Genomic DNA, 54858 nt, shown 5'->3' on the forward strand with positions numbered 1-54858 from the left:
CGGTGCCGGTATTGGCGCGAATGAGAGCGATATCGGTATCGATATCGCGGCCGAGCACCCGGCCCTCGGTGACGAAGCCATCGGGCGTGGTGATGCGAACGGCCTTGGCGTCGTCGACGACATGGCTGTTGGTGATGATCAGACCGTCAGGGGAAATGGCGAAGCCCGACCCGTGCCCCTGCCGGCCACCCACCCTCTCGATGCGGCTGACCGCCGGCCCGACGATGTCGACTGCTGCTGCGATCGATTGCGAATAGGCATCGATCAGCGCCCCCTCATTTTGAGGCACTATCTCCTTGTCCATATAACCCATGATCTGGTCCTCAGGCGGCAAACGGCCGTCCCGCCGCCGGCGAAGCGGCCGCGGTTGCGACAGTTCGCCATGGTGATGATGTGTAGTGGGTTAGATGGTTGGGCGATGAACCGCGTTCAAGGGCGCGCCGGCGGCGCCGTCTGCCGCGGCGTCCTGTAACGCATCGACCAGCAATGTCCGGCTGTGGTCTGGCCTCATTATAAAATTCTGTTATGTGAATTGAATATAAAGATTAGCTTGATGACGACATCCGCATATTCCAACCTAGCCGCGCGCAGCGGTGCCTATCGCCTTGCCGATTTTGCCGGCAACGGCACAAACTTCTGACCGCTTTAGCCCAACCCAACCCCATCGAGGAGCCCAGAGATGAGCACAGTCACCACCAAGGACGGCGTCGAGATCTTCTACAAGGATTGGGGGCCGAAGACCGCCCAGCCGATCATGTTCCATCACGGCTGGCCGCTATGCTCCGATGACTGGGACGCCCAGATGCTGTTCTTTCTCGCGAAGGGCTACCGGGTCGTCGCCCATGACCGGCGCGGCCATGGGCGCTCCACCCAGGTCGGCGACGGTCACGATATGGATCATTACGCCGCCGATGCCGCAGCCGTCGTCGAGCATCTCGATCTCAGGAACACAGTCCATATCGGCCACTCCACCGGCGGCGGCGAAGCGACCCACTATGTCGCCCGCCATGGCCAGCCGCAGGGCCGAGTCGCCAAGCTCGTCATCATCGGCGCCGTGCCGCCTATCATGGTGAAAACGGCTGCCAATCCCGGCGGCCTGCCGATCGAGGTCTTCGACGACCTGCGCCGGCAGCTCGCCGCCAATCGCGCGCAATTCTATCGCGACCTGCCGGCCGGCCCGTTCTACAGCTTCAACCGGCCGGGTGCGAAGGTGTCGGAGCCGATCGTCAACAATTGGTGGCGCCAGGGCATGATCGGCGGCGCCAAGGCGCATTACGACGGCATCAAGGCCTTTTCTGAAACCGATTTCACCGAAGACCTGAAAATCATTACCGTGCCGACCTTCGTCATGCATGGCGACGACGACCAGATCGTGCCGATCGCCGACTCTGCCCTGCTCTCGTCCAAGCTGCTGCAGAACGCGACGCTGAAGGTCTACGAGAAATTTCCGCACGGCATGTGCACCACCCATGCCGACATCATCAATCCCGACATCCTCGCCTTCATCAAGGGCTGATCCGCCAGGCCGCCGGGCGCTATGGCGCCCGGCGGCCGGCACGACCTGCCCGACACGGCAAGATCTCGTCAGCCGCGGGTTGCAGCAAACGGGCTGCGCCCTGCCCGCCTCGGCCGTTGATGGTCGGTTGCACGTTTTCCGATGAAACCGTTTTCGCCGCTTTGCGTTTAGCGGCCATGACCAGAGAACGTGAACCCTCATCAAAGGCTTACCGGCAGGATCGTTTCGAAAACACCGAGCGAGCCGCCAAGGAAACCATCGAGGCGGAGCAGCGCGCTCGCCGGGAGAAGACCAAGCGGCTGAAGGAACTGCGCCTGTCGCAGCAAAGCGGCAAGGACCCCGCCACCGAATAGGTCCCCACGCGCGCGCCGCCTGTCGGGCCGATGCGCCCGCCTGTCTCATCCCGAGCCGCGCAAGCCCTTGTCCGCATTTCCACGTCACGAATTGTTTTGTATTTCGGACCTTCGCCCATCTTGTAGAGCCAGGATCGTGAAATTATCTTTTTCACAATAGCGATTCACGGCATCGAAAAAGGGCAGATTGCGATGTCAGACAAGCTGGTCAACACGCGTGATGAACCGCTCGCATCCGAAGACCTTGATGTGTGCAGGCGCGTCCACGAAGCCCTCTGCAACGGGCTCGATATCGACAGATCGGGCGCAGAAGCCAACCGCCTTGGCGCTCTGATCATCGAGCTTTACCGGCAAGGCGTGCATGACGAGAGCCAGCTTCGCTTGCTGGCTGGCGGCAAATAAGGGCGACAGCGCGCCATCCGCATAGGCTCGAATTCAGCATTTGCTTCGGTCTCCAGCAGGCACGCGCCGCTGCGGGCGGCCGAGTTTCGTCTTGCCCTTTACGTTAGTCGAGACGCACATACATCAACCCCTCCCATCCCGGAATGAAACTTAATCCCTTCCGCTGCGTTACGCCTTCGATACATCCGTTTACCCAAGGTGAGTGAAATGAACAGAATCGCCATCATTGCCCTGTCTATAGCGACGGCCTTCTCCGGAATGCCGGCCTCGGCAGGTCCGGCCTTCGTGCCGAGCCCGATGCAGGCAGCGGCGCAACCGGCGCCCGGAAATCCCGACATAACGACCGTTGGCTGCAACAACTTCACCAATTGCCCGGGTCAGTTCGGCAGGAATGATGACGACTGGTATCGCAAACGCCATCATTATCGTGATCGCAACTACTACGGGGACCGCGACTACCGCCGAAACGATCGTTATGGCTGGGATCGCCGCTACGACCGCCGGTATCACCACCACGACAATACCGGCGCCATCATTGGCGGCCTGGCCGCCGGCGCCCTCCTCGGCGGCATCATCGCCTCGCAGCCGCGAGCCTATCGTTCGACCGGCTACAGCTCGCACGAAGATTATTGCTACAGCCGCTACCGGTCCTACCGCGCCTACGACAACACCTACCAGCCGAGCTACGGCCCGCGCCGCCAGTGCCGTTGAACCCGTTCGTCTGCCGGCACAAGCCTCGCATCAAGATCGTGCGGGGCTTTTTTTATGCCGCGGGGACAACGCAAAGAAAGAAGGCCTCGACCGGCTCGTCATCCTCTGCAACGAGGACAATCACGCCTCGCGGCGGGTGATCGAGCGCAATGGCGGCGAATTGAGAGCGGCCGTCTGATACCGTTGCGATGACTGACGCTTCAGGCGGTTTCGTTGCTTGCCGCGCAATAGACCGAGAAGGCCTGAAGATAGGCCTGCACCCTGGAACGGTTCCCTGCCGTCTCGACGGCCTGAAACACCTCGGCCGGCTCCAGTTTCATCAGCGGAAGTCGGAGGAAGATATGATCCGCGAACCGGTCGGTGATGGTTGCAAGCACGATGCGAAGACCGGCCAGCATGTCGTCGCCCCGATGGGATGCGTGCAGCAGAGCGATCGGCTTGTGGACGATCTCATCTCCCGATACGAGCCAGTCGATCGCATTCTTGAGACCGCCGGGGATGGATCGCACATATTCCGGACTGGCAATGATCACCCCGTCGCTCTGAGCGATCAGAGCGACGAAATCCCGCACCGCCGCCGGCAGAGATTCCCCCTCGAGATCCGGCGAGAACACCGGCAAACCTCCCACGCCATCGAAGATCGTAATCTCGATCTCACATGGCGCGACGGCGCTGACAGCCCGCAGCATTGATGTATTGGTGGAATTGCGCCGAGCGCTGCCGGATATTGCGAGAATCTTCATGGCCCTAACAGCGATCGATTGATCGTGGCTGTCAACGCAAAAGGCTGCGGCGCCGCGCGTCTATTCATTCAGATAGAAAAGGATGCTGCAAGGCTTTGAATTGCGCGATTGAGTGATGATCAAAAGCGACTTTTGCTTGCACCGGCCGAGCCCGGCGTTAGCCTGCTTTCCAATCCTCACAACTGCCGAATCGGCGGGAATACATATGACGGCTTTGATCGAGGCACGGGGCGTCAGCAAACGCTTCCGGCAGCACAAGAGATTTCCGGGTTTTCTGGGCGCCCTGAAGACGCTGGTGACGAGCGAATATACGGAAGTTCAGGCGGTTTCCGACATCGATTTCGACGTCGCGGCCGGCGAAGCCGTCGGTTATCTCGGCCCCAATGGCGCCGGCAAATCCACCATGATCAAGATGATGACCGGCATCCTGGTGCCGAGCGCCGGCGCGCTGACGGTGCTCGGCCGGACGCCGCATCTTAAGCGGATGGACAACGCGCGCGAGATCGGCGTTGTGTTCGGCCAGCGCAGCCAGCTCTGGTGGGACCTGCCGCTGGTCGACAGTTTCACCTTGCACCAGCGCATCTATGACATTCCCATTGCCCGCTATGCGGACAATCTCCGGCGCTTCAGCGAGCTGCTCGATCTCAGCCCGTTTCTCGACCGCGCTGTGCGCCAGCTCAGCCTCGGCCAGCGCATGCGCGCCGAGATCGTCATGTCGCTGTTGCACGACCCGAAGATCCTGTTTCTCGACGAACCCACGATCGGGCTCGACGTGGTCGCCAAGGATGCCGTGCGGCGCTTTCTTGCCGAAATCAACCGCGAACGCGGCGTCACCATCATCCTCACCACCCATGACCTGCAGGACATCGAGACCATCTGTCCCCGCCTGATCATGGTCGATCACTCGAGGCTGATCTTCGACGGCGAATTGAGGAGCCTGCGGGCGGCATTGGGCTCGGCCCGGCGGCTGACGCTGGAATTTGCCAGCGACCCCGGGCCTTTGCCGCTGAGCACGGCCTCGCTCGTCAGCGACGAGGGGTTGCGCAAGAACTATCTGATCGAGCGCGAGGACGTATCGCTGGTCAAAGTCCTGTCGGAAGTCGGCAGCGGGCGCGATCTCAAGGACGTGGCACTGCACGAGCCCGACATCGAAGAAGTCATCCGCAACTTCTACCAGCGTCGCAGTGCCGATCAGCGCCGCAACGCCGAGGCCCGAGCCTCATGAGCGCCTACTTCGCCTTTGCGCGCAGCTCCTTCCATTCGCAGCTCGCCTACCGCAACGAAGTCTGGGCCAACATCTTCGGCAAGCTCGTGCAGGTCTTTGCGCGTGTCGCCATCTGGCAGGCGGCCTATGCCGGTGTCGGCGCGATGGTGGTCGATGGGGTCTCGCTGCAGCAGATGGTGACCTATGCCCTGCTGGGCGGCGCGGTCATGGGGGCGACCCGCCCTGAAAGGATCATCGGCGAGATCGGCCGGTCGCTGAAATCAGGCGATGTCGCGATCTGGCTGCTCAAGCCCTTGTCCTATCCGCTCTATCTCTTTGCCAACGAATGCGGCAGCTTTTTCTATCGCCTGGCAAGCCAGGTCATTCCGACCGTCGCCTTCACCGCCTTGTTTTACGGCATGCTGCCGCCGGCGAGCCCGTTTCATGGCCTCATGTTCATCGCCTTCTGGGCGCTGTCCTTCACGCTGCTGTTCCTGATGTCGGCGCTCCTCGGCCTGGTGGCTTTCTGGCTGATGACCAGCTTCTCGCTGGACTGGATCCTCGGCGCCCTGCTGCAATTGTTCTCCGGCCTTTTGGTGCCCTTCTGGTTCTTCCCCGAACCTCTGGCGACGATTGCCCGCCATCTGCCCTTTGCCTGGGTGGTCTATTATCCCAATGCCGTCTATCTCGGCAGGCTTTCTGCCACCGATGTCTGGCTTCATCTCGGCCTCGGCCTCGGCTGGGCCGCCCTGTTCCTGGCCGGCGTCCTTTTTCTGTGGCGCGCAGCTTCCGGCCGCATCACCGTGCAGGGAGGTTGATCGTGCTCATTCATCATCTGCGGGTCCTGCCGCTGCTGGTGCGGATGCATGTCCGCTCGCAGATGGAATATCGCGGCGCTTTCTGGCTCGATCGTTTTGCGCAGATCCTCTCCTATGGCAGCGTCTTCGCCACCATCGGCATCCTGCTTGCCCGCTTCGACACGCTCGGCGGCTGGACCTGGCCGGAGCTCGCGCTGTTGTTCAGCTTTCAACTGCTGGCCTATTCGCTCGGCGCGGCGATGAGCTTCGTGCAACTGCGCGATCTGGAAGAACTGGTGCGGCTCGGCACCTTCGATACGCTGCTGGTCAAACCGTTCAGCCCCTGGGCCTATCTGATCTTTTCCGGCCTCAATATCGGCTATACCGGCCACGTCATCCTGGCCGTGGCGCTGATGGGCTGGGCCGTCCTGTCCGTGGATTTCGCCTGGTCGGTCTGGTCCGTGTCGTTCTTCTTGGCCGCGCTCATCAGCGCGACGCTGGTGACGGGGGCGCTGATCACCATGATCGGCGCCACGGCGTTGATCTGGGTGCGTTCCAACCACTTGTTCTCGATCTTCTTCGGCTGTTGGGAATTGAACCGCTATCCCCTCAACATCTTCCCCGGCGGCATTCAGATCACCCTCATCACCGCGGTTCCGCTGGCGCTGACCAGTTCGGTCCCGGTCGGCGCCCTGCTCGGCAAAACCATCCCGATCCTCGGGGATTGGGCCGGGCCCGTGGCTCTTGCCGCCGGCCCGATCTGGGTGTTGATCGCCATGGCTTATTGGCGATACGCCACCGGCAAATATCAGGGCGCCGGCGGCTGATCGGGCAAGCGTGCGTCAGGATACCTGCGACAACGATCTGGCACGGACTTCGAGGAACGCCGCCGTCAGCTTCGCGAGCACCGCCGATGTGCACGTCCCGTTGGCTCCGCCGATCGGATCGACGATATGGATCTGCCGAAGATCCTCCATGAATTCGTCCCAGAGCGGCGGCCCGCCCTCTTCGAGAAGTTCGGCGCGGATGCTGAGATCCTCGCTGACAGGCAGATGGCGCCGGCCCCAGGCGCCGATCATGGCGAAGACGGGAACGAGCTGGATCGCCGGCTCCGTCAGGCTGTAGATGGCTTTCTGGCTGTGGCTCGGATCATCGCGTTTACTGATGAACCCGAGCGAGAGCAGTCGCTTCAACCTGGCTGCCAGAATATTGGAGGCGATCCCCTCCTGCGAATGGGTCAGAAGCTCGCGGAAATGCCGGCGGTTGCCAAACATGATGTCCCGGATGATGATGAGGCTCCACCTGTCGCCCAGCACCTCCATCGTCAGGTTGATCGGGCAGCCCGACCGCAGTTCGATATCCACGAAACATCTCCTTCTAGAGCAATTCCAGGAAAAGTGCGAAGCGGTTTTCCGTCCGGAATTGCGTAAAAAAAAGTTAGAGCGGTTCAGCGCTTTCATAAAAACCTGAACCGCTCTAAAACTGGTTGCAATATAGGATCACATATGCGACAAAGCAACTAGTTTTAAAACGCAATCAGATGGAGGAAAGCATGTCCAAGGTGCGTGTTGCAGCGTTTTCCCTTTCCGTGGACGGCTTCGGGGCCGGGCCGGAGCAGAGCTTGAACGATCCGCTCGGAAAGCGGGGGCCGGAAATGTTCCAATGGTTCTTCCACACCCGCACTTTCCGGGCGATGCAGGGAAAGGACGACGGTTCGTCGGGGGTCGACGAGGATTATGCGGCCCGCGGCATGGCCAATTTCGGCGCCTTCATCCTCGGACGGAACATGTTCGGTCCCATCCGCGGCAACTGGCCCGACGAGGCCTGGAAGGGCTGGTGGGGGCCGAACCCGCCCTACCACGCACCGACTTTCATCCTCACGCACTACCCGCGCGAGCCGATCGTCATGGAGGGCGGCACGACCTTCCACTTCGTCACCGGCGGCATTCATGAGGCACTCGAAAAGGCGAAAGCGGCCGCAGGCGACAAAGACGTGAAGATCGGCGGCGGCGTCAGCACCGTCCGCCAATATCTGCAGGCCGGCCTGATCGACGAATTGCATTTCGCCATCTCGCCCGTCGTACTCGGCAAGGGCGAAGCGATGTTTGCAGGCATCGATTTGCCCGCCCTCGGCTTCCGCGTCGTAGAACATGTCGCCACCGAACACGCCACGCATATCGTCCTGGCGAAATAACCAGCCGCAGTCGAATGCCATCTGATGGTCGGCGACTGCGATTTCACCCTCCGGGTCGTGCCCCCCGATCTGGACGGCTACAGGCGTTTCCAGATGGAACATCTCGGCCGCATCGAAAACGTGCGCAACATCAGAACGAAAATCCCGATGCAGAAGATCAAGCAGTCATGGCAGGTGGCGGTCTGACAATCTCAGGAAAAGAACGGGGCGCCGGCATTCTTCAATTCGCACGCATTTCCATCGGGATCGACGAACGCTCCGATGACGCCCCAGCTGAAGTGCCTGATATCGACGGCGACGCCCCGGGACTGGAGTTCTGCCGCCGCAGCCCCGACATCCATGACGTTGAGCCGCAGGATGGTCGGATTCTCGTGGCCCGGCTTTCGGCTGTCCCGCGCCATTCCTCCGGTTTCGATCATGAGATAGCCGTCGCCGAACCGCAGGCATGTGAGGTCGTCCTGTTCGAACCAGACGGGCAGTTCCAGAATGTCGCGGTAGAAGCGGACGCATTCCTCGAAACGTTCTGTTTTGAGTATGATGCCATGGGCTGTCACCTGAAGCGCCCCATTTCTGCCGGCGTCATCGCTCATCCGTTGCTCCTCCCGTCCGGATAGCCTTGACATTATGTTGGCTCGGGGCCGATCGGCAAGCGCGGACCGCCAAGGACATGGCGCCTGAAGGCCGGCCATCCCCGGACATCGGGCTGCGCCGAACCGTGCCAAAATAGCTGTGGCGCTGATGGGGAATGAGCGTAGAGTGAACCCATCGGCCCATCTGTATCGGCACGACCGCTTGAGAGATCATAGGTGCTCTTGCCGCTTCACGGGGGACGCCATGCTCTTATCGCTCATCTCACTCAACGATGATGAAATAGCAATCGTCACCAATGCCGTTCGGCAATGGTGCTGCGAGAAGAAGCTCGACATAGATAGTCTCGAAGGGCGCCGCGCCATCACCGTTGCCGTCGATCTCATCCAGATGAACACGGACCACGACAAGCTTTTTGCCGAGCTATCGAAGCAGTTGAACCACCAGTAGACTGCCGCCCGCGACCTGTTTCCCTCTGAACGACGGGCGCCGGCACCATAAGAATCCGGCGCGGCGCGTCGGCGCCGTGAACGGCTCGGGCCAAGCCAAGGAAATCGCCCCGCTCAAGACGATAGACACTCACCCAATCGACATCGACTGCGCAAAACCGCCTGCCCCGTTTAAAGGCGCTTTTCGAAGAAGGTGTCCGGATACGGATCGTCGTTGAACCGCTCGATCTCGTTCCAGCCGGTTGCGCGATAGAGCTTCTGTGCCTCGGCCAGCGCGCTATTCGTATCCAGGCGCAGGAGCTTGACGGATAGTTCACGGGCGATGTCTTCGGCGGCCGTCATCAGGCGTTTGGCGAGCCCGAGGCCGCGCGCGGATGGAGCCACCCACAGCCTTTTGATCTCCGCAACCTCGCCGCCATCGCCCTTCAACCCGACACAGCCGATCGGCAGGTCATCCGACATGGCGACCAGGAACGCCCCGCGCGGACGAACCATATCCCAAGCGTCGGGATCGCGCGAAAGCGACACATCGAAACCTTTCTCGAAGCGGCGGGCAAGTTCGCCGTAATATTCGCTCAGGCAATAGCGGGCATTCCGGTGCCGGGGATCTTCCTCCTCGAGCACGATCCGGTCGCGTCGCAGCGATGAAGCAACGATATCCATGGCGCGCAGCAGTTCTTCCGGGTGGCGATGCCGTGCCAGAAATGATGTCGCCTGCGCATTGGAAAGCGCTTCATAGGCCTGAAATTCGGACCGGCCGGTTTCGGTCAATCTGGCGATGCGGCGACGCGCGTCCTCAGGGTTCGGCACCGTCTCGACGAGACCCTCTTCTTCCAGGCTGCGCAGCAGACGGCTCATCAAGCCGGAATCGAGGCCCAGATGGTCGCGGATCACGGCAACATCGGATTGCCCGCGGCCGATCGAATTGAGCACGCGGGCTGCCCCCAGCGGACGTCCGCGTCCGAGGAAAGACGTATCGAGAGCGCCGACCTCAGAGGTGACGGCACGGTTGAAGCGACGCACACGAGCGACGGGATCGTAGATCATATTATCTGACTTAGGTCAGATAAATCCCACTGTCAAATCCGGGCAAAAGCGGACTTGCGACGAAATGCAAGGCGCGCGCCGACCACCTTGCGCATCCCCGCTCCCTCACCTATGGCAATGCAACTTCCCCACGCAAGGCTGCCCCGTGCTCCGCTTTATCCTCCACGCCCTGATCGTCATCACCCTGACGCTGCTCACCCAGATAGGCGGCCTCGCCTATCTCGTCGCGCTGGCCGCGTCGCGCGCCTGGGGGATCCGGCGCTTTCTGGCGAAGCTCGCGATCTTCCTGCTTTGTTATGTCAGCGCGTCGTTCGCAGCAGGCCTCGCCGCTCCGGCGTTCGGACGGGTTCCCCTCTCCTGCATGTCAAACGCCACAGACAGGCTCGTGGTCCGCTCCCCGATCTATTGCCTGTTGAACCGCAATTACGTTAGGCCCGAGGTGCGCGACCTGGCAAAGGCGCTTGCCGCCCACATGGACGAGGAATTTCCCGGAACCGTCACCACCGCGCTGGATGCGAATTTCCCCTTCGTAAACGGTTTTCCACTGCTGCCGCATCTGTCGCATGCCGATGGCAAGAAGCTCGACTTCGCCTATTATTACAAGGATGCGGACGGCGCCTTCCTGAACGGCGTCACCCGCTCCCCGATCGGCTATTTCGCCTTCGAAGAGCCAGCGCCCGGCGATGAATTGCCATGCGAAGGGCGCAACGACTGGCTCACCACCCGCTGGGATTTCGACGCGCTACAGCCCTTGTTCCCCGCCTATCGGATCGAAGAGCAGCGGACGTCGGAAGCGGTTCGCTGGCTGACCAGCGAAGGCGTCGCGCGCTTCCGCCTGGAGAAGATCTTCATCGAACCGCATCTGAAGAATGCGCTTGGCATCACCGACAGTCATGTCCGCTTCCAAGGCTGCCGCGCCGCCCGCCACGACGACCATCTTCATATCCAGGTCGAGTAACCCGGTCCGTCAGAATGTACGCGCCGGTCGAGTGCCCCCTCCGGCTAGCTCGGCAACCGACCTCAGACCGAATGCGCCTCATCATAGGCGCGCTGCGCCGTAAAAATCGCATCCATATTCTTCTCCGCCCAGTGGGCAAGGGCCGAAACTGTATCCGTCAGGGTGCGGCCCAGCGGCAGCAGTGCATATTCAACGGTCACCGGCACGGTCGGGAAAATCGTGCGCGAGATCAACCCGTCGCGCTCCAGCTTCCGCAGCGTCTGAGCAAGAACTTTCTGCGATATGCCCTTGATATCCCGACGGATGTGATTGAAACGCACCGGCCCGCCTTCCAGCCGGTCGAGAATGAGCAGCGCCCATTTATCTGCCAGTCGATCCAGCACCAGGCGTGTTGGGCAGCGGTCCTCGTAGACGTTGTACGCCTGTTGCATCACGGTCACCTGTTTCCCTCGCCGGTTTCCTTGACGAAACCATGTTACGAAAAAGTGCTCTCTTTTCTAATCCTGATTTGCCTGTATCTATCTTGCCGCTAGATAGTTTCCAATAGATACCAAGGAGAGCGATATGAGCAACAAGATTCTGGTTATCGGCGCGACCGGCACAGTCGGCAAGCATGTGGTGGACGGGCTCCTGGCCAAGGGCGAAGCCGTCAAGGCTGCTTCGCGCTCGGGCAAGCCGGTGGCGGGCGCCGAAGGCGTCGCCTTCGACTATGCAAAGCCGGAAACCTTCGGCCCGGCCTTTGAAGGCGTCGACCGCGCCTATGTGCTGCTCGCCTCCGGCCATGTCGATGCCAAGGGCCTGCTGCTGCCGGTCATCGAAGCCGCTGCCGCCCGCAAGGTGAAGGTGGTTTTCCAGAGCGTCCTCGGCGTCGACGCCGACGACTCCATTCCTTATCGCCAGGTCGAGATCGCCCTGGAAAAATCAGGCACACCTTACGTCATCCTGCGCCCGAACTGGTTTTCCGATAACTTCCACACGTTCTGGAAGCCCGGCATCGACCACGGCCAGATCGCCCTGCCCGCCGCAGACGGCAAATCGAGCTTCGTCGACGCCCGCGATATCGCGGCCAGCGCCGTGGCAGCCCTCACTTCCTCGGCGTTCGACGGCAAGGCCTTCAACCTGACCGGCCCGGAAGCCCTCTCCTACACGCAAGCCGCCGCCATCCTGTCACAGGCGATCGGCAAGCCGGTCGCCTACAACGCCATCACCGACGAAGCCTTCATCGGCATCCTGACCGGCGCCGGCGTGCCTGCCGATTATGCGAGCTTCCTCGCCTCGATCTTCTATCCCGTTCGCCAAGGTTGGACCGCTGTCGTCACCGGCGACGTCGAGACGCTGACCGGCAAGACGCCGCGCTCGCTGAAGACCTACGCGGCAGATTATGCCGCGGCGCTGAAGGCGTAATCGCGAAAACAAACCGCTGACGGCGGACATCCGCCGTCTGTTCTACTCTTTCCCAGCCCGTCCCGAGGCGCCCCTGAGGGGTGTCGAAGGACGGGGCTGGCCACACCATCGGTACGCTGTATGGCCGGGAAAGCCGATACAAAAGCGACGCCTATCGCAACGGCAGTTCATAACTCCGCTTCAGCGTTTCCATCGGCACGTCGGTCTTGACGCTGAGGACACTCGGAATGCGCGTCAGGTGGTCGGCCTGAAAACGCCAGTAGCTGTGCAGATCGGCGGTGACGATACGAAGCACGGCGTCGCATTCCCCCGTCGTCAGGTAACATTCCATCACCTCGGGAAACCGCCTGACGGCTTCAGCGAACCGCAACGTGACCTCGGCGTCCTGGGTCTTGAACCAAACGCGGGCGAAAACCGTCAACCCCGCGCCGACCTTTGCCGGATCCAGCACAGCGACGTAGCGATCGATGATCCCGGCCTCTTCCAGGAGGCGCACGCGGCGCAGGCAGGGCGAAGGCGACAGCCCCACCTCTTTTGCCAACTCGACATTCGAAATACGCCCGTCACGCTGAAGCACCCGCAGAATATGCCGATCGATCGGGTCCAAAGTGGTTGGCATTTCATAGCTCCATTTTATTTGGAAGCGGCATAATATGCCAAATATTCGCAATTCTGAGGAAGCTTCGCAAGCTCATTGCGTATGAGCTGGCCTATTATTCCCAAGTCAAATCGGAGACGGACTGGTGGCGAAAAAGATAGAGAAAATTGTCCTCGCCTATTCAGGCGGACTGGATACCTCGATCATCCTCAAATGGCTGCAGGAGACTTACGGATGCGAGGTCGTGACCTTCACCGCCGATCTCGGCCAGGGTGAGGAGCTCGAGCCGGCGCGGGCGAAGGCGACAATATCAGGGGTCAAGGACATCCGCATCGTCGACCTGCGGGAGGAATTCGTCCGCGACTTCGTCTTTCCGATGCTGCGGGCCAACACGATTTATGAGGGGCAGTATCTCCTCGGCAGTTCGATTGCCCGGCCGCTGATTGCCAAACATCTTGTCGCCATAGCCCGGCAGGTCGGCGCGGATGCCGTTGCCCATGGCGCGACAGGCAAGGGCAACGACCAGGTCCGCTTCGAGCTGGCCGTCAATGCGCTCGATCCGTCGATCGAGGTCATTGCCCCCTGGCGCCAATGGAACATCCGCTCCCGCACCCAGCTTCTGGAATATGCCGAAAAGCATCGGATCCCGGTGCCGAGCGACAAGCGCGGCGAGGCGCCGTTCTCGACCGACGCAAACCTGCTGCACACCTCGACCGAAGGCAAGATTCTCGAAGATCCGGCGGCGATCGCCCCCGCTTATGTCTACCAGCGCACGATCGATCCCCTCGACGCCCCTGAAACCCCTGAGACCATCACCATCGGTTTCGAAAGCGGCGACCCGGTTTCCCTGAACGGCCAGGCGATGACGCCGGCAACACTGCTCACCGAACTCAATGGCCTCGGCGGCCGGCATGGCGTCGGCCGGCTCGATCTGGTCGAAAACCGCTTCATCGGCATGAAGTCGAGGGGCGTATACGAGACGCCGGGAGGAACGATCCTGCTTACGGCGCATCGCGGGATTGAATCGATCACGCTCGATCGTGCTGCCGCACATCTGAAGGATGAGATCATGCCGCGCTACGCCGAGCTGATCTATAACGGCTTCTGGTTCGCGCCCGAGCGGGATATGCTGCAGGCGCTGATCGACCGAAGCCAGGCCTTCGTCAGCGGCGAAGTCACGGTCAGGCTCTACAAGGGCAGCGCATCGGTCATTTCCCGCACCTCGCCCTGCTCACTCTATTGCGCCGACCTCGTCACCTTCGAGGAAAGTTCCATCGCCTATGATCATCATGATGCCGAAGGCTTCATCAGGCTCAATGGACTGCGGCTCCGGAATTGGGCGGCCCGCAACGGGGATGAGCCTCTGCCGCCAGCGCCAGCTTGATGCTCACAACCCGCCAATCGCTTCCCCGGCACAATGCCATGTCCAGCGCTGCGGCTCCGCTTCCGGCGGAGCCGCACCCTGGATTTTCCTTCACGCCCAAAACAGCCAAGCTTCCATGGAAATGGCAAAGCAAATTTCAAACGATTTTAAAAACAGCATCTCAAGAACTAATCGATTTTAATTTTATTATTAAAATTTTCTTGTTGCGGCGCAAAAGAATTTAAACATTACTTCTACAGATGCTCGGTCTGTTCGTTGGAGGAACTCGCATGACGATGACATTTCCGCTCACCGAAAAGCGCGACGCCGAGGCGTTGCTGAAGCACTTGACGCTGTACAAACTGAGCTGTCCTGGAAACTGCGTCGTGTCGCTCAAGGAGTACGTCGCCCACGTCTCATCCTCTCACACGACGGCACTCGGCACGGCCCGTACCGCCTGGTAGGGATTTGTCCCTGCAACTGAGGTCTCACGACGGGCGAGACATGGCCTCGGCGGCATACGAAAAATCATCGAATACCAGTTACGGCAGACGGTCGTTGCCGTGCCTGCAAAAATTCCTATTCTGGGACGCCGCCGGCGGCGATGAAAAGCTGAGGCGTCCCAGCTATTGCGATAGGAATTACAGGCTACATCATGACGACTCTAAGCCGCCCTGATCTCAGCGACATCCACCATGGTGACTGGGTGGATCGCCGGTTGCCGGCCGCATGGCGGCCATACACGCGGCTGGCGCGGCTGGATCGCCCTGTGGGGATATGGCTGACGCTTTTCCCATGCTGGGCCGCCCTCGTCCAGGCATCGCACGGCCTGCCGGACCTTAGTCAACTGGCGATCTTCTCTCTCGGCGCCCTGCTGATGAGAAGCGCCGGCTCCACGGTCAACGACATGGCGGATCGGAAGTTTGACGGTCACGTGGAGCGGACTCGTTTCCGGCCGCTGGCAAGCGGACAGCTCGGCACGCTGCACGCCTTTGTCTTTCTGGCCGTGGAACTCATGGCTGCCGCCTCGCTTCTGCTCTTCCTGACACCCTACACACGTTTGATCGCGATATCGGTTCTGCCGCTCGTCTTCCTCTATCCTTTCTGCAAGCGCTTCACCCACTGGCCCCAGGCCGTGCTGGGAGCGGCGTTTAATTGGGGGATGCTGATGGCATGGGCCGAGGTTGGAGGTCATATTCCTACCGGTGCCGTGCTGATGTGGGCCGGGGCCATCGCCTGGCAGATCGGCTATGATACGGTCTACGCCTATGTCGACGTCAGGGACGACACCCGCCTCGGCTTGAAATCCACGGCGATCCTGTTCGGCCGGCGCGGCAAGATGTGGATCGGCTTGTTCTATGCCCTGGCCGTCGGGGCGTGGTCGCTCGGGGGCTGGCTGCTGGAGATGTCGCCGCCTTATGCGATCGGCATGCTGGTGATCGCAGCCCACCTTGCCTGGCAGATCCGGCGGATCGACCTCGCCCGCCCCGACCTGAATTATCGCCTGTTCCTCGCCAATATCCTGACGGGCGTGCTGCTGGCCGGCACGGCTTTGTCAGGCACATGGTGAGCAATTTGAGGTGGGATCAATGACCTATCTGAAACAAGGCGTGCTCGCCGCCGCCATGATGCTGGCGGCAACGATGACATCCCTGCATCAAGCCGATGCCGGGCAATGCGAACCGCAGAGTTTCGAAGAGACGAAATATGTCGTCTGCACGCTGGAATCGGGAAAATCCGGCCTTCGCCTGTTCTGGAAGGGCGCCGATGGCGAGCCGTACCGGGCTTTTTCAAACCTTGCCGAATCCGTTCGCGCCGAGGGAAAGACGCTGGTGCTGGCCGTCAACGCCGGCATGTACCGGGCCGATTTTTCGCCGATGGGACTGTATGTCGAGAACGCCAGGGAACTGAAACCCGCCAATACCGCAAAGGCCGAAAGCTCCGCCGGCCAGGTGCCGAATTTCTACAAGAAACCGAACGGCGTGTTCTTTCTGGGTGAAACCGGCGCCGGCATCCTTCCCACAGATGAATTTCTGCAGCGTGCGCCCAAAGTGCGGTTCGCCACACAGTCCGGCCCGATGCTCGTCATCGCCGGCAAGCTGAACCCGATCTTCATCCCCGGTTCCACCGATCGAACCCGCCGAAGCGGTGTCGGCGCCTGCGGAGCCGGCACGGTTCGCTTGGCGATCAGCGAAGACGGGGTGAATTTCCACGATTTCGCGCGGCTCTTCCGCGACAATCTGAAATGCCCCGACGCCTTGTTTCTCGATGGCGGAAACGGTGTCGGGCTTTATTACCCGGAAATGGGCCGTAACGACCGTTCCTGGCACGGCGGCTACGGCCCGATCCTCGGCGTGGTCGAGTAGCGGAGGAAATCGGCCTTCATCGAGGCGGGCGTTGGTGCGTTGTCGCCAGACACAATGTCCCGACAACACGATGCCCATCGACATCAAAGCTTACCGTTTCCTCTGCCGCCATCGCTTCCTCTGAACCTCCCCATCAAAGCCTATCCCTTCCCCGCACGCACCATTTCGGCGCGCATCCAACTCGAGTCGCCCCAGGTGGAGAGCCAGATCATCAGGTCGGTCAGGGCGGCGATGACGGGCAGGAGCAAGGCGTGACTCAGGCCCCGTGTCTTCTGACTGTCTTCGGCCTTCCTAAGATGCGCAAGCTCCTGTTCCTGTATCGATGCGATCAGGGTATGAAGCTCGGGATCGCGTTTGGCGAGGAAAGCCAGTTGGTCTTCGAGATGGCGATGAACCGTGCTTTCCACGGCCTCCGTGCAGATCCAGATCAAGTTGCGCCCGCCAAGCGCCGTCAGCAAGCCGAGCACGAAACCGCCGAGACTCCAGAAGGCCATGACGCGGCAGGGCCTGGCGCTCCTTGCAGGCATTGCCCCGCGAAACAGCCGGCAATGGTCGATCTCGTCCTCACGCATCTCTTCAAGCGTCGAAACGATGTCGGGAAACAGCCGCCGGGCCATCAGGATCTGGGCGCCATAGATCCTGATAGCGCCGAACTCGCCCGCGTGGTTGACCTTGAGAATGCGACGGATGGTGACATCGGCGTCGCGCATTCCCGAGTTGCTCGACGGATTGATCATAACCATCCTGCCCCGGTTCCCTTGCGGTCAATAGGCAGGATCGCCGCCGTCATCGTCAAGGGGTGCCGGCATGCGCCTTCGCGAGACATGGCCGGCAAATTGTCTCTCCACCGCCGGTCAATCATGCCCTTGAGCGAGGCGCCTTTCAAAAACCACCGGCCTCGCATAGGCTCCCGGCCCAGCAAAACAGGAAAGCCGGATGGACTATATCAACTCACTCGCATTGCTCGTCAGCGTCTATATCGCCTCCCTCGTCAGCCCGGGACCGAATTTCATCATCGTCACCAACACAAGCATGACGGTGTCCCGCGCCGCCGGGCTCTTTGCAGGTCTCGGACTTGCGATCGCATCCCTGACCTGGGCCATCATGGCGATGGCGGGGCTCGGTTTTCTGCTGAGCCATTTCGAATGGCTGCATATGTTGTTGCAGGTGGCCGGCGCGCTGTATCTGATCTGGCTGGGCCTGAAGATGATCCGCAACGCGTCCAAGCCCTTGAAGCCGACGGGACCGAGCGAAGTGACATGGCGCTCCGCCATGCGCCGGGCCTACATCGTCAGCATGACCAATCCGAAATCGGTGGCTTTCTTCGGCAGCATCTTTGCCCTCGTCATCCCGGCGCATGCGCCCGTCTGGCTCTATTGCGTCATCGCCCTGACCTGCTTCCTTCTTTCGGCACTCTGGTATTGCGGCCTGGCCTTTTTCTTTTCGAACCCGCGCGTTTCCGCCGGTTTCCTGCGCTTCAAGGCCGGCATCGAGCGCGTGATGGGCGCCGCGCTGATCCTGATCGGCGGCCGTCTGCTGTTGGTCCGCTGACGTCAACTGCGCATGCCCGTCTCCAATGGACAGGACCGCATCCCCGCCCTTCCCTCACCTGTGCTCGTCACAGGATCCAGTGCGCCCAAGTCCTTGGCGCGAGAGGCTCTCTTCAGAGTCATTCACCGCGCAGACGCGCGCTGCTGGATTCTTGTGACAAGCACACGAGGAGGAGGCCCTCGCATTGCCGTCATCGGCCATTCGGTCAAGGCGCTGGCGAGCCTGGCAAGAGGTCGTCGATGTCCTCGGGAATGAAGCCGCCGGTCTGGCGTTTCCACAGGCGGGCAAACAGGCCGTCCTGTTCCAGCAGTTCGTCCGGCCTGCCCTCCTCCGCGATCCGCCCGCGATCGAGCACGATGATCCGGTCCATTCTGGCAATGGTCGAGAGGCGGTGCGCAATGGCGATCACCGTTTTTCCCGCCATGACGAGGTTCAGCCTTTCCTGGATGGCGGCTTCGGATTCGCTGTCGAGAGCCGAAGTCGCCTCGTCGAGCACCAGGATCGGCGCGTCCTTCAGGAGAACGCGGGCGATGGCGACACGCTGCCGCTGGCCGCCGGAAAGTTTGATGCCGCGATCGCCGACGAAGGCATCATAGCCCGTGCGGCCCTCGCTATCTGAAAGATCGGCAATGAAGGCATCCGCACTTGCCATTTTCGCCACGTCTTCGATTTCGCGCGGCGTCGCCTCCGGCCGGCCGTAGCGGATATTGTCGCCGACCGAGCGGTGCAGCAGCGCGACGTCCTGGGCGATGACCCCGATCGCGCGGCGAAGGCTTGACTGCGTGACCGCGCGGATATCCTGCCCGTCGATCAGGATCGCGCCTTCGCCGATATCGTAGAAGCGCAAGAGCAGATTTGCGAGCGTGGTCTTGCCGGCTCCGGAAAGACCGACCAGGCCCACCTTCTCACCCGGCCGGACCGTCAAGGACAGTTCGTCGATGACAGGCTTGCCAGATTTATAGGCGAAACGGACGTTCTCGAAACGGATTTCACCACGCTCGACCACGAGGTCCTTCGCATTCGTCTGGTCGGTGATGGTGGGTGGTGTCGTCATGACAGGCATGGCATCCTTGATCGTGCCGATCGCCTGGAAGACCTGTTGGCCCATCTGCAGGAAGACGAAGATCTGCGACGACAGCCGGTTGAGAATGTAGACAGCGCCGACGAATTCGCCGACCGTCAGAAAGCCTTTGACGAGGCCGGAAAATCCGATCGCCAGCATGGTCAGCCACAGTAGCGTATTGAAAACCACGACCGTCAATTCCGACGAACGATAAATGCGCTGTTCGCTGTGCTGCGTCTGCACGGCCTTTCCTATGATGCGGCGGATCGCGCCTGCCTCGCTGTCCTCCGCCGCAAACTGCTTGATCATCTGCATGTTGGTATAGAGATCGGTGATGGCGCCGGCGACCAGGCTGCGTTGCTTTGCAGTGCGGCGCGAGCGCTCGACGAAAACAGGCACGATCCTGGCGGTGAAGACGACATTGAGCACGATCCAGATGACGACCGGCAGGGCAAGCTGCCACGCGAGCGCACCCAGCAGGATCACGGAGCCCACAAGTTGCATCAGGAAGCGTGGGATGGTCTGGAAGCCGGCGAGGATCTGCTGCTGGACGGCGGACGAAACCTGCTGCAGCCGTGAGGAAACCTGGCCTGCATACAGATCATGGAAGAAGGCAAGGTCCTGCCGCTCGACAGCCTTATGGCCCTGCCATTGAATGGCGGCCGGCATGCCGATGCCGAGCGTGTGCGAGTTCAGCGTATTGAGCATGAAGGACACGATCGGCATGACCGGAAAGATCAGGAAACCGAGAATGGTCAGCAGCAGCCATTCGCCGCGCAAGAAGGCGGAAGCGCCCTGTTGCGTCACGCCATCGACGATGACCGAAAGTCCCCAGACGATCGTCAGGTTGATCACCTCGAACACCATGGAACAAAGTGCCAGCGCGATCAGCACCCCCGAAACATCGCGATGAAATGGAGGAGCACTGTGACAGGCCCCTTCGACGGCAGCGGCCGGTAAGGAATCTCGAGCGGCCGGATCAAGGTTTCGAAGGGACGATAGATCGCATCGGAAATCGACATGGGCCACTCGGATCAAAATCGGGAGGAGGCGTGGACTCGGGCTGCGCAGGGTCGCATGGGATCATCTTCCAGCTACAATCTCAACTAGAGATTTCAAAAAATCGACCAGATGGAGTGATCACCAAAGCCAGGCGCCAGAAGGCGCCGATTGCTGTCGTGGCGCGATTGGGGCAGGATGCAACTCTTCAACAGGGAGCAGGATTGAACGGCGCTCATGCTGACGGGCTCATGTCATTGCGGCAAGGCGAACTGGACGCTTGAAGGCGACCCCGGCTCGATCACCGCGTGCAACTGCACGCTCTGCCGGCGCTACGGCACGCTATGGGCCTATGATTACGAAGGAGAGCGGATCGCGCTCACCGGCGAGACCGCCTCCTACACCCGCTCCGGCCGGGAAACCTCATCCCTCGAAATATTGTTCTGCCCATCCTGCGCCTGCGTCTTGAGCTGGCGCGGGCTGAGACTTCAAAAGGATGGCCGCCGGCGCATGGCGGTCAACATGCGGCTTGCGCCGCCCGAACTCGTCGCCGATCTGCCCATCGACCATTTCGACGGCCTTGATACGTTCGAAGACCTTCCCTCCAAAGGGCGCTGCGTGCGCGATCTCTGGTTCTGACGCCTCTCTGCTTCAACAGGCGACGGCCCCTCAGCCGCGCCGAGCCGCCTCGATCGCCGCGACATCGATCTTGCTCATGGTCATCATCGCATCGAACGCACGCTTTGCCTGACCGCCACCCGCCGAAAGCGCTTCGGAGAGCACGCGCGGCGTAATCTGCCACGACACCCCCCACTTGTCCTTGCACCAGCCGCACTCGCTTTCCTGGCCGCCATTACCGACGATGGCGTTCCAATAACGGTCGGTTTCCTCCTGTGTGTCGGTTGCGATCTGAAACGAGAAGGCTTCGCTGTGTTTGAACGCGGGACCGCCGTTCAGGCCGATGCAGGCAACACCCGCAACGGTAAATTCGACAACGAGCACGTCTCCCTGCTTGCCATCGGGATAATCTCCCGGTGCACGAATGACGGCGCCTACGGCGCTGTCGGGAAAGGTCGCGGCATAGAACCGGGCAGCAGCCTCGGCGTCCTTGTCGTACCATACGCAGATCGTGTTCTTTGCCATTGCGCGTTCCTTTCGCTCCTTGTTTCGCATTCCCGCTCTGAAACTAAGAGGCAAATCGTCTTTCTCCAGCCCATGGAAGCAATTTCACGGTGGCGATTGCCGAGCGCCGCCAAGTGGTCGCAACGATCGGCCTCGCGAGGATCGCGCCGATTGCGATTATCATCGATCTGTAGCATGCCTGGGCTAAACCGCCCCCTTCGGTTCAGTAGACCCTCCCATTGTTGAATTGGCTTGGAACAACGCTGATGATTTACCTGCTTCGCCATGGCGAGACCGTTTGGAACAGCTTGGGCCGCTTCCAAGGCCAGAAAGATTCATCGCTGACGAAGCGCGGTATCGAACAGGCCGACCAGGCCGCGAAGCTTCTGAAAAAGGAAATCGCAGGCGGCGAGCAATCTTTCCAACTCTACGTCAGCCCGCTCGGCCGAACTCAGGAGACTGCGGCCAGGGTGAAACGGATATTGCCACTGGCAACCCAGCTGGAGCCGCGGCTGATGGAGGTGACCACCGGCTCTTGGGACGGCATGACGAAGTTTGAGATCGACAACGAGTTTCCAGGAATGCTGGATGGGTCCGACGCTTTCGATTGGTATTTCAAATCTCCCGACGGGGAAAGCTTTGATGCTGCCTGTGTCCGGGCGAAGGACTGGATCTCAGGAATATCCGGGCCGACCGTTGCGATCTCTCATGGACTGTTTGGCAGATTGGTACGCGGTGTCTACTCCGGCCTCTCAAAACGGGAAATGTTGGAACTGCCCGTTCCCCAAGACGGATTCTATCGGCTCTGCTATCGTGAATTCCGTCTGGTAAGCGCTTCGTCCGACATGATATCCAGCCTGAGCGCATGGTAAGGGGTTCACCTGCGCTGACCAGCCGGATCGCAACCGTCGCATGAATCAAGTTCTCAGCAAACGCGCTTTTTGTGTCCTCGACACAAAACTCGTGTCAGACTGTATGTGCTGCGCATATGCCTGCGCGCCGATCGAGAGGCCGAAGCCATGCACAAGTTCACCGTCACCATCACCCGGGAAATCGAGGCCGACACCGCCGAGGAGGCCGCCCTGCTCCTGTATCAGGAACTTTCCAGGGGACCGGTCCCCGACCGCTACTCTGTTACCGACGAGACGAGCGTAAACACCGAGGTGAAGCTGGATCGGGAAAAGGCGGATGAATTCGCCAGCATCGATCATACCGCCGACCCCGGCAATTGGTAATGTCGGTCAGCCTCCGAACTGTCCGACATCCGCTCGATAGCAACCGCTGAGCCGCCTGATGGATTACGATCCGCATTACCCGACAATCCTGCCCGAATTCCTTGCGCTTTCGCTGGTCTTTATTTTGAACATCCTAATCCCCGTGTCGGCGATCTTCATCGCGCGCATGGTCACGCGACGTCGTTGGCTGCCACACATAACCGCATTTTTATGGGTGTTTTTCTCGCCAGTGGCGCTTGTCATATTGGCAACACCGGCGATGGCGCCGGGAGAGGAAGCCGGCCCTGGCGACGGGTTCATCGCGCTTCCCATTTTCGCGGAAATACCGGTCGTACTTGTTGTTTACGCCGTCGCTCTGCTTTATTTCCGCCTAACGCGACAAATCTCCCCCGCTTCGCACTCGCCCTCGTGAGTTAGGAAAAGCCGTGCCCTTACCAATCAAAATAGCCGTCGCCGGCGCCAACGGCCGCATGGGCCGTACCATCGTGCCGCTGCTGGCCGCCGATCCGGCTTTTGTCTTCTTCGGCGGCATCGGCCGTGAGGGCTCCGCAGGCGCCGGGCTGATTGACCGATCGGCTGCGATCGCCGAGGCCGATGTGATCCTGGATTTCACGACGGGACATGCCGCCGCCGAACTTGCCGGCTTGTGCGCCTCGGCCGGCGGACCGGCCATGGTGATCGGGGCGACGGGTTTTGAGCCGGATGAACTGGAACGGATATCAGAGGCCGCCCGGACGATTCCGATCCTGCGCTCCGGCAATTTCTCCATCGGCCTCAATATGCTGCTCGGCCTCGTTGCCCAGGCCGCCCGCGCCCTTCCTGCGCAGGGCTGGGATATCGAAATCCTCGAAGCCCACCACAACAGGAAGATCGACGCACCGTCCGGCACGGCGCTGATGCTCGGTGAAGCCGCCGCCGAAGGCCGCGGCGTTTCTCTCGCCTCCGTCGAGAGGCGCGGACGCGACGGCATCACCGGTGAGCGGCCGCCCGGCGAAATCGGCTTCGCCGTCCTGCGCGCCGGCGGGCTCGTCGGAGAACACAGCGTACTGTTTGCCGCCGCCGAGGAAGTGGTAACGCTTTCGCATTCGGCTCTCGATCGCGGCATGTTTGCCCGCGGCGCCCTTGCCGCCGCCCGCTGGATTGCAGGACGCGCACCTGGCGAATACGGCATGCGGGATGTCCTGGGTCTGGGATGACGAGGGGTGAACGGACAGTGTGAACAGAGGCTTGAAGCGCGTTCTTGAATCAGATTCCGAAGCGCCCGTACGGGCATCCAAGGACGAGGAGAGTGATCCAACGTGGGATGATGCAAGAAGCAGCGCTGCGGCGGCCTCGAAGGACAAGGCGGGTGCGCCAACGTGAGATGATGCAAGCAGCAGCGTTGCGGCGTGTCCTTCGAGGCTTCGCCCTATGGGCTACACGCCTCAGGATGAGGGACGTTGGAGGATGCCGCGCCCCAATAACAGGCGGCGGAATACCGCGGTTTTGCTCGCATCTGCTGTTACGCTACCGCTCGCGCAGCGCCCCAGAGAGCCTCATCCTGAGGTGCCCCGCAGGGGCCTCGAAGGACGAGGCGGGTGCTCCGGCGGCTGATGGGTCTCGGCGATAACCCGCATCAAAACAAAAGCTTAAATCCCGCCCTTGAATCAAATCCTACGCCGACACCCCCACCCTATCGAGGATTGCCGAAGCGACGACCACTTCGGTTCCGGCGAGGCCGACCGAGCAAAACAGCGTCGTGTCCCCAGGTGATCCTCGCCCGGCCGCTTTCCCGACAATGATGTCGGCAAGGTCGGCCATGCGATCTTCGTTGCCGGAGCCGGCGAGGAAAAAGGGCGACGCGTAGGCGCGGGTCTGCTCGGGAGAATCCGTCGCGAGCACCGCCGCGGCATCGGCGATATCCAGGCCGATTTCGTATCCCTGAAGCGTTTTCGGCCCGACGGTGTTGATATGCACGCCGGGCTTCAAATCCCGCGCATGGATAATCGGCGTTTGGCTCGTCGTCGCTGAGATGACGATGTCGGCCTCGGCAACGGCTTCCCGAGCGCTGTCGGCAGGCTCGATATCAAGCCCCAAGGCGTTCTGCATCTCGCTTGCGAAGGCGGCACGATTTTTCGCGTCGCGGCTGTAGACGCGGACGCGATCCAGTTTTCGAACGGCGGCGGCCGCAGCAAGCTGAGTTCGCGCTTGCGCTCCGCTGCCGAGGATTCCGATGGTCCTGGCGTTGGGCGCGCTGAGGTGCCGGATGGCGAGACCCCCAATCGCACCGGTTCTGAGGTTGCCGAGGCACGCTCCAAGAACGATTCCCTTCAACCTGGCGTCGTCGGCCGACCACACCGCGACGATCTGCGAATGCTCCGCCCCATCGAATGTCTCATAAACCCGGAAGCCCGCGAGCGGCTTCTCGCCAAGACTGCCGCCGACGGTGAAGACGAGATCGCCGAGATCGGGAAACGAGACATGATGCCGGGGCGGAGAGATGAGCCGTTTGCCGGCTCTCGCTCGAAAAGCCGTTTCGAGCGCATCGATCGCGGCCGCCATCAAATGGCTGCCGACAAGATCCTCGTCTTTCAGGATTTTCGTCACAAACAAACCTCCAGCCTATTCCGGCATGCTGCAACCCCAACCCCGCTTGAGGTCAAGAGGTCTGGAAACCGATACGCTGAAATGCCCGCGCAGGAAATTAGCCGACCAGACGCCGTGCCATCATGACGTCATCGATCTCCCTGCCCTCCTCCAGAACGCCGCCCGGGATGCGGCCGATCTCGGCAAAACCCTGCCGCTGATAGAACCGTATCGCCGCCGGGTTCTCCGCACTGACGAAGAGTTCCAACTGCCGGATGCCGATATCGCGCGCGTGATCGGAAACCGCCTCCAACAGCTTCCCGGCAAGACCCGATCCACGCAGGTGGACGCTGACATAGACCATGACGATCGTGGCGCGATGGGTCATTTTGCTCGGCCGCTGCCGAAACAGTCCCATGATGCCGACCGGGACTCCGTCCTGGAAGGCAATGAAAACCGGCTCGTTCAGACGATTGACCCACTCCTCGTCCGGCAAAACCTCCCAATCTTCATAGCGGCTCGCAAAAGAGGATGGCTCGGCGCGCAGCGCTTCCAGACGGATCTGCCGGAAAGCCTCCACCTGGTCCGCCCGGATAAGCCTGATCGTCACGCCGCCTGCATCCATCGGACACCTCCCAGGATATCTCAGGATTTGTCATGACAGCAGGGTCCTGCCAATGCAATCGGAGACGATGACGTCGACAGCACTTCTACTGCGCCGCGCCACGCAAGTGCCCACATCCTTGAGGCGCCCCGCAGGGGCTGCGACGGACGAGGCGGGGAGCCCCGCTTGCAACTATTGTGCCGGGGTCCCGACCCGGCCACCCTTCCGGACGCCCGATTGATCTGGCGGCTGGGCCGCCGGTTGGTTTGTTGGCCGGAGGTTCCATTGATCGGGCGGCTGGACACCCGGTTGCTTGCTCGCCGGTTCGCGCGTCGACCGCACGACCAGATTATCCGGCTGATCGGTTGACCCGGTCGCGGTTTGGTCGGCTGATCCGGCCGTCGGTTCATCTGCAGACCCATCGGTCGCTTGATCGCTCGGCCTGTCCATTCTGAAGGGTGCAACCTGATGGACGACGACGAGAAGAACTATCCCGACAACAGAGCACACCAATGCGTAGAGAACAAAATACTTCAGTGCATATCCCTCGCTGATTGGCAGAGCGGCCCCAACGGCGATGCGAATGATATTTCAGAAATATTGGATGATACTTAGAAAAAACGCAATAGTTTTTAAGTGAATGTCAAGAATTTTGGAAAATTACGCCAGATAAAAAGGAACGTTATTGATGGAAATAAGGAAACAACTCCCGTACTGATCGATTTATCTTGGATATCCCGGTAAAGGCGAAACGTGCCAACGACGGTTGTCATCGCACCAACGCCATTGGCGAGGCTCGTCCAAGACAGCGCCGGCGATATCGGCTAGATTGCAGTGCGCCGACAGCCAGCTTCGAGGGGGGGGGCGGGCTCTCCAGGATCGGCGGCAGCAAGGGGGATCCGGATGTCAGCAATTGCATCTCTGTTCCAGGAGGCCGCCCGGCTTGCGGCGAGCTTTCGGCAGGCCGCACCTCCCAGCCACATGCCCGCTCACGACTATACTACCTCGCTTGGCTGTTTCGATGAGCCGCTGCCGGCGGCCGGTTCCGATATGCTTGACGTTATCAGGCAGTTGGCGAAAGACGCCGAACCTGGATTGCATGCAACCACAGGGCCGCGCTTTTTCGGCTGGGTCATCGGCGGCTCTCATCCGGCCGGCGTCGCGGCCGATTTTCTCACCAGCGCCTGGGGCCAGAATGCCGGAAACCATGTCGCGGCACCGGCCGCGGCCGCCGTCGAGACCGTTGCTGCGAGATGGCTCCTGGATCTCCTGAAGCTGCCGGCCGAAAGCTCGGTCGGCTTCGTGACGGGCGCGACGGTAGCGAATTTCACCTGCCTTGCCGCCGCCCGCGGCGAGGTGCTGCGCCAGGTGGGCTGGGATGCCGATGCCAACGGCCTGTTCGGCGCACCCGAGATCACCGTACTGATCGGCGACGACGCTCACACCACGGTGTTCTCGGCGCTGCAATTCCTGGGCCTCGGGCATGATCGCGTGCTGCGCCTGCGCACCGATCCGGTGGGGCGGATAGACCCGGCCGCGCTGGCGGGCACGCTCGATACGGTCTCTGGTCCCGTCATCGCCATTCTCCAGGCCGGGCAGATCAATACCGGCGCCTTCGACGATTTTGCCGCCATCATCCCGCTCTTGAAGGCGAAGCGTGCCTGGGTCCATATCGACAGCGCCTTCGGCCTCTGGGCGCAGGCATCGGTAAAGACCAGCCATCTCAGCCGCGGCATCGAAGCCGCCGACAGCTGGGCGACCGACGGCCATAAATGGCTGCAGACGCCCTATGATTGCGGCTACGCTATCGTCCGCAACGAGCTCGCTCACCGCCGCGCCATGACGATCGCCGCAAGCTATCTGCCGCTCGCCGGCGAAGGCGAACGCGACCCCTCCCACTACGTGCCGGAGCTTTCGAGAAGGGCGCGCGGCTTTGCCACCTGGGCGATGCTGAAACATCTCGGCCGCGAGGGTATAGCAGCCCTCATCGACCAGTGCTGCGCCTCGGCGCGTGAGGTGGCCGATCTGCTCGCCGGTGAGCCGGGCATCGCCATTCTGAACGAGGTGACGCTGAACCAGCTGGTCATCCGCTTCGGAACCGGCCTATCCGCCGAAGACGGCGACGCCCTGACCCGCAAGACCATCGAAAGGATCCAGGCGGACGGCACGATCTTTGCCGGCGGCGCCAAATGGCGCGGCCGCGATGTCCTGCGCCTCTCCGTCACCAATTTCCAAACCACACCGGATCAGGCGCAACTGGCGGCGGAGAGCATCATCACTGCGTTCAGGAGCGTCAGCACCCTCACCCGCCCGCGCTAATATTCAAAGGACCTCGAAGGACGATGCCGGCCACGGTCTTCGCGGCAGAGCGCGAACCGGCGTCATCGTCGCACCGCGACAACCGAACTGGCGCGATACCTGGACAGTTGCACCCGGTTGGATTGATTGCCACCGAACAGGTAGACGTACTGCCGGCGCTGGTCGATGTGATCGAAAAGGCTCACATGAAAGCGCCTTCCGGTGCGGATCACCACAACATCCCCTCGCCTGGCGGCGCCGAAGAACACCGGCCTGCCGAACTTCTTCCAGGACACCGCCATGTTGGGATTGGGCGGCGGCTCCCGCGAAGATCGCTTGGCGACGAAAGCCAGGAACGCCCCGCACCACGATACCCTGCGGGGATTGATACTAAGGAAGGAGATGGAGCGTTCGTGCATACTCTTGTACTTGGATGCCGTGCCCAGCATGTCTGCCTCACAGGGCACGGCAAGCGCCGTGAGGACGATGACGAGAATAACCTTCATAGTTACCCACCATTGCTTGGTATAATGTTGAATTACAGAAATGTGGCCAAGAATAAAACAGGCGCGGCAACGTAAATGCCAATTATGGCGTGATTTAGAAACAACTGATACTGGCATTTTGGCGGCGGGAATTTGGCAAAAAGGAGACGCGGACGACATCAGGGGAGCTTCTCCTGCAGCCGGGAAAGACCTATCTCAAAGCCCGCAAAAGACAGGTTTTGCAGGCACGAAAGGCTGAAGCTTCATAATCCGCACTAGGTTCGCTGAGAGGAGATGGACAGCGCCCGCAAGTGCTTGAGCAGCAAGCCCATTCGCCAGGCGGCGACGACAATGCGCAATCCCAGGCATCACCTGTACGAGCTATATTTCAGAAGCCTACTAATAATACTTAGGCGCAGCAGGAAATACACTGCGAGCGCCCCGTTCGCCAGCGACGAAGACGGGGATCGCCCCCTGTCGCCTGCGGACGTAACCGCAGGCAACACCCGCGACGGCATCGCAACCGTATGGTTGCACCGGTTCGGCTGGCTTGTGACCGGGCATGATCAGCGGCACGCACCCTGCGACCGGAAGTGCTGGGGCGAAAACAGGAACCGTTGAGCGGCTCGTAACGCCATCCTCGCCCTGACCGCGCATGTCCTCCCCTCTCACAAAAAATTCGCGCCCGCATCAATTTACTTGCCGTTCTGCAATGCGGCATATGTTTGTGTTCATGGCCAAGTGGCATGAGCGGGGAACCATGACGTCAAAACATGCGGACAACAGGGGTGAAGGTGCTGGCCGAAAGGGCTTTATCGGACTGGTCGTCGGCGCGATCGGCGTCGTCTACGGCGATATCGGCACCAGCCCGCTTTATGCCTTTCGCGAGGCGCTGAGGCCCTTTGCCGCCGATGGCGTACACGAGGCCGAGGTCATCGGTCTCATTGCGCTGATGGTCTGGACGCTGACGATCATCGTGACCTTCAAATATGTGCTGTTCCTGCTGCGGGCAGACAATGACGGCGAAGGCGGCGCGCTTTCGCTCCTCGCCCTCCTGATGAAGAAGATGGGGCGAAATGTGCCGGTGCTGTTCTTCGCCGGCCTGATCGGCGCAGCCCTCTTCATCGGCGATGCGATGATCACGCCTGCCCTGTCCGTCATGTCGGCGCTCGAAGGCCTGAAATTGGTCACACCCGCCTTTGCCGAATATGTCCCGCTTGCGTCGGCGGCGATCATGATCGTTCTCTTTGCGGTCCAGTCGAGGGGAACTGCCGCCGTCTCGATGTTTTTCGGTCCGATCACGGTCTTGTGGTTTCTGGCCATGGCGGCGGGGGGGCTGATCCATATCGGCGATGACTGGAGAATTCTGGCCGCTCTCAATCCGATCAATGCATTCCTGTTCCTGACCCATGCCGGCAGCGTCGGGCTCATCGTGCTCGGCGCCGTCTTTCTGACTGTCACCGGCTGCGAAGCACTCTATGCCGACCTCGGGCATTTCGGCCGCCGCCCGATCCAGACGGCATGGTTCGTGCTCGTCTTTCCGGCGCTGCTGTTGAACTACCTTGGGCAAGGGGCGCTCGTTCTCGCCCATCCCGAAACGGCCGGCAACCCGTTCTTCCTGATGTATCCCGACTGGGCCCTGTTGCCGGTGGTTCTGCTGGCGACGATGGCAACGATCATCGCCAGCCAGGCAGTGATAACGGGCGCATTTTCGCTATCCCGCTCGGCAGTTCACCTCGGCTTCCTGCCGCGGCTCAGGATCAAGTTCACCTCGGAGACCAACACCGGCCAGATCTACGTGCCGGCCGTCAATCTTCTCCTGCTGGTCGGCGTCTTGATGCTGATCTTTTCCTTCGGCGACTCCGAGTCGCTGGCGACGGCCTACGGCATCTCGGTGACCGGGACCATGGTCATCTCGACGATGCTGGTCTTCCAGTTTCTTCGGGTCGTCTGGGGTTACTCCCTGGTGCTCGCCGCCGCCTGGCTGTTGCCGCTCTTCACCATCGAAGTCATGTTCCTGGCGGCCAATCTGCTGAAGATCTACGATGGCGGCTGGGTTCCGGTCGCCCTTGCGCTGGCGATCATGATGCTGATGTGGACGTGGACCCGAGGGCAGGCCTATCTGAAAAGGGTACGGGCCAACAATGAGATCCCGCTCGATTCTTTCATCAGGTCGATCGAACGAAAATCGGACCATTCACCGGTCACCGTTCCCGGAACGGCAGTCTTCCTGACGAGCGTCCCGGATCGGACGCCGAGTGTTCTGCTTCATAATCTCAAGCACAACCACGTGCTCCATGAACAGAACATCATCCTGACTGTCTGGACCGAAGACGAACCCTATGTCCCCGACAGCCGCCGCATCAGGATCAGCCAGCTTTCGCCGCGCTTCGTGCGCCTTGATATCAGCTTCGGCTTCATGGACGACCCTGATGTCACCAGAGCTCTGGCTCTGTGCAGAGAGGGAGGCTTCAAGTTCGAGATTATGAGGACCTCCTTCTATCTCGGCCGCAGAAATCTCGTCAGGACGCCGAACACCGGGCTGCCCGGCTGGCAGGAGCGGATATTCATGGGGTTGGAGGGCCTTGCAATCGATCCTTCCGATTACTTCAACCTGCCGTCAAACCGCGTCGTCGAGCTTGGCGAACAGATTGCCATCTAACGATTTGATGGGGAGCCTGCGGCCGAAGACGGGGTAGGACAAGTGAAGCCGGGAAAGAGGCGTCAGGCCTTGGCCGAGATCGCGCTCAATTCCTCGAGATCGAGGTCCCGTTCCAGTTCGTCTAAGGTCTCGTCGTCGATATCGCCGGCGCGGTGGAGACGAATGAGTTCCCGGCGCCCCGATGCGACCGCTTCGAGAACGACGTCGAAATGCGCATGCAGGATCGGCACATAGTGCTCGGTTCTCTCGGCATAGTCGACGATCGCTGTCGCCCTGCGCTGGTAGCGCTCCAGCAACTGCGGGTGGACGAGCTTTCCCTCTGCGTCATAGGCCAGGTTTTGGACGATCCCGAACTGCACCTGTGCCATGGCGGCTTCGGCCTGGCTCATGGTGAGGCGCGCCTTTTCCGTCTCCGGCGCCAGCCGCGCCCAGGCGATCACCCGCCCCAATGTCGTGCCCTGCACCAGCACGGTTCCAAGAATGACGGCAAAGGAGGTGGCGAGGATGAAGTCACGGCCCGGGAATCCTTCGGGCAGGCTGAGTGCCAGCGCCAGCGTGACCACGCCGCGCACACCAGCCCAGCTGAGCACTGTCGCACCGCCGGCGCCGAGCGGCTGGGCGCGGGTGAACCCCAGGGCAGCACAGAAGCGGATGGCAAGATCGGAGGCGAAGACCCAGGCAAACCGCGCCACCACCAGCGTGATCAGGATCGCGAGCATCGGCATTCCCATGGTCGTGATCACGGTGGTAAGACCGCCGCCGCGTTCGACGACATCCCGGAGCGATAGCCCGATCAATGTGAAGACCGCCGCTTCCATCAGGAAGATCATCACCGTCCAGAACGACGTGCCTCGCATGCGTGTTGCGGCGGAAAATACGGTGTGCTGGTGCCAGGAGGCGATCAGGCCCGTGGTCACGGTGGCGATGACGCCGGAAACATGAAGCAGTTCGCCGAGCAGATAGGAAATCCAGCCGAGCAATACGGTGGCTGCGATGATGAGATAATCGTCGCCGAGATGCCGGACGAGTTTGACCCATGCCACTCCGACGACGATACCGACGACGGCGCCGCCCAGCGCCAGCACGAAGAAGTTGCCGACCGCCTCCCCTGCACTGAAGGCGCCCGTTGCGGCGGCGGCAACGGCAAAACGGAAGAGAACCAGGCCGCTCGCATCATTGAGCAGGCTTTCGCCTTCCAGCAGAATCTGAAGCCGTCGTGGCAGCCTGACGCGCTCCAGCACGGCACGCGCCGAAACCGCGTCCGGCGGCGCAACGATCGCGCCCAGTGCCGCGCAGGCGGCCCAGGGGAGTGACGGAAAGATAAGATGGGCGACAACGGCCACGACGGCGCAGGTGAACAACACCGCGCCGACGGCGAGCGAGGCGATGCCGACCATGTGGCGTCTCAACCGCGCCAGAGCGATAGACCAGGCGCCATCCATCAACAGCGGCGGCAGGAAGATAACCAGCACCAGCTCTGGATCGACTGCTATTGCCGGCAGCCCCGGCACAAACGCCAGCAAAACGCCACCGGTCAGCAGCGCGACGGACGGCGGCAATCCGAGCCTGTGGGCGGCATAGTGCAGCGCAATGATCGCGAGAAACATCGCGATGACAAGCTCGAATAAATGGGTTGGTTCCATGTGCCCTGCCCCGGCTCAGCAAACGAATGTCGGACGCCTGCTGCAAAGAATTACAGCGAGCTTGCGCATCTGAAAAGACACGCCGCGCTTTGGGGTTCTCTCCGGGATCGAAACCTCGGCTCTCGCTGCCATCGATCATTACCTGGATTTAATTGGAGTTTCCTGCGCATGCTCCTTAGATCAGGCGTCTTTAGGCAAAGGAAGACCCATGAAAAGGCGGACCCTGGTGCTTGGAGCTGCGACCATCGTCGCGTCGACCGTAGCTGCGGTGGCGATCTGGCCGCGGCGGCATATCACGGTAGCCGCCAGAACCTTCGACTGGAAGGGAACGGATTTCCTCAGCGGCGGCACAAAGTCGGTCGCCTTGGAAAAGCTGCCCGCACCGCTCTTTCGCAGCCGTCCGAATTGCGTCGTGACATCTGCCCAGACCCTTGGCCCCTGCCATGTCAACAATATTCCGGTCCGTCAGGACGTCTCGGAAGGAAAAGCCGGGCTGCCCTTGCGGCTGGCCGTTCGCATCGTCCATGCAGCCGATTGCCGGCCGGTCGAACATGCCGACATCGAAATCTGGCATACAGATCATCGCGGCATCTATTCCGGCCGTGAGGCAGCGAACATGTGTACGCTCGGCGATGCCGAGGCAATCAGCGGGCTCGCCTTTCGCGGACGCCAGTTGACGGATGCAGAGGGGCAGGCAAGCTTCCTGACGGCCTATCCCGGATGGTACAAGGGCCGCACGCCGCATGTTCACTGCCGCATCCTCGCCGGCGGCAAGGAGCTTCTCGTCAGCCAGATATATTTCGACGATGCGCTGAGCGACATCATCTATGGCGGGCACCCGGACTATCTCGGACGCCCCGCCCGCGATACGCGCAATGACGGGGACGGCATCATCCCGGAGGATGCGGCCGACCACATCTTCGATTTCGAGAAGCTCGACGGCGGCGCGCTTTCCGCCACCATCACGATCGGCCTCTCTTCCTGAGCGAAAACGGCCGAGAAGGCCGACAATCGCCGGCAGCGCGCGCCAATCCTGCATCCGGCATGAAACCAGATGCCGCATTCCTGCGTACTACTCTCGGCGACAGACCCAAACAGCGAGGATGGTATGGTCAGGAAAGAAGGCGTAGCACACATCCCCCGGCCGGCCGCCGAACAGGGAATGGCCAGGCTGATGATGAGGCTGCCTGCGACGAGGGCAACGATCCGGGCGACCGCTGTGAGCCGGCCCCATCTTTACGAACTGTGCGGAGCCTATGGCGAGGCCTGCGCCGCCCTTGATCGCATGCGCAAGGATATGTCGGCCGATCCCGCGATCGTCACCGAATATGAGATCATCTGCGCCGAAATCGAAATCGACGTCATCAGAATCCTGTTCGACGAACGGTGACACATCTGCCCTCGCCTTCCCACCGCCGCGCCTCGAACGAGGCGAGACGCCGCTTGCTGTCGGAATCCCGCTCAGATCAGCACGTCATCCACGTGGATGGAGATGCTCAGCGTATCCGTGTCGAAATGATGCGCAGCCCCATCCGAGATCTTGTACTGGAAGGTCTCGCTCACATCACCGCTAAGCCCGGCGAGCTTCGCCGCGTCGACCGTGTAGCTATAGTCGCCGTGATCGTCGACATGGATGGTGCCGTATTGGCCGGTCAGGGTTAAGCCGTTCTTGCCGACCACCTCGTCTGCGAAGCGGCGAAGCAGCAGGATTCCATTGGCCGAACTGTCATTGTCGAGGAGATTGCCATGATGGGCCCCATCCGTGTCGCCGGAGATCTTCAGGCTGTCATGGACTGCGACGATCGTCGGGCCTGCGTCCACATGCGTATCTCCTGCAACGTGACTATCGAGGGTCGCAAGCTGGGCCTCGTCAAGCGTCGTATTGTTGCTGACGGGAAAGGTGTTTGCGGCGATGATTGCCGGGGATATGCTGTAGGGCGTGACATCGCTGGCGATGATATTGTCGTGAAAGGCCCCGGACGCAGGTCTGTCGACCTTCAGCGCTGCCTGCGTCAGGTCGTCGAAGACATTTTCGTGGATATCGATGTTTTCGCGAACGTAACTCGGGGTGCCGACAGCGCTGATCACGACGCCCCAGACACCATCATGAATGTAATTGCCTGAGATATCGTAGTCGCGCGTATCGCCCTGGTCGCCGAGCCCGATGGCATAGGACCAGCTATAGCCGCCATAGCCCGAAATATCGTTGTCATGGATCGCGACGTTGGTGCCGGCTTGGGCGCCGATCCCGAAGCCGCCGCCGATAACCGTGTTGTCCTCGACCACGGCATCGACCGGCCGGACGAGCGCGATGACGCCCTTCGGCGTAGCGGCGCCCGTCTGATCGAGGTAATTGCCGCTGATCACGATATTGCTGCTGTCGTTCATCTGCACGGCATCTGCCGCGCTGCCGTGGGCGTTGGTGACGCTGTTGTTGAGAAAATTGACGCCGTTGACTTTTTCGATCCAGACACCGTCGCCGTTCACGTCGTTGATCGTGCTGTTTTCGATGGTGATGTTCGAGCCGGTGCGGAAGGTGACCGACCCCGCCTTGCCCGCCAACCCGGTGTGATCGACTTCGACATTGCGCACGGTCCAGTTCGAAACACTGCCGGCATAGATGGCCGCCCCGCCGGTGTCGGATATCTTGATGTTCTCGATGACGATGTTCGATGCATAGAGGCTGTGGATGCCGTCGCCCGGGCTATGAATGACAGGCGCATCGCCGACGCCATAACTGCCGATGGTGATCGGCGCAGCGACGGTGCCGGAATATTTCAGGTCGAGCTGATCGTTGTAGACGCTTCCCGCGGCCAGCAGCACGCTGTCGCCCGGCTGCAGCTTCAAGTTCTCCACCGCCCAGAAGGACGCAAAAGGTGCGCCCTCGCTGGTCCCGGCATTGCTGTTGGAGCCGGTCGCCGAATTCACATAATAGACTGTCATATCGCCTGTTCTCGCATGGTCGCTGAGCCGTCTGGAACGGCTGCAACGCGTGGATCGGATGCGGTCGGGAGGTGAAGGCCATGCTCAGAATGGCGTTCGATGCCGTGACGGCGGTAAGGCAGGCCTATCGGCCTGCCATGCTCCCGAGAAGCCTGGCGGTGGCTGCATCCTCAACAATACAACCTATGGGAAAACAATCCAGAGAACAGCGACCGAAAGGTGAATAAACAGTAACCTATCGTGCTGTCGGGAATGGTCGGGCCTCATGGAGTGGCCGACTCTTTCCTTTACGGGCGCGCCAAGTGGCACCCCTCTGCCCTGCCGGGCATCTCCCCCACAAGGAGGGAGATCGGCTGGGCGAAATGGCTTCCCCAACAACTAAAGCATTGTGATTGTCGCTGCTGTTCAAGAGGGAGCGATGGTCAAACTTCTTGCCAATCTTCCACCCTTGTGGGGGAGATGCCCGGCAGGGCAGAGGGGGGTGTCACACGGCACACCCCAACCGCACCATACGGCAGCGTAGAAGAACGAGGGCGGGTGATCAGCCCGCCCCGCACTGTCAGCTCACCAAACCGTCCATATGGATGTACACGGTCAGCGTATCCGCATCGCTATGATGCGCGTTTCCGTCGTCGATGCCGTAGCTGAAAGACTCGCTCACATGGCCGTCATGGCTGGGGAGCTTGGTTTCATCGAGCGTATAGGCATAGTTGCCTTCCCGGTCCACGTGGATGGAACCATAGTCGCCGGTCAGCGTCAGGCCGTGCTTGCCCACACTTTCGTCGCCGAAGCGGCGCAGCACCAGGGTGTCATTGTCGGAGCTGTCGTTTTCGAGAAGATTGCCGCGATGGGCCGCACCGTTATCGGTGAAGATCTTCAGATTGTCGTGGGCGGCAACGACCGCCGGGTCCGCGTCAGCCTCCGTCGTCGTTGCGGAAGCAACCTTGGTATCGGCGCTCGCAAGCGTCGTCTCCACATTGGCGACCGTATGGTTGCCGCTGACGGTAAAGGTGTGCGCGTCGGCAATGGCAGGCGAGATGCTGGTGGCCGTGGTGCCGCTCTCGATGGTGTTGTTGGTGAAGGAGCCGGAGGCCGGCCTGTCGACCTTCAGCGCCGCCTGAGTGAGGTCGTCGAAGGTGTTGTCGTGCACCTTGATATTGGTGCGGGTATAGCTGGCGCCGATAGGGCCGCTGACTGCCACGCCCCACGCGCCGTCATGAATGTGGTTGCCCGATATGTCGTAGTCCCGGGCATTTCCCTGATCGCCGAGGCCGACGGCGAAGGACCAGCTGTAACCGTGGAATCCGGATATGTCGTTGTCACGGATGGCGACGGTCTTGCCCGCCTGCGCGCTGATGCCGAAGCCGCCGCCGGTCAGCACATTGTCCTCGACCACGGCATTCGTCGGCCTGACGAGCGCGATCACGCCCTTCGGGCTGCTGGCATCGGTCTGATCGAGATGGTTGCCCTTGATCAGAATATTGCTGCTGTCGTTCATCTGTACGGCATCGGCCGTCGAGCCGTTCGCACTGGTGACGGTGTTGTTGAGAAGCTTGACGCCCGCAACCTTCTCGATCCAGAAGCCGTCGCCCTTGACGTCCGAGACCTTGCTGCTCTCGACCGTGACGTTCGTGCTGCTTCGGAAAGTGACTGCGCCGGCGCTTTCCGACAATCCGGTCTTGGCGATGTCGACATTGCGCACCGTCCAGTTCGTGACGCTGCCGCCATAAATGCCGGCGCCCCCGACGTTCGAGATCTTCAGGTTCTCGATGACGATGTTGGAGGCGTAGAGACTGTGAATGCCGTCGCCGTTGCTGTGGATGACCGGGGCCGAGCCCGTCCCGTAACTGCCGATCTTGATCGGTGCGCTCTCGGTGCCGGAATATTTGATATCGAACTGCTCGTTGAACACGCTCCCCTTGGCCAGCAGCACGCTGTCGCCCGGTTTCAGCTTGAGGGATTCCACTTTGGACAAAGTCGCAAAAGCCGATGTCTGGTTCGTTCCGTTGTTGCCGTCGGAACCAGTCGTTGAGTTCACATAGTAGATTGTCATATCGCCAATGTTGCCCTGTTCGTCGGATCGCTACATCGCCACTGGAATCGACCGGGACCGGCCGTCCGAATGCGGCGGGGGCAACCGTCCATGGCAAGAAGGCGACAAGATGTTGTCAATGCGGCAGCGGGCCGGATTGCCGGTCTATTCCACAGGCACGGGAGCGAGGGTTCGCCAAGCATCCGGAAAGTTGCAACTTAAGCCGGAAAAACAACGACATCGAGGCGAATAAATCGCAGGCCGCCGAGGTGGGGCGAGAAGATGGCCGGCATTGATTCGTTCGCTTGTGCTCACCGAAGCCAAGCAATGAAAGATGTGCCGCATGGCACCTCCTTTATTGCAATCTCCGAGGCGCACTCCTACCCTCTCGCCCGCAAGGCCGCGGTCAGCGGCAGCCGCGCCGCCGCCAGCGCCGGCAACGCCCCACCGATCACGCCGACCGCCACCCCCAGCAGCCCCGCGGTCAAAATCACATCCGCCGCCACATCGAGCTGAAAGGCCATCTTCGTATTGTTGGCTCCCATCGTACTCGCCTGCCAGCCATTGAAAGCAAGCCGGGAGCCGATCACACCGACGGCCGCCCCCGCCGCCGACAGCAGCACCGCCTCGACCCAGGTGGCAGCCAAGGCCGGCAGCCGGGAAAAGCCGAGCAGGCGCAGCGTGGCGATCTCGATCGCACGGTCGGAAACCGAGCTCATCATCGTGTTCAAGGCACCCGCCGTCGCACCGATCGCCATCAGCAGCGCGATCGGCCAGCCGAACAGGCGGATCAGGCTTTCAGTACGCTCGGCCTGCGCGGCATAGAGATCGGCCTCGGAGACGGCGGTGAGCGGCGCCCCCGATATATCGGACAGACGCTGGCGCAGCACCGCCAGCCCTGTTGCGGGGTCGCCGCCGGCAAGCCGCACGCGCAGGCTCTGCACCTGCCCCTGGCGGTCGAAGGCCGATTGCACCGCGTCCAGATCCGCCCAGATCTCGGATTCGAAGGCGCTACCGCCCGCGGTGAAATGACCGGCGACGGTCCAGTCGACCGCACCCAACCGCACCGTCTGGCCGACGGCAAAGCCGGGGAAAGCGTCCGCGATGCGGGCGCCGACGACGATCTCGCGGGCGCCTGATGCAAACATCCGCCCCTGCGAAAGCCGGGCGCGGCTGCGGAGATCGAGCCCGGCCGGGTCCATGCCCCTGAGCGACAGCGTCTGCTCGCCACCATCGTTCCCCCTGACATCGATCGGCACGATGATCTCGCGCGACAGCACCGGCCCGCCCGCCCCGCCGGCACCATCGCGCGCAATTCCGCTATCAGTGCGGATTGCGGCAAGGCTGCGGATCGCATCGGCAGGGACATCAGAGCCTGTTTCCTGGTTGGTGCCGCCGCCGAGGATGACAGCGATACCGGGGAGCCGGCCCCGGCAAGGGCAGCCTCGAAGCCGCGCGCCATCGCCAGAAAACCTGAGAGCACCGCCACCACGAGGGCGACCGACAGCACCATCGACAGCGAGATTGCAAGCCGCCTGGGCAGGCTGCCGAGGTTGACTCTGATCATGAGAAAGGTCTGCTTGAGCGCTGATGACATTGAATTATCTCGTTCTGAAGGCGTTGACGATGGGCAGGCGCATGGCGTTCACGGCCGGAAGCAGCCCGGTCAGCAGGCCAAGCCCTGCAATGATCGCGGCAGCCTTCAGCAGCACCTCGCCGCCGAAGACGAGACCGAATTCCGGCCCGATCGAGAGCGTCGCGAGCTTGGCCAGAATGAGCCCGCCCGCGCCGCCGACGGCGAAGATGAACAGTGTCTCGCCGAGAATGAGCGCCACGATCCGCCCGCGGGAAAAACCGAGCACCTTCATCACACCGATCTCGAAGCGGCGCTCCCTGATGGCGAAGAGCATGGTGTTGACCGATATCATCAGGATCGTCACGAAGGCGGCACCGACGACGAGACCGACGATTAACCCGACATCGGCAAACTGCCGGAGAAAGGCTTCGAGGAACTGCTTTTCCGATTGCGTCCTGGTCTGCGCCGCCGAATTGGCAAAGAGCGCGTCGATGCGCCCCGCCAGCACCCCTGAGGCGACACCGTCGCGCGGGCGCACCACGAAGGCGTCGACCGTATCCTTGTCCCTTGCACGCGCTGAATTGACCATGTCGTAGCGGGCGAGCATGAAATAGGTGTCGGTGCTGGCATCGGCGCCATCGAAGATCCCCGATATGGTGAAACTCCAGTTCCGGCTGCCATCGGCCTTCATGATCTGGCTGGTGATGCCGATGCGCTGGCCGATCGACCAGCCCTGCGCTTCGGCCAGCGCCCTGCCGACGAGCACCCGGTCGCCACCCTCTTCCAGCGCCGCGATCAGCTCCGGCGTCAGCCCGAGTTCGGCGCCGTTGGCAGCGGCAATCGCCCGCGGATCGACCGCGCTGATGGCCACGACATTCTTCTCGACCTCGACGAAGCCCCGCATGCGCGCGGTATAGGCGACGGCCGCGACATCGCGCTGCCCCGCGATCCGGTTGAGGTAGGCAAGCGGCAGCGGCAGCCCCCGGCCCGATTTGTTGAACACGCCGAGCAGGTCGTCGCTACCGCCGGACGCCCCCTGGCTGCCGCTGACGAAACTCGCCGTCAGCCCGTAGATCAGGAAGGCGGTGCCGACCGAACACATCAGCAAGACGGCCCGCAGCCGCTTGCGCCAGGCATTGCGCCGCATGAGCTCGAAGAAGGTCATCGGCTTTCCCCCTCGACGAATTCACCCTTGTTGAGATGCAGCGTACGCCGTGCAAAGGCAGCGGCCTCGGGGTCATGCGTGACCATGACGATGGTTTTCCGAAGCTCGCGATTGAGAAAATCAAGCATCTCCAGGACGTCATTGGCCGATTTCCGGTCGAGATCGCCGGTCGGCTCGTCGCAGAGAATGAGATCGGGATCGGCGACGATGGCACGGGCAATGCCGACGCGCTGCTGCTGGCCGCCCGACATGCTGGACGGAAACTGCCGTTGCCGCCCAGCCAGCCCGACCAGCTCCATCACCGTATCGACGCGCGCCCGCCGCTCCTTGCGGCCGAGCGGCTTCAAGAGCAGCGGCAGCTCGATATTCTCTGCCGCATTCAGCATCGGCAGCAGATTGTAGAACTGGAAGACGATGCCCATGCTGTGCGCCCGCCAGGCAGCCCTGGCGCCTTCGCCCATCTGCTCGATATGGCTGCGTCCGATGCGGATCTCGCCGGCATCCGGGCTGTCGATGCCGCCGAGCATATTCAGCAGCGTCGATTTCCCCGAACCCGACGGCCCCATGACCGCGACGAAATCGCCGCGCGGAATGGAAAGGTCGAGCCCTGAAAAGATCGGTATGGTCTCCGCCCCGATCCTGAATGCCTTCCGGACGCCGGCAAGCGCGATATAGGGATCTTGAGTGTCGGTCATTGCTTTGCTCCTTGGTGGTTTATTGATCGGAGTCGCGGCGCCGGAGGCGTGTCCCTTCTCCCCGCTGGGGAAAAGAGCCCTGTGGCGCGGCACAGTTTCCACAGGATCGCCTCAAGGGATCATCCCGCACTGCCTGACCCGCGGGCCGGAGCCTCGAAGGACGGGGGCGGTTGATGGCCGCCGACGGCCTGCGGATTGGAAGCAGCCTCCCCAACCACCAGCCGGACGCGCGCCGCCATGGCGGGCCGCATGCCCGAAGGTGGCCGGGAGATCGACAGACGAAGCGTCACCGTCCCCTTTTCCCGCGAAATGACGGGAGCGATCTTCGACACCTCGACCGCAAAAGGCTGGCTTGGAAAGCCGTCAAGCACCGCCTCGCCGGACAGGCCCGGCCGCATCAGTGCGATATTGGACTCGGCCACATCGGCATCGATGACCAGGCTTGCCGTATCGGCGATGACGAGCAGGCTTTCATTCTCCCGCACGCTGTCCTCGCGCGACAGCACCGTGTCGCCGATATGTGCGTCGATCCGGGTGACGGTGCCGGAGATCGGCGCGCGCACGGTCAGCGCCTCCACCTGTTCACGCGCCTTGTCGATCTCGAGTTCGGCTTTTTCGACATCGTGCCTTGCCTGCAAGGCGGCATTCTCGGCGCCGTCGGCAGCCGTTTTCGCCTCCTCCAGCGCCTGCGCCGACATGGTATCGCGCCCGGCCAGCCGCTCGGTGCGCGCAAGCGATGACCGTGCCTGCGCAAGCTCGATGTTCTTTGCCGCCAACGCCAGCTCCGCCGATTGCCGGGCGATCTCCGCGCCCCGAAGCGAAAAACGCGCGCCGGCATCGTCGAGCCGCACCAGCACCTGCCCCGCCGCCACCCTATCGCCCGCCTCCACCTCGACCCCGACGATCCGGCCCTCATATTTGGAAAAGACGGTGGCGATATCGGGTGCGACGACGTAGCCGGAGCCGGTGATTTCCCTGGGCGACGCAGCCGTGCTCTTCGCCCTGCCGTCGGCCGGGGTCTGCATTCCCTCGACGGCAGCACCGCCCTTGGCCGGCGCCTCCACTCGATGATCCGATATGGCAAGATCGCCGCCCGAAAACCCCGCAAGCGCGGTCTCGATGCGCTCCCTCGTCTCAGGCCGGTAGAAAAGTACTCCCGCCAGCGATACCGTCACAGCCAGGACAAGCATCGCGGCGGGGATCACGCGCCGCCGGGCATGAGGCTTCGGCGGTTCGGTCTTCAAGGCCGCAGGCTCGATCGAAAGCGATCTCAGCTTGGCGGCAAGGTCTCGGTCGTGTTCTGATGTCGTGTTCATGCCGGCAGCATGGCCGCCGGCGCCAAAACCGCGACCTCGAACATGTTTCAGGCGGTACTCGATCGCGATCGAGGACTGGTGTAAGCCATATCAGAGCATGTCGCACAAAAGTGTGCAGCGGTTTTACGATAATCTTTTGATGCCCCCACAGAAACTGCACGAAGGGAAGTTGGGGCTTGGCTCGCTGCGTGCCTCGGCGGCACGGCACACCGATCAGCCCTCATCCTTGTACGTTGCGCAGGCCGGAGGCCGGAGCCTCGAAGGACGGGGGCGGGTGATGAGCGCTGCGGCCCGCATCAATTGGCGGAGGAATACCAGTGGCCGGCCTCGTCCTTCGAGGCCCCTGCGGGGCACCTCAGCATGAGGGCGGAGAGAGGGCACGAATTGCCTTACTATAGAGCGAGGCGGCGAAGTATTTTCCGAAACGCACAGCGACCGTTAAGATCGGACTGCCCTCACCCCTCCGCCTTCCTCTGCCGCCATGCCAGCGGCGTCATATCCGTCACACGCCTGAACTCCCGGTTGAAATTCGACTTGGTCTGAAAGCCGACCTCGAACATCACCTCGGTGACCGGCTTCTCGGTATCGGCAAGCAGCCGGCATGCCTCGCCGATCCGGTAATCATTGACATATTGCGAGACGTTCTTGTCCATCGCCCGGTTGATCGCCGCCGAGATCTGGCGTGCGGGAATGCCGGCCTTGCGGGCCAGCCGGTCGAGATTGAGATTGGCGTCGCGATAGAGCTTCCTTGCTTGCATCAACGCATCGATCGCGGCGATCGTCTCCTTGTCCTCGGTCGTCTCTGGCTTCGGGACCAACTCTGCCGTTTCAGCCGGCGCCCGGCTTCGGCTGGCGGCCGCCGCCGCGATACCGAGGATGACGAGGACGGCGAGATTTCCAAGACTGATCAGCATCAGCGCCCGCGCACTATGGGCCGAGGTGAGGTCGAGGAAGACGAAGGTATCGATCGCGGCCGAGAGACACAGAGCAGCGGCCGTAAAGATGATTGCCCGGTAGGCCGGCACCGCCCCTTCGAAAGGCGCCAGCCGCAGCGCATCGGCGCCCGGGCGCATCAGAAGCAGGATGGCGAGGGCATAACCGACGAAGATCAGCACCAGAGCGATGTCGATCGCCTCCCGCCAGACAGCCATCAGCACCAGGATGAGGGCGGCGGGTACGGCATGCAGAGCGACCCGGGCCGGCAGCGGCCGTCGGCTGGTCCGCACCAGCCGGGAAACCCCCGCATAGGCAAGCGGCGGCACCATCGCCGCGATCACCGGCGCGACCAGCCCGATGGCCTGGACTCCATATCCCCAACGCAGGCCGGAGAGCACGGATTGCAGCGCGGCAAGCAGGATGAGCGCCAGAAACGGCCGGTTCGGCGCCGCCTCCTCGTCGCGCCTGAGGACAGTGACGAAGAGGACAAGCAGCAAAAGGGCAACGGCGAAGGGAAGCGGAATAAACAGCATGGCCTGACAGGATCGTAGCGAGTAGGCGGCCATCATTGCCGAGATCGTCGCCGTGCGCGACCTCCATCACGTTTTAGGACGCGTTTTAGGTGGGGATTTTGTGGGGTCGGTGGCCGCCGGGATCAGCAGCGATCCAGGAAGGCAAGCACGCGGGCAGTCAGCAGCGCGGTCGCATCCGCGTCATAGGACGGCAGCGAGCTGTCGGCGAAATAGTGCTGATCGCCGGGATACAGGAAAAGCTCCGCATCCTCGACCGCCTCGACGATCTCACGGGCGGCATCGATGTCGCCCTCGCCTGCGAAAATCGGATCCTTGTCCATACCGTGGATCTGAACCGGGACGCCATCCGGCCAGGGTCCGAAGGCCCATTCGCCACGGATCGGCAGGCAGGAGTAAAAAAGCAGAGCGCCACGGGCTCCGGGCCGTGTCTGTGCCAGCTTCTGCGCCGGCATCACGCCGAACGAAAAGCCGGCATAGACGAGCTCCGCAGCAAGGTCGTCGGCGAGGCGAACGCCGCGCTCCCTGATATCGTCGAATCCGATCCCGCCGATATAGGCAAGCCCCTCTTCGATGCTCTGAAACACCTGCCCCTCGAAGAGATCCGGCGTGTGCACGATGTGGCCGTTCGCCCGCACGGCGTCGGCGAAGGCGCGCACACCCGGGGTCAGCCCCTGAGCGTGGTGGAACAACAAGACCTCAGCCATACGAAACCTTATCCCGATGATCGCTGTCTACGGCGCAGTACCAAAGAAGGCGAGCCGGGTGAAGATCGTATAGTCCGCTTCCGATACCATCAGCGCCACGAAGACCAGCACCAGCACCGGCGGCAGCAGGATGGCGTAGACGAGCGCCAGCCTTTCCCAGGCCATATGCATGAAGACGGCAACGATCAGCCCGGCCTTCAGCATCATGAACAGCAGGATCAGCGTCCACCTCAGATAGCTCTGAACGCCGAGATAATCGACCATATAGGACGCCGCGCTGAGCACGAAGAGCAGCCCCCAGACGAGGAGATAGAGCCGGATCGGGTGCTGCTGTCCGGTGTGTGCCTGTGCGTGCACCGCTTGGCTTTGGGCATGCGCCGTTGTCTCGCTCATGACGACCTCACCACAGATAAAAGAACGCGAAGATGAAGACCCAGACCAGGTCGACGAAGTGCCAGTAGAGGCCCATGATCTCGACGGCCTCGTAGCGGCCTTTCCGGCTGGTGAAGAAGCCGCGCCGTTCCACGTCGAAATCGCCCCGCCAGACCTTGCGCGCGACGATGAGGAGGAAGATGACGCCGATCGTCACATGGGTGCCGTGGAAGCCGGTGATCATGAAGAAGGTCGATCCGAACTGGGCTGCCCCCCATGGGTTCTCCCAGGGGCGCACGCCTTCGGTGATCAGCTTCGTCCATTCGAAAGCCTGCATGCTGACGAAGGTTGCGCCGAGAAGTGCCGTCAGCAGCATCAGTATCGCGGTCACGCGGCGGTCGCGGCGATAGCCGAAATTGACCGCCATCGCCATGGTGCCGCTGCTGGAGATCAGCACGAAGGTCATGATCGCGATCAGGATCAGCGGCACATCCTGGCCGCCGATATGAAGCGCGAAGACCTCGCTCGGATTTGGCCAGGCAACGGGCGTCGACATGCGGGCGGTCATGTAGGCGATCAGGAAACAGCCGAAGACGAAGGTGTCGCTGAGCAGAAAGATCCACATCATCGCCTTGCCCCAGGAGGCGGTCTTGAAGGCGCGCTGATCCGAACTGAAATCGGCCGCGACTCCGCGAAGGCCCGCGGGCCTGAGGTCCGCCTCGCCGTGTGTCTGGACAGAATGTGCCATCTGCAAATCCCCTAGCTTATCAACGTGCGGCAAAGATCGACGAAATCGTTCGCCCAGCCGGCAAAGAGCGCGAAGAGCAAAAGCCAGACGGCGAGCATGAAATGCGAATAGATGGCCGATAGGTCGACGCTGAGCCGCAGTCTCTCCGGCGCGACATCGGCTGCGAACGCCTTGACCGTCGTATGCGCAAGGACGGCAAGCCCGCCCAAAATATGCAGCCCGTGCAGGCCGGTGAGCATGTAGAAGAAGCTGTTGGCGGGATTATCGGCCAGGACGTAGCCGGCCGCCGTCAGTTCCCGCCATGCCTGGATCTGCCCGGCGAGAAAGAAGACGGCAAGTGCCAGTCCTGTCGCAAGCGCCGGCCGCAGGCTTTCCATGCGGCCGTGCTGTGCTTCACGTTTGGCCCATTGCAGCGCGGCGCTGCTCAAGGCCAGTGCCGCGGTGTTCACCCAGAGCAGCCGCGGTACCGGCATCCCCCACCAGTCCGCCGATGCCGCACGCATGAAATAGGCGCTGACGGCAAGGCTGAAGACGGCGCCGACGACGCCGAGAAACACGAAGAGGCCGATCTTCACCGCCGGCACAGGCGCCCGCTCGGTGCCATGATGATCCGGCAGTTGCACCGAGCCGGTTTCCAGCCAGGGCTTCGAGGTCAGCCGCTGCCCGGCCAGCCACCAGATCATGACGGCGGCGATGGCGGCGAGGAAGATCAGCACGACGCTCATGTGGGAATCTCGCGAGTGACGCCATCGCTTGCCGGCACATTCTGCGGAATGAAATCTTCGGCCGCACCCGGCACGCTGTAGTCATAGGCCCAGCGGTAGACGACCGGCAGATCCCTGCCCCAGTTGCCGTGTGCGGGCGGTGTCTGCGGCGTCTGCCATTCGAGCGTCGTCGCCCGCCAGGGATTGCCGCCGGCCTCCCTGCCCCGCAAAAGGCTCCAGACCAGATTGAACAGGAAGACCATCTGCCCGGCCCCGACCACAAGCGCCATGATGGTGATGAAGATATTCAGCGTGTGGGCTGAGGGCGGAACGAAGGCCGTTTCTCCCATCTCGAAGTAACGGCGCGGCACTCCGAGCAGGCCGAGATAATGCATCGGAAAGAAGATCGCATATGTGCCGAGGAAGGTGATCCAGAAGTGGATATGGCCGAGTGTCTCGTCCAGCATGCGTCCCGTCACCTTCGGATACCAATGATAGATCGCTCCGAAGATGACGAGGATCGGCGCGACCCCCATGACCATGTGGAAATGCGCAACGACGAACATCGTATCCGACAGCGGCACGTCGACGACGACATTGCCGAGGAAGAGGCCGGTCAGACCGCCATTGACGAAGGTGACGATGAAGGCGAGCGCAAAGAGCATCGGCAGCGTCAGGTGGATGTCGCCGCGCCACAGCGTCAGCACCCAGTTGTAGACCTTGATCGCCGTCGGAATGGCAATGATCAGCGTCGTGGTGGCGAAGAAAAAGCCGAAGGCCGGGTGCATGCCGCTGACATACATATGGTGCGCCCAAACGACGAAGCTCAAGCCCCCGATGATGACGATCGCCCAGACCATCATCCGATAGCCGAAGATGTTCTTGCGCGCATGCGTGCTGATCAGGTCGGAAACGATGCCGAAAGCCGGCAGCGCGACGATATAGACCTCCGGATGCCCGAAGAACCAGAACAGATGCTGGAACAGGATCGGGCTGCCGCCGCCATGTTTGAGTTGCTCGCCCATTTCGACGATGGCTGGCATGAAGAAGCTGGTGCCCAGCACGCGGTCGAAGAGCATCATGACGCAGGCGACGAAGAGTGCCGGAAAGGCAAGCAGCGCCATCACGGTCGCGGTGAAGATGCCCCAGACGGTGAGCGGCATCCGCATCAGCGTCATCCCCCGCGCGCGGCCTTGCAGCACGGTCACCACATAGTTCAGCCCGCCCATGGTGAAGCCGATGATGAAGACTATCAGCGAGATGAGCATCAGCAGGATGCCCCAGTCCTTGCCGCCTGGTGTGCCGGAGAGAACGGATTGCGGCGGATAGAGCGTCCAGCCGGCCCCCGTCGGGCCGCCGGGTGCGAAAAAGCCGGCGACGAGGATCAGCACAGCAAGCAGGTAGATCCAGTAGCTCAGCATGTTCGCGTAAGGAAACACCATGTCGCGGGCGCCGACCATCAGCGGAATGAGGTAATTGCCGAAGCCGCCGAGGAAAAGTGCGGTCAGGAGATAGATCACCATGATCATGCCGTGCATGGTGATGAACTGGTAATAGTGATCGGCATCGATGAAGGCGAGACTGCCGGGAAAGGCGAGCTGAATCCGCATCAGCCAGGAGAGCACCAGCGCCACCAGGCCGATCGAGATCGCGGTCACCGAATATTGCACGGCAATGATCTTGGCATCCTGGCTGAACACATATTTCGTCCACCAGCTGTGCGGATGATAAAGCTCGACATCCTCGACTTCTGCGGAGGGGATGCTGCCGGATGGAATCTCGACCATGATCTCTCTTCCCTTCCCGCCGGTTTCTTGAGCCGGCATGCGGTCTGTGACCGCTGGGGTTCCCTGAACCGGTAAACGGCTTTCCGGCCGTTGCACCGCGTCAATTTGCCGGCAGCGGCTCTCCCGATGACGCCGTCAGCTGGGTGAATGTCTGCTGCTGCCCGAGCCAGGTCTGGTAGTCGGCATCGTTATCAACCACGACGCTGCCGCGCATTTGCGGATGGCCGACGCCGCAGAGTTCGGCGCAGAGAATCTCGAAATTGCCCGTCCGCGTCGGCGTGAACCAAAAATAGGTGACCATGCCGGGGATCATGTCCATCTTGGCGCGGAATTCCGGCACGTAGAAATCATGCAGCACATCGATGGAGCGCAGCAATATATGCACCGGCTTGCCGATCGGCAGATGCAGTTCGCCGCCCTCGATGATGACGTCGTCGAGGCCGTTTGCGTCGTTCTTATCAAGCCCGAGCGGGTTTTCGGCAGTGACGTCGCGCGTCTGCGCACGGCCGAGCTTTCCGTCCGCCCCCGGGAGGCGGAAACTCCACAGCCATTGCTGGCTGACGACTTCGACCGATGCGGCATCGGCAGGCACCGTGATGAACTGGTTCCAGACGATGAGGCCGGGCGCCAGCATCGCCGCGACGCCGACGGCCGTTCCCCCCGCCAGCATCAATTCCAGCCGGCGGTTTTCGGGCTCATAATGCGCCCGGTTGCCGGGCCTGTGCCGGAAGCGGAAGACGCAATAGGCCATGAACGAAACCACCGCCACGAAGACGATGCCGGTGATCCAGAAAGTGATGACGAGGGTACTGTCGATATAGGTCCAGTTGGACGCGATCGGCGTCCACCACCAAGGGCTCAGCACATGAAACAGCACGGAGCCGACGACAATCAGGACGAGGATCAGCACGACAGCCATTTCCGCTCCTCCTCGAGCAGGTTGACCCGTGAAACCGCATTCCGCAAAAAGTCCCTGTTTATTATCGCACAGATAGAAAATATCGGCAATTACGGCGATTTAGGCAGGCGCCGCATAGTCCGCGACCCGCCATTCGGAGTATCTTGCCCATCGTTTGGAATATCGCCCGTCATTTCGAATATTGCTTGAGATAGGCGATGAGATTGGTGATCTCCTGATCGTCCTTCAGGCCGACAAAGGCCATTTTCGTGCCCTTCACCTTCACTCTCGGATTGTGGAGATAGTCACGCAGCGTCGCCTCGTCCCAGACGAGACCGCCGTCGCCGGCAGCCTTCATCGAGGCCGAATAGGCGAAATCGGGATGCGTCCCGGCCTTGCGGCCGAGCACCCCGTTCAGCGACGGACCGACCTTGTTCGTATCGGAATCGGCGATATGACAAGTCGCGCATTTCTTGAAAACTTCAGCACCCGCCGTCGCGTCGCCCTCCTGCGCCCCGGCGTTAGCGGGGAAAAGGGCAGTCACAACTGCAGCAATCAGCAGAACGACACGATAATCCATGGCAAACCTCATCCTCCTCAAGGTCGCCAGCCACTCACACCGTCCACTATCTCTCGCGTGTGGGTGGTGGTTGTTATGGCCCAAAGCTTAGTCCTTCGCGGATGCAAGTCAATCGCTTCCCGGTTGGGGCCACCTCAACGCATTTGATATCGGCTGGACCAGACGCGGATAGCGCCATTACACGCCGGTCGAAAGCGCCTCCTCGACCGCCAACTCGGCCATTGCAAGTGCTGCCTCGCGGGTCTTGGCGGCAGCGATGAAACGGCCGTTGTGGCAGAAGCTCGCGCCCTCGACGCCGCAAACCGCCTCAAGCTCTCCATTGGCAAGACCGGCCCAGGCTGCCGGCAGATCGGCCCTGAGCTCGAAGCCCTCCTCGGCGCGGCGGATACCGGTCACGCACCAATCCTTTTCGCGCGGGTGGACGACGAACAGCAGGTGATCGGCGCCCGCCTTGACGATGGCGGGACGGAAGGGCATTCCCCGCGGCAACTCCAGAACACGCCCCTGCCCCGCAGCCTCGATTGCCCGATGCACCATCGCTTCGGCCCGCAATTTTGCGGCACTCTGGGCGATCTTTGCCTCGACAAAACTGCGGGCAATGGCAAGTGCTGCGTGGAAGGCGCGATCGTCGGCCCCGGGTTCCGTTGCGTCGAAAACCGGTTTCAGGGTCTCCAGCAGCACCGGCAGTGTCAAGCCCGCCAACGGCCCCGAGGGGCTGAGCGCACCGTTGTCGGTCAGATCGATCGGCAGCACGAAGCTCGCATCGAAAGAGCTGTGCATCACCTCGACATGTGCCTCGGGAAGGCCGGAGGCCGCGAGATAATCACGGCCGTAATGCTTCCAGATCAAGCCGAACGAGCTGTAGGGCTGGCCATCGTCGCGCATCGGCGCGCCCCGCTGATGGTGATCGAATATGCCGCGAACAGGGTCATAGGCGCCGCCGACATCGTAGATGATCCGGTCTTGGCCTGGCGTGATCCATTCCGGCGCCCGGCTGCGAACGATGCGCGCCTGCGGGAAAAGCCGGGTCAGGATAACGCTCGACAGCAATTCATCGGCATGGAAGCCACCGGAATGGGTGACGAGGAAATCAGGGATCATGGGAGCTGTACGCCTTGTCGTTCGCGGAGGGTCCGCTTGCAGGTCGGAACCAGATAGCCGTTGCCGGCGACGATCTCAACCCATGCATGGCGCATTTCACTTCCGCGCCTTGCCGCTCGCCACCCATACGTGCTCGTTGGGCTTGCGAGCAAGCACCGCGAAGCCGAGAGCGAGTCGGGGTCGATCTCCCGGATCGCCGTTGCAGCCCTCGCAGAAGGGCTTATTCTCCGGCATCAAAATGTTCATTTGCGAAAGCGAAAGAGGCGGCGCTTGCAGATTCCCCAGCACTTTCATGTCGCCGAGACCGCGGGATGGCTTGTGAACCACCGTGTGAACTCAGCCCTTCCCGGCTATCTCATGATCGGCTCCAAGATCGACACGACCGATCTCTCGGATTTGTCCGAAAAGGCGTTGAGCGAATTCGGCCCTTTGCTCGCAAGGGCTCAGAGCGCGCTGAAACGAGACTTGAACGCTCAGCGCGTCTATATCGGCCGATACGGGCACACGCCCGGTTATCTGGAAGGACAGCCGATATCGCCTGCTTGGGAATTTTGCAGAAGGACCGGGAGACACCGCAACGGACGGCGCGGAACTGACGCTGTTCGTCTGGCGCGAATTTTGTGAACGCGCAGTGCCGCCATCGGTCAGAGGGCCGTCAGTCTCAGAGGTCATTGCGTTGTTGCGGGAGGTGATGCGGTTTCCGGCGCCTTAGGTCTTTGTGCCTAAGGCAGCGCCGGTCCCGGCTGTCTTGCAACGAACGCACGGCCGGCCGCCGCGCCGGCGTGAAGGCAGACCAGGCCGATCGCGGCCAGAGAATTGATCAGCAGGACATTCACCACGACCGACGCCGAAAATGCGCCCTCGCCTGACGGAAGCACCGCCGTTACGGCAAAGAGCACGCCTTCATAGGCAACGAAGCCGGCCAGGAAGGCGCCGGCCGCGGTGACGGTCAGGCCGGCCGCAAGACGAAGCACGCCGAGCGCTGCCGCCAGGGAGGCGAATGCGGCAATACCGATCGCCAGACCCCAGGCATAGCTGTCCCAAGTCTGGGGATAGCCGAGCACGAGATATCCGACCATCTGGTTGGCGAGCCAGGCCAGCAGAACCGCCGTCACCGCCATCCGCCGGGGAAGAATGACCGCCGATACCGCCGCCAAGGCCACGAAGGGCGTGACGCAGGCAAAAATCAGGCTGAGAGCGACGCTCGCGCCTGAAATGATGGCGACCCAGGCGACAGCGAAGCCGGGGACGACGGGGCGCAGGGGAAACTGATTTCGTTCAAGCATCTCGAAACTCCGTTCGACCGGGCGCAAGCGCCCTCGGAAATCATACGCCAGTCCGGGAAAAAGGCCATTCCTCAATCCAGGACGTATTGGATGTGGTGCCGTCCATGCACGGCCGATTTCTGGACATGGGCGCGAACGCCGAAAACCTGGCCGATCAGATCCTCCGTCAGCACATTCTCCGGCGCGCCCGAGGCGACGACCTCGCCCTTCTGAAGCACCGCCAGGCTGTCGCAGAACATTGCCGCCAGGTTGAGATCGTGCAGCGCGACGATGCAGGTGATGCCGAGCTTCGAGATCAACCGGAGGATGTCGAGCTGGTGCTGGATATCGAGATGATTGGTCGGCTCGTCGAGCAGCAGTTCACCCGGCGCCTGCGCCAGCGAGCGCGCGATATGGACACGTTGGCGCTCGCCGCCCGACAGCGTCTGCCAGAGCTGACCCGCCCGCTCCCGCATGTCGACCCGCAACAAGGCCTCGTCGACCGCGGCATCGTCCTGCTCGCCCCAGGGCGAGAGCAGTCCGCGATGGGGCGTGCGGCCGAGCCGCACCACGTCGCGCACCGTCAGCTGCGTCTCGGTCGTCGATTGCTGCTCCACGAAGGCGATGCGCCGCGCAAGGGCTGCGCGCGACAGCGAAGCGATATCGTCTTCGCCCAGCCGGATGACGCCGCTGCGGACCTTGCGCAGGCGGCAGATCAGCCGCAGCAGGCTCGATTTGCCGGAGCCGTTCGGCCCGAGCAGGCCGAGCACCCTGCCCTTTGCCACCGTCAGGCTGACGCCATTGACGATGACCGTGTCGCCGGCGGCAAAACTCACCGCGTCGATCGTAATGCTCATGCGCTCCTCCGCACGCGATAGAGGATGACGGCGAAGGCCGGCGCGCCGAAGAGCGCGGTGACGACGCCGATCGGCAGCACCTGCTGCGGGATGATGATGCGAGAGACGATATCGGCGCCGACCATATAGATCGCGCCGCCGAGCGCCGTTGCCGGCAGCAGCCGCCGATGCCCCGGTCCGACGAGGAAGCGGGCGGCATGCGGAATGACCAGGCCGACGAACCCGATCGAGCCGACCATGCTGACGACGCTTGCCGTCATCGCCGCCGTCAGGCCGAACAGCAGGATCTGGACGCGGCGCACGGCAATGCCGAGCGAGGCGGCGGCATCCGTGCCGAAGGCGAAGGCGTCGAGCGCCCGGACATGCGCCATGCAAATGAGGAAACCGGCAAGCGCGATCGGCACCGAGAGATAGACATCCGGCCAGCGCACGCCGCTGAGCGAACCCAGAAGCCAGAACAGTATGCCGCGCGCCTGCTCGGCATTCGCCGATGTCGTGACGATATAAGAGGTCAGCGCATTGAAGAGCTGCGAGCCGGCGACGCCGCACAGGATGATGCGCTCGCCGGTTCCCCCAACCCCCGTCGCCAGGAAGCCGACCAGCAAAAAGGCGACGACTGCACCGATGAAGGCGCCGCTCGACAGGCCGAGAACACCGTAGCCGAAGCCGAGGATCATCACGCAGACAGCCCCCGTCGAGGCGCCGGCGGAGATGCCGAGCACATAGGGTTCGGCCAGCGGATTGCGTAGCAGCGCCTGCAGCACGGCGCCGCAGAGCGAGAGCGACGCGCCGGCGCTGGCAGCAACCAGTGCCCGGCTCAGCCGATAATCCCAAACGATGCCCTGGTGAATACGGCTGAGTTCGAATTGCGTGCCGAACAGCCGGTTGGAGACCGCCTCCGCTGTGGTCGCCAGCGGGATCGCGATCTCGCCGATCGAAACGGCAAGGCTGATCATCAGCCCGAGAAGAAGGAAGGCAGCAATGGTGAGCGCGCCGAGCGCCCACCATCCCTGCTGCCTGACCGACATTGCCGTCACTGCGACAGGCCGAAGGACTTGATGCCCTCCGCCAATGTCTCGATGCCGTCGATCGTGCGGATCGTCGGGTTCATCGATTGCGCGTCCATCATCACGAAGTGCTTGTTCTTGACCGCATCCAGTTCCTTGACGACAGGATCGTTCTGGAGGAAATCGATCTTCACCTTGGGATCGTCGGCGGCGTAGCGGCGCCGGTCCATGGTGGCGAGCACGATGACGGCGGGGTTCGCCTCGGAAATGGTTTCCCAGCCGACCAGCGGCCATTCCTCCTCGGTCGTGACGACATTCCTGGCGCCGATCGTCTTCAGGATATAGGCAGGCGCGCTGTTCTTGCCAGCAATGAAGGCGTCGCCATTGACCTCCTTGCTGGAGAACCAGAAGACGACCGGCAGGTTCTTGCCCGCTGCGCCCGATATCGAAGCCACAGCATCGGCCTCGCGCTTCTTCAGCTCGGAGATCAGCGCATCGCCGCGCTCCTTCACGTCGAAAATTTCAGAGAGTTCGGCGATTTCACGATAGATCAGCTCCATCGTGAACAGCTCCTTGCGCACGCCGTCGCCGCCATCGGTGTTGACCTTGGCGACGCAATCAGCCGGCGAAAGATAGGTGTTGATGCCGAGATCCTCGAACTGCTCGCGCTTGCCGACCGAGCCCTGCGCGCCGACATGCCATTCGAACTCGGCCGCCAC

57 protein-coding genes and 5 pseudogenes (2 of these 62 running past the window's edge) are annotated in these 54858 nt (G+C 61.8%); 29 read left to right on the forward strand and 33 right to left on the reverse strand.

Annotated elements, in window-relative coordinates:
* Window positions 1-313 carry the 5' portion of a trypsin-like peptidase domain-containing protein gene (locus RHEC894_RS13130; RefSeq protein WP_085737589.1) on the reverse strand. Its footprint begins 647 nt before the window's first position, so 313 of the gene's 960 nt are visible here — the first part of the coding sequence; the start codon lies at window positions 311-313; its stop codon lies off the left edge, out of view.
* 366 nt (window positions 314-679) lie between these two features.
* Between RHEC894_RS13130 and RHEC894_RS13135 the strand changes: the two genes are divergently transcribed.
* From RHEC894_RS13135 to RHEC894_RS33375, 5 genes and pseudogenes are all read left to right on the forward strand, one after another.
* Window positions 680-1516 carry an alpha/beta hydrolase gene (locus RHEC894_RS13135; protein ID WP_085737590.1) on the forward strand — a complete coding sequence of 279 codons (837 nt, stop codon included), beginning with the start codon at window positions 680-682 and terminating at the stop codon, window positions 1514-1516.
* A gap of 119 nt (window positions 1517-1635) precedes the next feature.
* Window positions 1636-1869 carry a hypothetical protein gene (locus RHEC894_RS13140; protein ID WP_085737591.1) on the forward strand — a complete coding sequence of 78 codons (234 nt, stop codon included), beginning with the start codon at window positions 1636-1638 and terminating at the stop codon, window positions 1867-1869.
* Window positions 1870-2061: 192 nt separating this feature from the next.
* Window positions 2062-2271 (forward strand): hypothetical protein, encoded by a 210-nt coding sequence (locus RHEC894_RS13145; protein WP_010065958.1) that lies wholly within the window; start codon window positions 2062-2064, stop codon window positions 2269-2271.
* Between the two features lie 207 nt (window positions 2272-2478).
* Window positions 2479-2982 (forward strand): BA14K family protein, encoded by a 504-nt coding sequence (locus RHEC894_RS13150; protein ID WP_085737592.1) that lies wholly within the window; start codon window positions 2479-2481, stop codon window positions 2980-2982.
* 70 nt (window positions 2983-3052) lie between these two features.
* Window positions 3053-3145 (forward strand): annotated as a pseudogene (locus RHEC894_RS33375) (GNAT family N-acetyltransferase); the annotation flags it as partial.
* Between the two features lie 37 nt (window positions 3146-3182).
* On the opposite strand, the gene RHEC894_RS13155 reads toward RHEC894_RS33375, so the two are convergent.
* Window positions 3183-3725: an NADPH-dependent FMN reductase gene (locus RHEC894_RS13155; RefSeq protein WP_010068467.1), complete on the reverse strand. Its 543-nt coding sequence runs from the start codon at window positions 3723-3725 to the stop codon at window positions 3183-3185.
* Between the two features lie 205 nt (window positions 3726-3930).
* Between RHEC894_RS13155 and RHEC894_RS13160 the strand changes: the two genes are divergently transcribed.
* Genes RHEC894_RS13160 through RHEC894_RS13170 form a run of 3 tightly spaced genes read left to right on the forward strand, consistent with a single transcriptional unit; the run spans window position 3931 to window position 6553 of the window.
* Window positions 3931-4950, forward strand: a complete 1020-nt coding sequence (locus tag RHEC894_RS13160; protein WP_010068466.1) for an ATP-binding cassette domain-containing protein — start codon at window positions 3931-3933, stop codon at window positions 4948-4950.
* Window positions 4947-5747 (forward strand): ABC-2 family transporter protein, encoded by an 801-nt coding sequence (locus RHEC894_RS13165; protein ID WP_085737593.1) that lies wholly within the window; start codon window positions 4947-4949, stop codon window positions 5745-5747. The genes RHEC894_RS13160 and RHEC894_RS13165 overlap by 4 nt, the downstream gene beginning before the upstream one ends.
* A gap of 2 nt (window positions 5748-5749) precedes the next feature.
* Entirely contained in the window at window positions 5750-6553 is an 804-nt protein-coding gene (locus tag RHEC894_RS13170) for an ABC-2 family transporter protein (RefSeq protein WP_085737594.1), read from the forward strand.
* A gap of 15 nt (window positions 6554-6568) precedes the next feature.
* Here the strand turns inward: RHEC894_RS13170 and RHEC894_RS13175 are convergent, their stop codons facing one another.
* Window positions 6569-7090, reverse strand: coding sequence for a helix-turn-helix domain-containing protein (locus RHEC894_RS13175; protein WP_085737595.1), 522 nt, complete (start codon window positions 7088-7090; stop codon window positions 6569-6571).
* A 188-nt stretch (window positions 7091-7278) separates the two neighbouring features.
* Between RHEC894_RS13175 and RHEC894_RS13180 the strand changes: the two genes are divergently transcribed.
* Together RHEC894_RS13180 and RHEC894_RS13185 are read left to right on the forward strand one after the other, a co-directional pair.
* Window positions 7279-7920: a dihydrofolate reductase family protein gene (locus RHEC894_RS13180; RefSeq protein WP_085737596.1), complete on the forward strand. Its 642-nt coding sequence runs from the start codon at window positions 7279-7281 to the stop codon at window positions 7918-7920.
* A gap of 15 nt (window positions 7921-7935) precedes the next feature.
* Window positions 7936-8106, forward strand: a pseudogene (locus RHEC894_RS13185) (Lrp/AsnC ligand binding domain-containing protein); the annotation flags it as partial.
* 5 nt (window positions 8107-8111) lie between these two features.
* On the opposite strand, the gene RHEC894_RS13190 reads toward RHEC894_RS13185, so the two are convergent.
* Window positions 8112-8510 (reverse strand): VOC family protein, encoded by a 399-nt coding sequence (locus RHEC894_RS13190; RefSeq protein WP_010066157.1) that lies wholly within the window; start codon window positions 8508-8510, stop codon window positions 8112-8114.
* 244 nt (window positions 8511-8754) lie between these two features.
* Here RHEC894_RS13190 and RHEC894_RS13195 point away from each other — a divergent pair, with 244 nt between their 5' ends.
* Window positions 8755-8958 carry a hypothetical protein gene (locus tag RHEC894_RS13195; RefSeq protein WP_085737598.1) on the forward strand — a complete coding sequence of 68 codons (204 nt, stop codon included), beginning with the start codon at window positions 8755-8757 and terminating at the stop codon, window positions 8956-8958.
* A 170-nt stretch (window positions 8959-9128) separates the two neighbouring features.
* Here RHEC894_RS13195 and RHEC894_RS13200 read toward each other — a convergent pair whose 3' ends face one another.
* On the reverse strand, window positions 9129-10004 hold the full coding sequence (locus tag RHEC894_RS13200) for a helix-turn-helix domain-containing GNAT family N-acetyltransferase (protein WP_085737599.1): 876 nt from the start codon (window positions 10002-10004) through the stop codon (window positions 9129-9131).
* 64 nt (window positions 10005-10068) lie between these two features.
* Between RHEC894_RS13200 and RHEC894_RS13205 the strand changes: the two genes are divergently transcribed.
* A complete protein-coding gene (locus tag RHEC894_RS13205) occupies window positions 10069-10962 on the forward strand; it encodes a hypothetical protein (RefSeq protein ID WP_206427858.1) in 894 nt (297 codons plus the stop codon).
* 62 nt (window positions 10963-11024) lie between these two features.
* On the opposite strand, the gene RHEC894_RS13210 is transcribed toward RHEC894_RS13205, so the two are convergent.
* Window positions 11025-11393 (reverse strand): helix-turn-helix domain-containing protein, encoded by a 369-nt coding sequence (locus tag RHEC894_RS13210; protein ID WP_085737601.1) that lies wholly within the window; start codon window positions 11391-11393, stop codon window positions 11025-11027.
* Between the two features lie 133 nt (window positions 11394-11526).
* Between RHEC894_RS13210 and RHEC894_RS13215 the strand changes: the two genes are divergently transcribed.
* Window positions 11527-12366 carry an SDR family oxidoreductase gene (locus tag RHEC894_RS13215; RefSeq protein ID WP_085737602.1) on the forward strand — a complete coding sequence of 280 codons (840 nt, stop codon included), beginning with the start codon at window positions 11527-11529 and terminating at the stop codon, window positions 12364-12366.
* 151 nt (window positions 12367-12517) lie between these two features.
* Here the strand turns inward: RHEC894_RS13215 and RHEC894_RS13220 are convergent, their stop codons facing one another.
* The gene (locus RHEC894_RS13220) at window positions 12518-12985 is read right to left on the reverse strand and encodes an Lrp/AsnC family transcriptional regulator (RefSeq protein WP_085737603.1); all 468 of its coding nucleotides are present in this window, start codon (window positions 12983-12985) and stop codon (window positions 12518-12520) included.
* Window positions 12986-13109: 124 nt separating this feature from the next.
* Here RHEC894_RS13220 and RHEC894_RS13225 point away from each other — a divergent pair, with 124 nt between their 5' ends.
* From RHEC894_RS13225 to RHEC894_RS13235, 5 genes are all read left to right on the forward strand, one after another.
* Window positions 13110-14348, forward strand: a complete 1239-nt coding sequence (locus tag RHEC894_RS13225) for an argininosuccinate synthase (RefSeq protein ID WP_085737604.1) — start codon at window positions 13110-13112, stop codon at window positions 14346-14348.
* Between the two features lie 38 nt (window positions 14349-14386).
* Window positions 14387-14572, forward strand: a complete 186-nt coding sequence (locus RHEC894_RS32410; protein ID WP_125460961.1) for a hypothetical protein — start codon at window positions 14387-14389, stop codon at window positions 14570-14572.
* 45 nt (window positions 14573-14617) lie between these two features.
* Window positions 14618-14791, forward strand: coding sequence for a hypothetical protein (locus tag RHEC894_RS32995; RefSeq protein WP_164517687.1), 174 nt, complete (start codon window positions 14618-14620; stop codon window positions 14789-14791).
* Between the two features lie 191 nt (window positions 14792-14982).
* Window positions 14983-15897 carry a 4-hydroxybenzoate octaprenyltransferase gene (gene ubiA / locus RHEC894_RS13230; protein WP_085737605.1) on the forward strand — a complete coding sequence of 305 codons (915 nt, stop codon included), beginning with the start codon at window positions 14983-14985 and terminating at the stop codon, window positions 15895-15897.
* Between the two features lie 19 nt (window positions 15898-15916).
* The gene (locus tag RHEC894_RS13235) at window positions 15917-16693 is read left to right on the forward strand and encodes a phosphodiester glycosidase family protein (RefSeq protein ID WP_085737606.1); all 777 of its coding nucleotides are present in this window, start codon (window positions 15917-15919) and stop codon (window positions 16691-16693) included.
* A 140-nt stretch (window positions 16694-16833) separates the two neighbouring features.
* Here RHEC894_RS13235 and RHEC894_RS13240 read toward each other — a convergent pair whose 3' ends face one another.
* The gene (locus RHEC894_RS13240; RefSeq protein WP_085737607.1) at window positions 16834-17430 is read right to left on the reverse strand and encodes a demethoxyubiquinone hydroxylase family protein; all 597 of its coding nucleotides are present in this window, start codon (window positions 17428-17430) and stop codon (window positions 16834-16836) included.
* 199 nt (window positions 17431-17629) lie between these two features.
* Here RHEC894_RS13240 and RHEC894_RS13245 point away from each other — a divergent pair, with 199 nt between their 5' ends.
* Window positions 17630-18244 (forward strand): LysE family transporter, encoded by a 615-nt coding sequence (locus RHEC894_RS13245; protein ID WP_085737608.1) that lies wholly within the window; start codon window positions 17630-17632, stop codon window positions 18242-18244.
* A 205-nt stretch (window positions 18245-18449) separates the two neighbouring features.
* Here RHEC894_RS13245 and RHEC894_RS13250 read toward each other — a convergent pair.
* Window positions 18450-20329 (reverse strand): annotated as a pseudogene (locus RHEC894_RS13250) (ABC transporter ATP-binding protein).
* Between the two features lie 214 nt (window positions 20330-20543).
* On the opposite strand from RHEC894_RS13250, the gene RHEC894_RS13255 reads away from it, so the two are divergent.
* Window positions 20544-20945, forward strand: coding sequence for a GFA family protein (locus tag RHEC894_RS13255; RefSeq protein WP_085737609.1), 402 nt, complete (start codon window positions 20544-20546; stop codon window positions 20943-20945).
* A 30-nt stretch (window positions 20946-20975) separates the two neighbouring features.
* On the opposite strand, the gene RHEC894_RS13260 is transcribed toward RHEC894_RS13255, so the two are convergent.
* Window positions 20976-21449: a VOC family protein gene (locus tag RHEC894_RS13260; protein ID WP_085738969.1), complete on the reverse strand. Its 474-nt coding sequence runs from the start codon at window positions 21447-21449 to the stop codon at window positions 20976-20978.
* A 245-nt stretch (window positions 21450-21694) separates the two neighbouring features.
* On the opposite strand from RHEC894_RS13260, the gene RHEC894_RS13265 reads away from it, so the two are divergent.
* The 4 genes from RHEC894_RS13265 (at window position 21695) to dapB (ending at window position 23859) form a co-directional block, all read left to right on the forward strand.
* A complete protein-coding gene (locus RHEC894_RS13265; protein WP_010067298.1) occupies window positions 21695-22300 on the forward strand; it encodes a histidine phosphatase family protein in 606 nt (201 codons plus the stop codon).
* A 147-nt stretch (window positions 22301-22447) separates the two neighbouring features.
* On the forward strand, window positions 22448-22663 hold the full coding sequence (locus RHEC894_RS13270; RefSeq protein ID WP_085738970.1) for a hypothetical protein: 216 nt from the start codon (window positions 22448-22450) through the stop codon (window positions 22661-22663).
* 58 nt (window positions 22664-22721) lie between these two features.
* Window positions 22722-23075 carry a hypothetical protein gene (locus RHEC894_RS13275; protein WP_010067300.1) on the forward strand — a complete coding sequence of 118 codons (354 nt, stop codon included), beginning with the start codon at window positions 22722-22724 and terminating at the stop codon, window positions 23073-23075.
* Window positions 23076-23088: 13 nt separating this feature from the next.
* Entirely contained in the window at window positions 23089-23859 is a 771-nt protein-coding gene (gene dapB / locus RHEC894_RS13280) for a 4-hydroxy-tetrahydrodipicolinate reductase (protein WP_085737610.1), read from the forward strand.
* A gap of 457 nt (window positions 23860-24316) precedes the next feature.
* Here the strand turns inward: dapB and RHEC894_RS13285 are convergent, their stop codons facing one another.
* Both RHEC894_RS13285 and RHEC894_RS13290 read right to left on the reverse strand, forming a co-directional pair.
* On the reverse strand, window positions 24317-25249 hold the full coding sequence (locus tag RHEC894_RS13285; RefSeq protein WP_085738971.1) for an ornithine cyclodeaminase family protein: 933 nt from the start codon (window positions 25247-25249) through the stop codon (window positions 24317-24319).
* Between the two features lie 97 nt (window positions 25250-25346).
* Complete coding sequence (locus tag RHEC894_RS13290; protein ID WP_010068395.1) at window positions 25347-25853, reverse strand: GNAT family N-acetyltransferase; 507 nt, start codon at window positions 25851-25853, stop codon at window positions 25347-25349.
* Between the two features lie 882 nt (window positions 25854-26735).
* Here RHEC894_RS13290 and RHEC894_RS13300 point away from each other — a divergent pair.
* On the forward strand, window positions 26736-28151 hold the full coding sequence (locus RHEC894_RS13300; protein ID WP_085737612.1) for an aspartate aminotransferase family protein: 1416 nt from the start codon (window positions 26736-26738) through the stop codon (window positions 28149-28151).
* Window positions 28152-28213: 62 nt separating this feature from the next.
* Here RHEC894_RS13300 and RHEC894_RS13305 read toward each other — a convergent pair whose 3' ends face one another.
* Window positions 28214-28636 (reverse strand): TIGR02594 family protein, encoded by a 423-nt coding sequence (locus RHEC894_RS13305; RefSeq protein ID WP_085737613.1) that lies wholly within the window; start codon window positions 28634-28636, stop codon window positions 28214-28216.
* A 739-nt stretch (window positions 28637-29375) separates the two neighbouring features.
* Here RHEC894_RS13305 and RHEC894_RS13315 point away from each other — a divergent pair.
* A complete protein-coding gene (locus RHEC894_RS13315) occupies window positions 29376-31277 on the forward strand; it encodes a potassium transporter Kup (RefSeq protein WP_085738972.1) in 1902 nt (633 codons plus the stop codon).
* Window positions 31278-31339: 62 nt separating this feature from the next.
* Here the strand turns inward: RHEC894_RS13315 and RHEC894_RS13320 are convergent, their stop codons facing one another.
* Entirely contained in the window at window positions 31340-32920 is a 1581-nt protein-coding gene (locus RHEC894_RS13320; RefSeq protein ID WP_085737614.1) for a Na+/H+ antiporter, read from the reverse strand.
* A 208-nt stretch (window positions 32921-33128) separates the two neighbouring features.
* Between RHEC894_RS13320 and RHEC894_RS13325 the strand changes: the two genes are divergently transcribed.
* Both RHEC894_RS13325 and RHEC894_RS13330 read left to right on the forward strand, forming a co-directional pair.
* Entirely contained in the window at window positions 33129-33905 is a 777-nt protein-coding gene (locus RHEC894_RS13325; protein WP_010069261.1) for an intradiol ring-cleavage dioxygenase, read from the forward strand.
* 123 nt (window positions 33906-34028) lie between these two features.
* Window positions 34029-34310 carry a hypothetical protein gene (locus RHEC894_RS13330; protein ID WP_010069260.1) on the forward strand — a complete coding sequence of 94 codons (282 nt, stop codon included), beginning with the start codon at window positions 34029-34031 and terminating at the stop codon, window positions 34308-34310.
* Between the two features lie 71 nt (window positions 34311-34381).
* Here the strand turns inward: RHEC894_RS13330 and RHEC894_RS13335 are convergent, their stop codons facing one another.
* The 15 genes and pseudogenes from RHEC894_RS13335 to RHEC894_RS13405 form a co-directional block, all read right to left on the reverse strand.
* The gene (locus RHEC894_RS13335; RefSeq protein WP_085737615.1) at window positions 34382-35863 is read right to left on the reverse strand and encodes a right-handed parallel beta-helix repeat-containing protein; all 1482 of its coding nucleotides are present in this window, start codon (window positions 35861-35863) and stop codon (window positions 34382-34384) included.
* 559 nt (window positions 35864-36422) lie between these two features.
* The gene (locus RHEC894_RS13340) at window positions 36423-37916 is read right to left on the reverse strand and encodes a right-handed parallel beta-helix repeat-containing protein (protein WP_085737616.1); all 1494 of its coding nucleotides are present in this window, start codon (window positions 37914-37916) and stop codon (window positions 36423-36425) included.
* A gap of 359 nt (window positions 37917-38275) precedes the next feature.
* A pseudogene (locus RHEC894_RS13345) lies at window positions 38276-39492 on the reverse strand (ABC transporter permease).
* Between the two features lie 4 nt (window positions 39493-39496).
* Window positions 39497-40636 (reverse strand): FtsX-like permease family protein, encoded by a 1140-nt coding sequence (locus RHEC894_RS13350; RefSeq protein WP_085737617.1) that lies wholly within the window; start codon window positions 40634-40636, stop codon window positions 39497-39499.
* A complete protein-coding gene (locus RHEC894_RS13355; RefSeq protein ID WP_085737618.1) occupies window positions 40633-41331 on the reverse strand; it encodes an ABC transporter ATP-binding protein in 699 nt (232 codons plus the stop codon). The genes RHEC894_RS13350 and RHEC894_RS13355 overlap by 4 nt, the downstream gene beginning before the upstream one ends.
* A 119-nt stretch (window positions 41332-41450) precedes the next feature.
* A complete protein-coding gene (locus RHEC894_RS13360; protein ID WP_085737619.1) occupies window positions 41451-42647 on the reverse strand; it encodes an efflux RND transporter periplasmic adaptor subunit in 1197 nt (398 codons plus the stop codon).
* A 455-nt stretch (window positions 42648-43102) separates the two neighbouring features.
* A complete protein-coding gene (locus RHEC894_RS13365; RefSeq protein WP_206427859.1) occupies window positions 43103-44152 on the reverse strand; it encodes an AraC family transcriptional regulator in 1050 nt (349 codons plus the stop codon).
* A gap of 86 nt (window positions 44153-44238) precedes the next feature.
* A complete protein-coding gene (locus RHEC894_RS13370) occupies window positions 44239-44820 on the reverse strand; it encodes a dienelactone hydrolase family protein (protein ID WP_085737621.1) in 582 nt (193 codons plus the stop codon).
* Between the two features lie 27 nt (window positions 44821-44847).
* Window positions 44848-45213, reverse strand: coding sequence for a cytochrome C oxidase subunit IV family protein (locus tag RHEC894_RS13375; RefSeq protein WP_085737622.1), 366 nt, complete (start codon window positions 45211-45213; stop codon window positions 44848-44850).
* A 7-nt stretch (window positions 45214-45220) separates the two neighbouring features.
* Entirely contained in the window at window positions 45221-45940 is a 720-nt protein-coding gene (locus RHEC894_RS13380; RefSeq protein WP_085737623.1) for a heme-copper oxidase subunit III family protein, read from the reverse strand.
* 11 nt (window positions 45941-45951) lie between these two features.
* Window positions 45952-46665: a cytochrome c oxidase subunit 3 gene (locus tag RHEC894_RS13385; RefSeq protein WP_085737624.1), complete on the reverse strand. Its 714-nt coding sequence runs from the start codon at window positions 46663-46665 to the stop codon at window positions 45952-45954.
* Window positions 46662-48431 carry a cytochrome c oxidase subunit I gene (ctaD, locus tag RHEC894_RS13390; protein WP_085737625.1) on the reverse strand — a complete coding sequence of 590 codons (1770 nt, stop codon included), beginning with the start codon at window positions 48429-48431 and terminating at the stop codon, window positions 46662-46664. Before ctaD ends, RHEC894_RS13385 begins: the two co-directional genes overlap by 4 nt.
* Window positions 48432-48531: 100 nt before the next feature.
* Window positions 48532-49350, reverse strand: coding sequence for a cytochrome c oxidase subunit II (locus RHEC894_RS13395; RefSeq protein ID WP_085737626.1), 819 nt, complete (start codon window positions 49348-49350; stop codon window positions 48532-48534).
* 169 nt (window positions 49351-49519) lie between these two features.
* Window positions 49520-49909 carry a cytochrome c family protein gene (locus RHEC894_RS13400; RefSeq protein WP_085737627.1) on the reverse strand — a complete coding sequence of 130 codons (390 nt, stop codon included), beginning with the start codon at window positions 49907-49909 and terminating at the stop codon, window positions 49520-49522.
* 177 nt (window positions 49910-50086) lie between these two features.
* On the reverse strand, window positions 50087-51010 hold the full coding sequence (locus RHEC894_RS13405; RefSeq protein WP_085737628.1) for an MYG1 family protein: 924 nt from the start codon (window positions 51008-51010) through the stop codon (window positions 50087-50089).
* A 270-nt stretch (window positions 51011-51280) separates the two neighbouring features.
* Between RHEC894_RS13405 and RHEC894_RS13410 the strand changes: the two are divergent.
* Window positions 51281-51722, forward strand: a pseudogene (locus RHEC894_RS13410) (HIT family protein).
* Between the two features lie 10 nt (window positions 51723-51732).
* Here the strand turns inward: RHEC894_RS13410 and RHEC894_RS13415 are convergent.
* The 4 genes from RHEC894_RS13415 to RHEC894_RS13430 all read right to left on the reverse strand — a co-directional run.
* Complete coding sequence (locus tag RHEC894_RS13415) at window positions 51733-52296, reverse strand: hypothetical protein (protein WP_085737629.1); 564 nt, start codon at window positions 52294-52296, stop codon at window positions 51733-51735.
* Window positions 52297-52367: 71 nt separating this feature from the next.
* Entirely contained in the window at window positions 52368-53132 is a 765-nt protein-coding gene (locus tag RHEC894_RS13420) for an ABC transporter ATP-binding protein (RefSeq protein WP_085737630.1), read from the reverse strand.
* On the reverse strand, window positions 53129-54160 hold the full coding sequence (locus RHEC894_RS13425; protein ID WP_206427860.1) for an iron ABC transporter permease: 1032 nt from the start codon (window positions 54158-54160) through the stop codon (window positions 53129-53131). The genes RHEC894_RS13420 and RHEC894_RS13425 overlap by 4 nt, the downstream gene beginning before the upstream one ends.
* Window positions 54161-54165: 5 nt before the next feature.
* A protein-coding gene (locus RHEC894_RS13430) for an ABC transporter substrate-binding protein (RefSeq protein WP_085737632.1) crosses the window boundary here: on the reverse strand, window positions 54166-54858 show its 3' portion. The gene runs 324 nt beyond the window's last position; only the last 693 of its 1017 coding nucleotides appear in the window; its start codon lies off the right edge, out of view; it ends in the stop codon at window positions 54166-54168.

This window comes from Rhizobium sp. CIAT894, assembly GCF_000172795.2.
Classification (GTDB): domain Bacteria; phylum Pseudomonadota; class Alphaproteobacteria; order Rhizobiales; family Rhizobiaceae; genus Rhizobium.

Excerpts from the sequence above, each read along its gene's own strand:
- RHEC894_RS13150 (WP_085737592.1), top strand. The coding sequence starts at position 2,479 with ATGAACAGAATCGCCATCATTGCCCTGTCTATAGCGACGGCCTTCTCC.
- RHEC894_RS13135 (WP_085737590.1), top strand. The coding sequence starts at position 680 with ATGAGCACAGTCACCACCAAGGACGGCGTCGAGATCTTCTACAAGGAT.
- RHEC894_RS13195 (WP_085737598.1), top strand. The coding sequence starts at position 8,755 with ATGCTCTTATCGCTCATCTCACTCAACGATGATGAAATAGCAATCGTC.
- RHEC894_RS13330 (WP_010069260.1), top strand. The coding sequence starts at position 34,029 with ATGGTCAGGAAAGAAGGCGTAGCACACATCCCCCGGCCGGCCGCCGAA.
- RHEC894_RS13165 (WP_085737593.1), top strand. The coding sequence starts at position 4,947 with ATGAGCGCCTACTTCGCCTTTGCGCGCAGCTCCTTCCATTCGCAGCTC.
- RHEC894_RS13370 (WP_085737621.1), bottom strand. The coding sequence starts at position 44,820 with ATGGCTGAGGTCTTGTTGTTCCACCACGCTCAGGGGCTGACCCCGGGT.
- RHEC894_RS13340 (WP_085737616.1), bottom strand. The coding sequence starts at position 37,916 with ATGACAATCTACTATGTGAACTCAACGACTGGTTCCGACGGCAACAAC.
- RHEC894_RS13160 (WP_010068466.1), top strand. The coding sequence starts at position 3,931 with ATGACGGCTTTGATCGAGGCACGGGGCGTCAGCAAACGCTTCCGGCAG.
- RHEC894_RS32995 (WP_164517687.1), top strand. The coding sequence starts at position 14,618 with ATGACGATGACATTTCCGCTCACCGAAAAGCGCGACGCCGAGGCGTTG.
- RHEC894_RS13155 (WP_010068467.1), bottom strand. The coding sequence starts at position 3,725 with ATGAAGATTCTCGCAATATCCGGCAGCGCTCGGCGCAATTCCACCAAT.
- RHEC894_RS13300 (WP_085737612.1), top strand. The coding sequence starts at position 26,736 with ATGTCAGCAATTGCATCTCTGTTCCAGGAGGCCGCCCGGCTTGCGGCG.
- RHEC894_RS32410 (WP_125460961.1), top strand. The coding sequence starts at position 14,387 with ATGTCCAGCGCTGCGGCTCCGCTTCCGGCGGAGCCGCACCCTGGATTT.
- RHEC894_RS13395 (WP_085737626.1), bottom strand. The coding sequence starts at position 49,350 with ATGGCTGTCGTGCTGATCCTCGTCCTGATTGTCGTCGGCTCCGTGCTG.
- RHEC894_RS13260 (WP_085738969.1), bottom strand. The coding sequence starts at position 21,449 with ATGGCAAAGAACACGATCTGCGTATGGTACGACAAGGACGCCGAGGCT.
- RHEC894_RS13275 (WP_010067300.1), top strand. The coding sequence starts at position 22,722 with ATGGATTACGATCCGCATTACCCGACAATCCTGCCCGAATTCCTTGCG.
- RHEC894_RS13240 (WP_085737607.1), bottom strand. The coding sequence starts at position 17,430 with ATGATCAATCCGTCGAGCAACTCGGGAATGCGCGACGCCGATGTCACC.
- RHEC894_RS13385 (WP_085737624.1), bottom strand. The coding sequence starts at position 46,665 with ATGAGCGTCGTGCTGATCTTCCTCGCCGCCATCGCCGCCGTCATGATC.
- RHEC894_RS13205 (WP_206427858.1), top strand. The coding sequence starts at position 10,069 with ATGCAAGGCGCGCGCCGACCACCTTGCGCATCCCCGCTCCCTCACCTA.
- RHEC894_RS13210 (WP_085737601.1), bottom strand. The coding sequence starts at position 11,393 with ATGCAACAGGCGTACAACGTCTACGAGGACCGCTGCCCAACACGCCTG.
- RHEC894_RS13145 (WP_010065958.1), top strand. The coding sequence starts at position 2,062 with ATGTCAGACAAGCTGGTCAACACGCGTGATGAACCGCTCGCATCCGAA.
- RHEC894_RS13140 (WP_085737591.1), top strand. The coding sequence starts at position 1,636 with ATGGTCGGTTGCACGTTTTCCGATGAAACCGTTTTCGCCGCTTTGCGT.
- RHEC894_RS13360 (WP_085737619.1), bottom strand. The coding sequence starts at position 42,647 with ATGAACACGACATCAGAACACGACCGAGACCTTGCCGCCAAGCTGAGA.
- RHEC894_RS13425 (WP_206427860.1), bottom strand. The coding sequence starts at position 54,160 with ATGTCGGTCAGGCAGCAGGGATGGTGGGCGCTCGGCGCGCTCACCATT.
- RHEC894_RS13220 (WP_085737603.1), bottom strand. The coding sequence starts at position 12,985 with ATGCCAACCACTTTGGACCCGATCGATCGGCATATTCTGCGGGTGCTT.
- RHEC894_RS13400 (WP_085737627.1), bottom strand. The coding sequence starts at position 49,909 with ATGGATTATCGTGTCGTTCTGCTGATTGCTGCAGTTGTGACTGCCCTT.
- RHEC894_RS13315 (WP_085738972.1), top strand. The coding sequence starts at position 29,376 with ATGACGTCAAAACATGCGGACAACAGGGGTGAAGGTGCTGGCCGAAAG.
- RHEC894_RS13215 (WP_085737602.1), top strand. The coding sequence starts at position 11,527 with ATGAGCAACAAGATTCTGGTTATCGGCGCGACCGGCACAGTCGGCAAG.
- RHEC894_RS13380 (WP_085737623.1), bottom strand. The coding sequence starts at position 45,940 with ATGGCACATTCTGTCCAGACACACGGCGAGGCGGACCTCAGGCCCGCG.
- ctaD (WP_085737625.1), bottom strand. The coding sequence starts at position 48,431 with ATGGTCGAGATTCCATCCGGCAGCATCCCCTCCGCAGAAGTCGAGGAT.
- ubiA (WP_085737605.1), top strand. The coding sequence starts at position 14,983 with ATGACGACTCTAAGCCGCCCTGATCTCAGCGACATCCACCATGGTGAC.
- RHEC894_RS13265 (WP_010067298.1), top strand. The coding sequence starts at position 21,695 with ATGATTTACCTGCTTCGCCATGGCGAGACCGTTTGGAACAGCTTGGGC.
- RHEC894_RS13245 (WP_085737608.1), top strand. The coding sequence starts at position 17,630 with ATGGACTATATCAACTCACTCGCATTGCTCGTCAGCGTCTATATCGCC.
- RHEC894_RS13305 (WP_085737613.1), bottom strand. The coding sequence starts at position 28,636 with ATGAAGGTTATTCTCGTCATCGTCCTCACGGCGCTTGCCGTGCCCTGT.
- RHEC894_RS13235 (WP_085737606.1), top strand. The coding sequence starts at position 15,917 with ATGACCTATCTGAAACAAGGCGTGCTCGCCGCCGCCATGATGCTGGCG.
- RHEC894_RS13290 (WP_010068395.1), bottom strand. The coding sequence starts at position 25,853 with ATGGATGCAGGCGGCGTGACGATCAGGCTTATCCGGGCGGACCAGGTG.
- RHEC894_RS13325 (WP_010069261.1), top strand. The coding sequence starts at position 33,129 with ATGAAAAGGCGGACCCTGGTGCTTGGAGCTGCGACCATCGTCGCGTCG.
- RHEC894_RS13180 (WP_085737596.1), top strand. The coding sequence starts at position 7,279 with ATGTCCAAGGTGCGTGTTGCAGCGTTTTCCCTTTCCGTGGACGGCTTC.
- RHEC894_RS13255 (WP_085737609.1), top strand. The coding sequence starts at position 20,544 with ATGCTGACGGGCTCATGTCATTGCGGCAAGGCGAACTGGACGCTTGAA.
- RHEC894_RS13190 (WP_010066157.1), bottom strand. The coding sequence starts at position 8,510 with ATGAGCGATGACGCCGGCAGAAATGGGGCGCTTCAGGTGACAGCCCAT.
- RHEC894_RS13405 (WP_085737628.1), bottom strand. The coding sequence starts at position 51,010 with ATGATCCCTGATTTCCTCGTCACCCATTCCGGTGGCTTCCATGCCGAT.
- RHEC894_RS13320 (WP_085737614.1), bottom strand. The coding sequence starts at position 32,920 with ATGGAACCAACCCATTTATTCGAGCTTGTCATCGCGATGTTTCTCGCG.
- RHEC894_RS13270 (WP_085738970.1), top strand. The coding sequence starts at position 22,448 with ATGCACAAGTTCACCGTCACCATCACCCGGGAAATCGAGGCCGACACC.
- RHEC894_RS13365 (WP_206427859.1), bottom strand. The coding sequence starts at position 44,152 with ATGATGGCCGCCTACTCGCTACGATCCTGTCAGGCCATGCTGTTTATT.
- RHEC894_RS13375 (WP_085737622.1), bottom strand. The coding sequence starts at position 45,213 with ATGAGCGAGACAACGGCGCATGCCCAAAGCCAAGCGGTGCACGCACAG.
- RHEC894_RS13335 (WP_085737615.1), bottom strand. The coding sequence starts at position 35,863 with ATGACAGTCTATTATGTGAATTCGGCGACCGGCTCCAACAGCAATGCC.
- RHEC894_RS13350 (WP_085737617.1), bottom strand. The coding sequence starts at position 40,636 with ATGACCTTCTTCGAGCTCATGCGGCGCAATGCCTGGCGCAAGCGGCTG.
- RHEC894_RS13420 (WP_085737630.1), bottom strand. The coding sequence starts at position 53,132 with ATGAGCATTACGATCGACGCGGTGAGTTTTGCCGCCGGCGACACGGTC.
- RHEC894_RS13355 (WP_085737618.1), bottom strand. The coding sequence starts at position 41,331 with ATGACCGACACTCAAGATCCCTATATCGCGCTTGCCGGCGTCCGGAAG.
- RHEC894_RS13200 (WP_085737599.1), bottom strand. The coding sequence starts at position 10,004 with ATGATCTACGATCCCGTCGCTCGTGTGCGTCGCTTCAACCGTGCCGTC.
- RHEC894_RS13415 (WP_085737629.1), bottom strand. The coding sequence starts at position 52,296 with ATGCTTGAACGAAATCAGTTTCCCCTGCGCCCCGTCGTCCCCGGCTTC.